Consider the following 56,958-nt stretch of genomic DNA (forward strand, 5'->3'; position numbering starts at 1 on the left):
ATCACGGAAGAGAATCTGCAAAGCCGGTCGCGCGGCCTGACACTGATGGCGCTGTCCAACAAGTTCGGCGCCATGGTGCTGTCCACCGGCAACAAGTCGGAAATGTCAGTCGGCTACGCCACGCTCTATGGCGATATGTGCGGCGGCTATTCCGTACTGAAGGACGTTTACAAGACGATGGTTTACCGCCTGTCGGACTGGCGGAACCAAAACCGTCCGCTTGGCGCCCTGGGCCCGTCCGGCATGGTCATCCCGGAACGGATCATCACCAAGGCCCCGACGGCGGAACTGAAACCCGACCAGAAGGACCAGGATACGCTGCCCGAATATGCCGTTCTGGATGATATCCTGGAATGTCTGGTGGAAAAGGATATGTCCATGGCGGATATCGTCGCGCGCGGGCACGACGCCGCGACGGTCAACCGCGTCTGGCGCATGCTGGATCGGGCTGAATATAAGCGTCGGCAGGCGCCTCCGGGTGTGAAGATCACCTCCCGCAGCTTTGGCAAGGACCGACGCTATCCCATTACCAGTGGCCTGTTGTCATTGGTGCCGAGCAAGTGAAAGAAAGGTTCAAAGGAACAGTCCTCCCATGCTTGACAAGGCCCCGGCTGCCTACCAAAGTGCGGGCCAGCGCGCCTTGTGGGTTATGGACTATCCTCTTTCCATAGCTGACGAGGTAACCTCTCTGGTATAGGTTCAGGAGTAGCGCATGGCGTTGTTCCTGTTCCATAATCGAGATAGGCAATAATGCCGGTGAAATTGACGCAACACGTTCAGGTGGGGGTTCCGCAGTGTCCTTGAACATTCAGGTGCTGGTTGTCGACGATTACGCGACGATGCGGCGTATCATCAGGAACCTGCTCACCCAGATCGGGTTCACAAAGATCGAAGAAGCGGCCGATGGTGCCGAAGCGCTGGCCAAGCTGCGCGCTGCCCAGTTCGGTCTGGTGATTTCCGACTGGAACATGGAGCCGATGACCGGTCTCCAGCTTCTGAAGGAAGTGCGCGCGGATGTCCGCCTCAAGGCAACGCCGTTCATCATGGTGACGGCTGAGTCCAAGACGGAAAACGTGATCGCCGCCAAGGAAGCCGGCGTGAACAACTATATCGTCAAGCCGTTCAACGCCGACACGCTGAAGAAGAAGATCGAAAGCGTGCTGGGCGCGCTGGGCTGATAAAGGGGCGCCAGGGGTAGTCATTGATCTACCCCGGTTGCTTTAAGCCCACCCTGACGAAGCCGGTATGCCCATCCGTCGCGGCCCCTGCTATTGGCACGGGCCTGCGGGGATGGGTTTTGCTTTGTGTGGCCTCCAGAGACAGGTGATACCGTGTCGGGCCATCTATTCGGCTGAAGTCACCGACAAAAAAGCCGGCGTCCCATAACGGGAACGCCGGCTTTTTGTTTCTGTGCCCACAGGGGTGGGGTCAGCCCTGTTGGGCCATTTGTTCATCCCGTTTGCGCAACCTCTCCTGCCGGGCATTGTAGAAGCCAGCGGCAATAATGCCGGTTGCCACAATTGCCACCACAATCGTGGCCAGGGCATTGATTTTCGGGCTGAGCCCCAAACGGACGCTGGAGAAGACGACCTGCGGCAGCGTTGTGGAGCCAGGGCCGGAAACGAAACTGGTAATCACCAGATCATCCAGTGACAGGGTGAAAGCCAGCAGCCAGCCGGACACAATGGCGGGCGCGATCAGCGGCAGGGTGATGACAAAGAACACCTTGGCCGGGCGTGCGCCCAAATCCATTGCCGCTTCCTCCAGGCTGGCATCCATGGATACCAGACGGGACTGCACCACCACCGTCACGAAAGACATGGTGAAGGTGATATGGGCCAGCACGATGGTCAGCATACCGCGACCCTCTGGCCAGCCGGTCAACTGTTCCAGACTGACGAACAGCAGCAGCAAGGCCAGGCCCAGGATCACCTCCGGCATCACCAGGGGTGCCGATACCATGCCGGAAAACAGTGCCCGCCCTTTAAAGGCGCCAAACCGGGCCAGCATCATGCCGGCCAGCGTGCCCAACACCACGGCACAGGAGGCAGAAATGAAAGCAACACGGACGGACAGCCACGCTGCCGAAAGAAGCTGGTCGTCCTGCATCAACTCCCCATACCAGCGGAAGGAGAACTCGCTCCAGACCGAAATGGACCGGTTGTCGTTGAAAGACAAAACGATCAGCAGGAGAATCGGCAGATAAAGGAACAGCAGGCCGATCAACAAGCCGAAACGCAGGAACCAGGATTTCGGCATTACGGGTGCCCCCCCTGTTTGCCCTGAACATTCTGGAACAGCATGATCGGCACCACCAGGAACAGCAGCAGAGCCACCGCCACAGCAGACGCCAATGGCCAGTCACGGTTATTGAAAAATTCGGTCCAGAGCGTCCGACCGATCATCAGCGTATCCGGGCCCCCCAGCAATTCCGGGATCACGAACTCGCCTGTCGCCGGGATGAAAACCAGTAGCGAGCCCGCGATCATGCCTGGGATGGACAAAGGCAAGGTGATGGTCAGGAACGCTTTCCAGGGCGGACAGCCCAGATCGGCCGCCGCCTCCAGCAAGGTATTATCCATCCGCTCCAGCGTGGAATAGAGCGGCAGGATCATGAAGGGCAGATAGGAATAGGTGATGCCGATATAGGTCGCCATCGGCGTGTACAGGATCTGCAAAGGCTGATCGATGATCCCCAGCCACATCAGGAAATTGTTCAACACCCCATTATTGGACAGGATGCCGATCCAGGCATAAACGCGGATGAGAAAGCTGGTCCAGAAGGGCAGGATCACCAGCATCAACAGCGGCGCGCGCCATTTCGGGTCTGCCTTCGCGATGGCATAGGCCACCGGATAACCCAGAACCAAGCAACAGATCGTGGAGACGAAAGCGATCTTCAGGCTGTTCAGATAGGCGATGATATAAAGGTCATCCGTCACCATATAATGGAAATTATAGAAGGTGACGGTGATCTGATATTTCAGCTCCTCCACCGTTTCCAGCAACGGCGTGAAGGGCGGGATCGCCATCTGGGATTCCGCCAGCGCGATCTTCAGCACGATCAGAAATGGGATCAGGAAGAAAAGCAGCAGCCAGCCATAGGGGATGGCCATGACCAGCGCCCGGCCGGACAGGCCGACACGCTGGAGCAACCCCAAAAAGCCGGTATGCCGCATTTCGCTTTGGATCAGTTCCGCCATGATCCCCCCGTTAGCTGGTCAGCACGGAACCGGCGAAGGGACGCCAGCTCAAATACACCCGGTCCTCCCAGGTGATGGGCATTTCGGTCCGGCGCGTGACCATGGGGGCCGTCACCCGGACACGCTTGCCGGTGGTCAGTTCGATCTCATAGATCGAGACATCCCCCAGATAGGCAATTTCCTTCACCGTACCGACGGCCTGGTTACGGCCATTGTCGCCAGCCGGCGGCTCCTTGGTGATGGCAATCTTTTCCGGCCGCACGGCCACCCAGCATTCCGTACCCGGTGCGGCATGGCCGGGATGGCTGACATAAAGGTCGCAATCCGCTTCATCGGACCGAATCAGGGAATGGTCAGGCTCCGACTCCACGATACGGCCATGCAGCATATTGACCGATCCGATGAATTCGGCGGTGAAGCGGCTGTTGGGATATTCATAGATTTCGGTCGGCGTGCCAATCTGGGCGATGTAGCCCCGGTTCATCACGGCAATGCGTGATGACATGGTCATGGCCTCTTCCTGGTCATGAGTCACGATCACGAAGGTGATGCCGACCTTCTCCTGGATATTCACCAGTTCGAACTGGGTCTGCTCCCGCAGCTTTTTGTCCAAGGCCCCCAGCGGCTCGTCCAGCAGCAGCAGTTTGGGGCGCTTCACCAGGGCGCGGGCAAGCGCCACGCGCTGGCGCTGACCGCCGGAAAGCTGGTGCGGCTTGCGATGCCCGAACTGGGAGAGCTGGACCAGGTTCAACACCTCGGCTACCCGCTCCTTGATCTCCGCCTTCGGCACCTTGTCCTGGTGCAGACCGAAAGCGATGTTCTTCTCCACGCTCATGTGCGGAAACAGGGCGTAGGACTGGAACATCATGTTCACCGGCCGCTCATAGGGCGGCACGTTGGACATATCGACACCGTCGATGAAAATCTTGCCCTCGGTCGGGCGCTCGAACCCGGCCAGCATGCGCAGCAAGGTGGTCTTGCCGGAGCCGGAACCCCCGAGAAGGGAGAAGAATTCCCCCCGATAGATCGACAAGGAGACATCGTCCACGGCGGTAAAATCGCCGAACTTCTTTGTCACCTTCTCGATACGGACATAGGGCTTCTCATTCGGGTCCCGCCAAGGTTCCAGCTTGGTCTGGGTCCGCGAGGGCTGCGCAGTAGCCATGTCGTCGTTCGTCCCTGTCCGGTTGAGCGAAAAAGGATTGGTGGCAAGAAATACGTGTCAGCCGATCCTACACGCGGCGCCTTGCCAAACGATAGCGCCCGTTGAAGTTCGGCTTGAAAATTATGACCTTGAGCGGTCAGCCTCAGGAAGCAGAAAGGGCGCCGGCAGTTCCCCCGCCGACGCCCTATCCTTCATGGATCAGGACTAATCAGCGGCCAGTCTTGATCTTGGTCCAGGCGCGGGTACGTTCACGTTCCGCCTTCTGGGTGACCTGCTTCACGGTGAAGAACTTGTCCATCACATCCTTCGGCGGGAAGATGGACGGGTTGCCGGAAATTTCCTTGTCCATCAGCGGCCAGGAGGCCGGCACGGCATTGGCATAGGCGACAAAGTCGCTGATGCCGGCCATCACCTTCGGCTCCAGCACATAATTGATGAAGGCATGGGCGGTTTCGACATTGGCACCCGCCGGAACGGCGGCAATGTCAAACCAGACCTGCGCCCCTTCCTTGGGGATGCTGTACTCAATCGTGTACTTGGCCTTGGCTTCCGTCGCGCGGGCGGCAGCCTGGAACACGTCACCCGAATAGCCCACGGCCACGCAGGCATCACCCGATGCCAGCGGATCGATGACCGACGGCACGAAAGTCTTCACATAGGGGCGGATGGCCAGCATGGCCGCTTCGGCCTTCTGCACATCAGCCGAAGCCTCGCTATTGGGATCCAGCCCCTGTGATTTCAGCACGGTCGGCAGGATATCGGTCTGGCTGTCCAGGAAGACAATGCCGCAGGCCGCCAGCTTCTTGGCGTTCTCCGGGTTGAAGACCAATTCCCAGCTATCGGTCGGGGCGTTGGGGAGCAGTTCCTTCACCTTCTCGACATTATAGCCGATACCAATGGTGCCCCATTGGTAGATCACACCATATTCGTTGCCCGGATCGGTCGATTCGACCAGCTTCATCAGCGCCGGGTCCAGGTTCTTCAGGTTCGGGATCTTGGACTTGTCCAGCTTCTGGACAGCCTTGGCCTGGATCAGTTTGCGAAAGGTCGGCTCGGCCGTCGGAACGATGACGTCGTAACCAGACTTACCGACCAGCAGCTTCGATTCCAGGGTTTCCAGGTCGGTGAAGACGTCATACTGCGTCTTGATGCCGGTCGCCTTCGTGAAATCGTCCAGCGTGGTCTCACCGATATAGTCGGCCCAATTGTAGATATTGACCTTCTTTTCCTGTGCCACGGCGGCGTGGCTCAGGGCAACGGCGGCGACCATGCCGATGGCGCCCAGCACCTGCTTCATCTTCATCAACGACCCCCAATTGATTATCGCGTCTGCCTCTAGACGCGCCTCCGGGATACCGGGTGCAGGCCCGATATCTTCGCATTGCACATTTCCCCCGCCACCTTGTCAATCAGGATGGATTTATGAGGCGGAATAAAGGGATGGCATGCCCTCTTTCCCCATCGCAACGGCCTACCAGCCTATGGCATAAGTGCCCCCAGACCTTATCTTCATCGCAGAAAACCGGACGCGCGGCCCATCATGGAATCGCAAGACGCTATCCCCTTCGGGTCCCACGCTCCCGGCGGTCTTGTTCAGACACTGACCCGGTTCTGCCAGACGCGCCCGGTGACGCCACTTGGCCGCCGTATCGCGCTCTGGGTTCGCCGGGTGGCGATGCGTCTTCACGGACCGATCTTTGATGTCCAGGTGCGCGGCCTCACGCTGCGCCTCCACCCGGACGATAATGTCGGGGAACGCAAGTTCCTGTTCATGCCGCAATTTTTCGATCCGGAGGAAATGGCCCTTCTGGCCGGGCGCCTGCCCCGCGATGGCACCTTCATCGATATCGGCGCCAATGTTGGGCTTTATACGTTGAATGCGGCCAGCCTTCTGGGCCCTGGCGGTCGCATCCTGGCCGTGGAGCCGGGGCCGGAAGCCATCCGCCGGCTGCGCATGAACCTGTCCTTGAATCCAAGTTTGGCGACCATCACCCATGTGGATTGCGCGATCGGCGCGACGGAAGGGGTCATGGGACTCAACCTGGATGCCAGCAATCTTGGCGGGTCCAGCCTTGTGCATGAACATGGCGGCAACAGCACCCCGGTCCGCGTGCGACCGCTGCTGGATGTGCTGGCCGAAAAGGGGATAGACCGGATTGATGTGCTGAAGATTGATGTGGAAGGGGCGGAAGATCAGGCCCTGGCCCCCTTCTTTGCCCGCGCCCCTGAAAGCCTGCACCCGCGCCTGATCATTATGGAACGGTCAGAGAAAAGCTGGCGGGTGGACCTGCTGGCGCTGTTGCAAAGCCTGGGCTATCGCAGCTTTGGCTCCAGCAAGATGAACTGGCTGCTGGAGAAGCCGGCCCCCTGACGCGCGGCGGGAGCCAGCCTGCCATGTCCGGGCGGGGATGGCGCATTGGTCCGCAATGGCGCACCCATGGCCGGTCAGACAGGTTTGAAGCCAATGCCCGCCCCTCCCTCCTTACCGTCCGGCACGGTTGGCCGTGCCATTTTCTCCATGATCTGCGCCGTGGCCCTGTTCGCCACGATGAATGCGATGGTCAAATATCTGGGCGGGCGCTATCCGCTGGGGCAGATGATCTTCTGCCGCGCCCTGTTCGCGCTTATCGTACTGGCCCCGCTGATAAAGCGGGCCGGGGGAGTGGTCAGCCTGGGCACCCGGCGGCCCTGGGGCCATGCCGCCCGCAGTCTTATCGGGGTGGTGGCCATGTTCTGCGGCTTCACCGCCATCACCAGCCTGCCTTTGGCCAACGCCGCCGCTTTTGCTTTCACCGCCCCTTTATGGACCACCACGCTGGGCGTGCTGGTGCTGGGGGAGAAGGTCCGCTGGCGGCGAACCCTGGCATTGATCGTGGGCTTTTGCGGCGTGCTGATCATGCTCCGCCCCGATGTGAAGCTGCTGGAAGATATCCTGAATGGCGGTACGGTTGCCGTGGGCAGCGCCCTGGCCCTGACCAGCGCGGCTTTGGGCGCCTGCGCGATGATTTCCGTGCGTCGATTGTCCGCAACCGAACCCAGCACCACCATCGTCTTCTATTTCATGGCAACCGGCTGCCTGCTGTCGGGACTGCTGACCTGGCCCGATTTTGTGATGCCGGACGTGAAGGATGGGCTTCTGTTGATCCTGATCGGCATCATCGGCGGGGTGGCGCAGTTACTGCTGACAACCGCCTATCGTGGCGCCCCAGTGGCGGTGATTGCGCCCTTCGATTATACCGCGATGCTGTGGGCAACCGGTTATGGCTTCCTGTTATGGGGAGAGGTGCCGGACCTTACCCTGGTGCTGGGGGCGATCATCGTTGTCGCCAGCGGTGCTTACATAACGATACGTGAAACCAGGCTGGGGATCGCCAGCACGGTCAGCGTCAAACAGTCGACGAAGATGGGTTGAGATGAATTACCGTCACGCTTTCCATGCCGGCAATCCGGCCGATGTGATGAAGCATGCCGTTCTGGCCTATCTTCTGGAACGGTTGCAGGCCAAACCCGCACCCTTTTTTGTGTTGGATACCCATGCCGGCATCGGTCGCTACGATCTGGAAGCCCAGCAGGCCCAGCGTACGGGAGAAGCCATCCGGGGGGTGCGGCGTCTGTTGCGGGAAAACGCCCCGTCCCTGCCCGCCGCCGCGGCTGCCTATCTGGCGGCCTTGCGCAATCTCAACCCGGCGGGGCAGCCGTTGGAGATGCTGCGGCATTATCCGGGCTCTCCGCTTCTGGCCCGGCTGGCGATGCGGCCCGGCGACCGGCTTGTCCTGGCGGAACTCCATCCCGAGGATGTGCAAACATTGCGGGCAAATTTTCGTGGGGATTCCCAGGTCGCCATCCATCATATGGACGGGTGGCTGGCCCTGAAAGCGCATTTGCCGCCGCCGGAACGGCGGGGCCTTGTCGTGATCGATCCACCTTTTGAAGCCCCGGATGAGTTTGAGCGTCTGGTCGCTGCCTTGGCGCTGGCATATCGGCGATGGTCTACCGGCCTTTATCTGCTGTGGTATCCGATAAAGGACCGGGCAACGTCCTGGCGGTTCCACCAGATGCTGACACAGACGGGTATTCCGCGGATTTTGGCTGCGGAATTGACTTGGGCCGATGATGACCGCAGCGACCGGTTGAACGGATCGGGCCTTATCCTGGTCAACCCGCCCTGGCAAACCGACGAGGCCCTGGCCACGTTGTTGCCGGCCTTGCATGCCGGTCTTGGCGCAGAAGCGGGAGACGGCCGAATATTCTGGATTCGCGACGAAGCCGGCAAGCCCGGCGCTTAGGCACCGGGCTTCGACCATTCTTTAGCAAAAGGTCTGAAGGGATCAGGCACGGCCGGGGTTGAACGACGGTGGATCGCTGGCGGGGAAGGAATCCTCGCTGGCAATGCCAACATCATCATTCTCTTCATCATGCGCTGAAGAGAGCGCCTCCCCATCGTTGGAGCCCCGGTGGCTCCATGCCTCATAGGCCGGGCAATAGCCGGTTAGACCGCGGGCAACAAGCAGACCCCCGGCAATGCCGGCAACCACGCTGCCCCGCCGGACCGCAGCGGCCAACAGCAGGCCGCCAACAGTCGTGGTGATCACCCGCTCCGCCGAGCCGACATTGGCGGCCGGCAGATGATCAAGTATGTCGTGATGGTTCACGGCCGCTACTCCTATCTGGTGTCTTTACCAACTTTACGCTTTGAAACGACCGAAACAGGGTCCGTGTTCCGAGGGTGGGATGCACCTCCACCTTAACCTTTTAGCTAAGGTTGCCACCTTGCAGTGGGTTGTGCCTTGGGTCAGAGTGCCGGAAGGATTGCTCACCGAATGGATGACCCCTTTCGGTGGGCCTATTGCTGGAGCGGGGGGATTATGGTGCAAGCGCGGCAACGGCCTTTCATGGCGGAAATTCAACGGGCACGGAAGGGGGGCGCCCCCTCACCCAGCCTGTCCGCCGTCAGTGATACTGCCGCACTACCCGCCCCTTCGCCGTCGCCGGTGGTGGTACAGGCCGACAATAGCGAGATGATCGCCGCCATCCAGGCTCTGGGCACGAAGCTGGACCGGTTCCTCACTGTCGATCATACGCAGATTGAGCAAATCCAGCTTGAAATCTCCGATATCGCCGGACGGATCAAGGCGACCAAGGTGGAAATGGCCGCGCTGCGGCATCCGTTGGCCAATGAGGACAAGTTTCAGGAAGCCAGCGAACAACTTTCCGCAGTCGTGCGCGCCACGGAAGGGGCGACGAACGCCATTATCGGCGCGGCGGAAGAGATTGAAGATATTGTCAGCGAAGTGCGGTCGCAACTGCCCGAGGGCTATCAGAATAGCCGCCTGAAGGACTTGAATGATCTGACTTTGCGGATTTTCGAAGCCTGCAATTTCCAGGATCTGACAGGGCAGCGTATCACCAAGGTCGTCCAGGCGCTGTCCTTCATTGAACAGCGCATTGACAGCATGATGTCCGTCTGGAACCAGAAGGAATTCGAGGCGCTGCCCCTGCCGCCCTCCATCGCGAAAACAGACAGCGGCTTGGCGTTGCATGGCCCCGCAGAGGAAAGCAGCAACAGCCGCGTTTCTCAGGCCGATATCGACGCCCTGTTCGACTGAGCCAAAAGGGCCTGCGCCCCGGGTTCAGTCCGGGCGCAGGCCGGTACGGGCCGCCAGAATGGCAATCTGGGTGCGGTTGCGGGCGCCCAGCTTCTGCATCATCGCCCGGACATGCACCTTGACCGTGCCTTCCAACACCCCAAGCTGCCGGGCGATTTCCTTGTTTGAACAGCCGGACAGGAGCAGGCGGAAGATATCGCGTTGACGGTTGGTCAAACGTGCCACACCGGCCTGATCCAATCCCCCATCAGGCACCTGGTTGACAGCAGACTGTGCCACCAGCCGATAGGGAAGCTGCACATAGCCTTCCCGAGACAAGGCAAGGCCAACGGCATCCGCCAGGACGGCGCTGGGATCGCTTTTTAACAGGCAGGCAGCAGCACCGGCAGACAGGAGAGTGCGAGCTTCCGCCGCTGTGAAATTACCCGACATCACTATGGCCGGTATATTTCCAAGCCGCGTCAGGAAATCGACCACCGCCACGGTGCGGTCGGCGCCCAAACCATCCACATCCATCAAAATCACATCAGGCGCTGCCCCGGTGTCCAAAGCGGACAAGGCCTCTTCCGGTGTTGCGGCCTGCCATGTGTAGGCACCGTCGTAAAGGGAAGACAGGGTCAATGCCAACCCATGGCGTACCAGAGCCTGCGGTTCCACAATCATAAAACCGCGCCGGCGCCCGCCGGCAGCAACGTCGCGCGTAGTGCCACGGCTGGAAACGCGCTGAAAGCTCTCCGGCTGTATCACCCGCAACGGGCTTTCACGACGCGCCGCCACGCTCATGGCAACCTCCAACATTTCATGACAACCAATACCGCCAATTTCGAATCATACTCATATGAAATAAGTGTTCCCGCAACCTCCTTCTGGTCACCCTCGAAAGAATCTGTTTATAATCCAGAGTTGATGGAAAGAAATAAGGAATTTATTTCGAAATTCGAAGTGTTTTTCTTGGTGCATACTTTTGTTTTTCTGCATTATGTCAAATTTTAGTTAAAATTTTATCCATTTCTTTGCCGCTCGTTGATCAAATAAGAACCTTCAATCAATTGATATAATTGGATTTTTAGTCTTTTAATCAAGATAGGACGGGCCAGGAGCGAATGAACATGTCAGGTGGCAGCGTTATGCTGGTGGATCGCGACCAATTATTCAGCGCTGCGCTTGCCGCATTGCTGGAGGATGAAGGGCTGGAGGTCGAGGCCCCGCTCCCCTCCGTCACTGCGGTTGGAGGCGTACTGGACGAAGGGTTGGAACCCTCATTAATCATCACCGATCCTGCGGGTCTTGATCGGGAGGGTGAGGGGTCACCCCTATCGCGTCTGCGCGAAATCGCACCAGATGCCCGGTTGCTGGTATTGAGTTCGGACATGTCCGCCAAGGCTGTCGCGGACAGCATGACCATTGGCGCCCATGGGCATGTATCCAAAGGGGCTTCCTTCAATGTGGTGCTGCGGGCAGTAAAACTCATCCAGCAAGGCCAGGCTGTTTATCCAGCCAATGTGGCCCAGAATTTAGGCCAGGGCGCAAGCCCCAGCCCAGAAAGCCTCCGGGAGGGAGAAACAGCCGACCTGTCTCCCCGGGAAACACAGATACTGGCCTGCATCCTGAGTGGCCATTCCAACAAGGCCATCGCAAGACGGTTGGCCATTACGGAATCAACCGTAAAAATGCATTTCAAGAACGCGATGCGGAAAATCAACGCGAGCAACCGGACCCAAGCAGCCATATGGGCCATGGAGCATGGAATAGCCCCGATGGCCTGAGAAGGCCGGAAACAATCCTATATACACACGAAAAAGGGGTGCCTGGACGGGCACCCCTTTTTCTTATCGCACCATAAGCGGGTCGCCCCGAAACCCGTAAGGATTTCGGGGCAGAGCAGCTTACGGGAACACGATGACCGCACGGCGGTTCGACGGCTCACGGACGCCATCGGCAGTCGGGACCAGCGGATCCGTCTCACCCTTGGCTTCCAGAGCGATCTGACCGACCGGCAGGCCCTGGCTGGCCAGATACTGACGAACGGCTTCGGCGCGCTGCATCGACAGCTTCTGGTTATAGTCGGCCGGACCGGAGGAGTCGGCGTGGCCGGCAACCGTGATCTGCACAACCTTACCGGCCTTGGCATCGCGGGCAACGTTCTGGAGAACCTGCTGAGCATCAGCAGACAGAACAGACTTATCCCAGTCGAAGAAGACCGTGAAGTTGCGGGAGATGGCCGGCGGCGGCGGGGGCGGCGGGGGCGGCGGGGGCGGCGGCGGGGGCGGCGGGGCGACAGCCGTGGTGGCTACCGGAGCCGCAACCGGGGCCGCACCGAAGACGGTACGGACGCCGACCAGCACGGAGTGGGAGTCATAACGCGAGCTGAAAGCCGGGCTGGCCGTGTCGTACTTCAGCTTGTTGGTGCCGAGGTAACGATAACCCAGCGTCAGGTCCATGTTGTCAAACAGAGCATAGGCCACACCGGCATTCAGCTGGTAGGCGAAGGCACCGTTGCTGTCATTCATGTAGTTGCCGGCAGAGAACAGCGGACCAGCCGTGTCCAGCTTCTGCCAGCCCCAGCCGAGACCACCACCAACATAGGGGCGCAGCGGAGAACCGATATCGAATTCCTGCTGGACAACTGCCATCAGGGTATAGGCCTTCAGGTTACCGATGCCGGTGCCCGTGCGCGTGGCGGGGCCGCCCGAGATACCATCGATCTCGTGAACGGTCATGCCACCTTCAACGCCCAGACGCAGGCCGGTGCCGAACTGGTAACCAAATTCCAGGACCGAGGTCAGCGCGTCCTTGGTGCTGACTTCGTTCGTGACAGTCGAGCTCTTGAAGTCGCTGTCCTGAAGCCAGTTCACGCCAATCTGGGCGCCGAAATACGGGCCTTCAATCAGATTCTGAGCAGACGCAGCAGAGGACAGCGTCAGCGCGATTGCCGTCCCCATCAGCATGTGGCGCAATTTCATGTTCATCTCCTTAAGGGCCCTTCGAACGACTGCCGTTGCGCCGTCGCGGCGCTGGCAGCCTTATTCTGCTTGGGCGAAAACCGAAGCCAGTATTAAGCCCACAGGCAATAGGCTTACAGAAAACGCGGGCGCAACTCAAGAAGGCAAGATCATAGCTAAAGATACTATACCATACGGCCAATCCTGCATTCAGGGTGGCCTTCTATTGCTCTATGCCGCACAGCGAAAGGCGTTTACGACGGCGCGGTGGGCATCCGTGGTGTCCGGATAGGTCCGGCCATGCAGTTGCTGCACAGCAGGGTGAACAGCGTGGAAGCGTACGCCTTCCTCCTCCGCCATGGCAAGCCCCACAGCTTCCTCATCAATTTCGATAATGTAGTCTGGCCGATTCTTCATCATCGCGGTTCCCAGTTTCTACGGGTGAATTCTGTTGGCCCGCCTCTACCACCCTCATGATGACAGTTTCCATCACGTGGCCGTGACAATGGCGCGATGGTAAGCGGCAAGACGGGTGAAACGGAGACGCTTGCCAGCCCCGATATGGTGCTTTACCGCTGAAAAAGATGAGAAACAGCCAGGGAACCGCCCCGTGACCAGTCTATCCACCCCTCCGGAAGGTGAGGCGATCATCACGTCCGTGGCGCCTGGGCTGACATCAGCCCGCCTCCCCCTGCCCTTCGCGCTGGATCATGTACATGTTTGGCTGCTGGAGGAGGCCGATGGCTGGACCGTGATCGACACAGGTGTATCCAGCAATCGCACCCGTCTTTTATGGGACGGGATCATTGAGCGCCATTTCAACCAGCGACCGCTGCGCCGCCTGATCGCAACCCATTATCATCCCGACCATGTCGGGCTGGCGGACTGGCTATGCCAACGTTTTGATGCCCCGTTGATGATGACGCAGACGGAATGGCTGCTGGCGCGATTGCTGTCGCAAGACCAGTCCTCTTCCCTTCAGGCAGCCTATCATTCCTTCTATCGCGCCATGGGACTGGATGACGCGGCAACCGATCAGTTGCTGGAGCGCGGCAATGCTTATGCCCGGGGCGTTCCCTCCGTCCCGGCGCAGTTCCGCCGCCTCAAACAAGGCGACCAGTTGGAAATGGGGGGATATGTATGGCAGGTCATCACCAGTGGTGGCCATTCCCCCGAACATGCCTGTTTTTATGCTGACAAGGGTCGGCTGCTGATTGCCGGCGACATGGTGCTTCCCCGGATCAGCCCCAATGTCAGCGTCTGGCCACTGGAACCGGACGCCGACCCGCTGTGGGATTTCCTGGATGGTTTATCCCGTCTCCGGCAATTGCCGGAAGATACGCTGGTTCTCCCCTCTCATGGCCAGCCATTCCAACACCTGCATCAGCGGATTGATGAATTGACGCATCATCATGCCGAAAGGCTGATGGAAACCGAGGTCGATTGCCGGACGAATCCCCGGACGGTGGCGGAGGTGACACGCACCCTTTTCCATCGCCCGTTGGACACCCACCAGCTCAGCTTCGCCACGGGGGAAGCGCTGGCCCACCTCAATCATCTGGTGAACCAGGGAAAATTGAAACGCAGCCTCCGCGACGACGGGGTCTGGTTGTTCAGCACTTAAGCAAATAAAAAGCCGGCCCCGATCATATCAACGGGGCCGGCTTCAAATAAGACCGTAAGGGTCAGCGGCTGGCTGCGCCCGTTGCGCCGCTGCGCCGCGCCGGTGAGGGCGTCGCCTCTGCAACCACGGCAGCCGGCAACGGCTTGTCGCAACGGGCTTCCTGCGCCATGCGGATACCGGGGGCGTCAGGGGACAGGCCCTTGCGCAATTCCGCAAGATCCAGCGACATGGCCTTCTGAACGAAGGGAACATGCTCAGAACAGAAAACCGGTGTCGTCAAGGCGATGGCGCGCTGTGACGTCTCATTCGCCAGACGGGTCCGGAAAGTATCGAAGGCCCGGTTGGAATTACCTTTGGCCGTCCGCTTATAATAACCGACCAGCGTCTTTTGCCAGTCCTGCATCTGTTTTTCGTGACGCAGCGTGAACATCTTATATTGCGCGAACAGGCTGGGCTGACCCTTAACATCCATATGTTGGCATGTAAGCCCCACGACCATCATTTCGGTGTGAAGGCGGATCGCCTGTTCCGCCTCAAATTCCGCAACGGAATAGCAGGGCGGCTTGGCGTAGGCCGGACCGGCAAGCAGGGAGAACAGGGCAGCCGTCAAGGCGAAGCGTTTACGCAGCATCGGTCGCAAATTCCATAAAAGCCGGGCTTTGAGCGGACATTGCCTGATCCATTGCTTTCCGGCAAGTGCGCCATGCGGGGTGCCCATACCGATTTTCAAAATCAGCGGCTACAAAGCCTGTCAGGGCATCAGGCATCAAAATCCGCTTTTAAAAAGACGCCGCACTCCAGGAGTGGGCTGCATGCCGTGGCACTATGGACCCGCATTTTTTTACATTTTGTGCTTAGTTCCTCTTTCAATTTACGTTCAATTCCCCCATATCTTGACAGGCAAATCCTGGCAAACCCAATGCAGCCTTGCGTCAACACCTGTTGGTGGAGGCCCCGGGTATCTTTGATAATGCATCGGAACCGCTTGAGTCTGTGAAGCCATTTAATGACGCAAGAGCCTCTCTGGCAACTGAGTGATATCTTGAACGCCGAAACCGAAGGTGATGCGGAGTCCCCGAAGCGTCGTGGACGTATCCCGCAATCCGCTTGGCCGCGAATTCTTGAGCGTTACAAGGCGGGCGCAACCCTGTCTGCCATCGCGCGTGAATTTGACTGCACGCCTAGTGCCATCTCCTACATCGTCCGCAAAGCGGAAGCAGCCGGGGTAAACCCGGATGCCGGTGGCGGAGAGGCAGAGGCAGCGGCCGAACCCGTAACCCCAACCCCGCCGCCCCCCGCGGCTGAGGCTGCACGCCCTGCGCGACGTGTTGCCCCGCGGGAAGCGAAGCCGGAGGTGGAAAGCTCGCTTCCGCCCGTTGCGGCAGCGGAGCCAGCCACGCCGGCCCCCGCGCCAGCAGCAGCGCCCCCTGCCCCGGAAACCGCGGCGGAAACGCATGCGCGCGACGTGCTTCAGCACGATAGCGGCCGCCATGAGCAGCGGAGCGAAGGGGCACGACGCTTCGAAGGGCGTGAAAACCGCCCGCCGCGCGAAGGCCGCTATACGGGTGAAGGCGGTTTTGAAGCACGCGGTGACGGCCAGCGGAACGAGAATAACCAGCGCGCCGATGGGCCGCGTGGGGATCGTGGCCAGGAAGGCCGTCGTCCCCCCGGTGGCGGGGCACCGCGCTTCCCACAGGGTGGCCAGCGTGACCGGTTCGGGGACCGCCAGAACCGTGATCGGGATCGGGACCGGGGGGAAGGCAACCGTCCGCCGCGTGATATGGAACGGCAGGAACGCGCCGCTTTCGATCCCGCTTCGACGAGCCAGCAGCCCAGCGAAGTGGTCTATCCTTATCGCCAGCAACGCAATCCCGCACGGATGGAGGCACTGGAAACTCCGTCCGTGCCTGCGGATGAGCGGATGGATGCGGCCGCCAAGGCTTGCGCTGAAGCTTATCGTGCCTGGAAGGCCCAGGCTGATGGCGGCGTACAGGCCCTGGGTGATGCGATCCACGAATTGCGTCGTGTGATTGCCCGGATGGAGATCGAAGTTTCTGCCAGCCGTAAGGAAGAGCAGAGGCCGATCCCGATCCATTCTTACCGGACCAGCCATTCACCCCCGCAACAACCACGCGGTTGATACAGGTGTGATTGGCAAAAAAGCCCCATCCCTATCAGGGTGGGGCTTTTTTCATGGAATACGCGATCAGGGATGATCAATTTCAGCCAGATCCGGCACAGAAACAGAAAAGCCTGCCGGAATACCGGCAGGCTTTAACTGACCATTAAGAGACGACCAACCGGCCTCTCTTCTGTAACCGAGTATCAGCCCTTTTTCGGCGTCAGCTTGCCGAGCATGGTCTGTACTTCGTCAAAATTTTCCTGCAGACGCTTGGTCAGCACTTCGACCGCCTCGGTGTTGGACTTGGCGATCATCTCGCCCAGTTCCTTCATATTGGCAGAGGCATGTTCGAAAGCGGACTTGATCAATTCCGCCTGCTTGGCAACCTTGTCTTCCGGCGTGCCGGGCGTAATCAATTGCGTCACGACGGAGGAGGTCTCCTCAATCGTCTGGCGCACGATCTCAGCATGACGGCGCGCCACAGCCTGGGCACCTTCAAGGGCCAACTGGTTCGCAGCGACCACGGCTTCGACATTGCGGCGCTGGGAAGCCAGAACGCTGTCGAAATCGCCCGTCGGGAGCTTCATATCGCCGAACATCTTCTGCATGTCCGTGAAGCGCGACATATCCCAGAACTTCGTCGGATCAAAGTCCAGGAACGGGTTCTTGATCGTGCTGGTCATTCATATCCCCTAGGGCTGTGCGACCATGCCGGGCGGCGTCGCAGGGACCATTGCAATGCACCACAACCACACCAGCGATTGCTGCACCGCAAAATTCATATGAGAACAGAGTGACATTTGCCGCTTTTTTCGTCAACTTTTTTGTTGCAGCGCACAAAACCGTTTCAAATTCAAGGGCTTGACCTTCCGTTACGTCATCTCGCGTGGAAAGAAGGTGAACAGCCCCACCACTCCCGCATTGCGAGCAGCCTTATCGACAAATGCCAAAGGGCCCCATATCCAGATGGAAATGGTCCCGATGAAGATCATTATAATCGGGGCCCAACACAGAGCGAAAAATCTGGCAGCCCCCTTTATGGGCATCGCGCCAGAACAGGGCAGCCGCCGTGGGGCGGGATTGGTCATCCATACGGTCCCAATCGCTGATCAGGCTGGATGTCGTGCCATCCGCCAGGGTTACAGCCGCAATATCGATGGCATTTGCGGTGGCGTGCTGGCTGCGCCGCCCCCCTTCTCCGCGTGTTGTGCGCACAGCACGGCAGGCATAGGTGCCATAATGGCGGACATTCGCGATATCGGCATTGAAATGGCGCCGGGCGGCCGGGATGAGGACATGGCGTTCATACAGTACCAACCCCGCCAGCAGCGGGCAGGAGGCCGTAACCGTGGCGTTGTACCGTAAATCAGACCGGCGAAGGGTCGCTGCCCCCGTAAGGCCGCACCCTTCCGCAGGCCCGGACCGGTCGGGCACCGGGCTGGCAGCCACACCCGCCCCTTCCAGCCAGGCAAAGCAGGCCTCGGGCTGATCCTGCAAGCGACGCAACTGCCAGCTCGTCAGAAAGCCGGGCGGCTCTGCCGGGTCGGGCAAGGCAAACGGATTCCACCGCGCCGGTATCTCGATCAGATCAGGCCGAAGCCAGATCCCCCCCGCCACCAGAGTGACGGCCAGAAGAAGGAATATTTTCCAGCGCATGTGCAATCCGCGTGATGAAGCAAGGCCAGGTAACCGACTGGATGACAGCAGCCCACCCTGGCATTAACGGGTTTGCATAAGGAATTGGCTCGTCTCGCTGCGTCTTTTCTGCGACGCACGGAAATCCTGCACCATATGGATATTGATCCTGTCCCCCAGCGGGCAGCGATCCTAATTTTGCACAAGTATGTCTATGACGCGGCTCCAGGGGCGGTTAAATGTTTGTCAAGCATTTGAATCGACCACATGACAGAACCATGACGGCTTGACTTATAAAATATCCATATTTTTCAATCAGTTAATTTTTGACGCCTATTTTTTAGGCAAATCCGTAAAAGCCGCAGACTTCTTGGTGTCCCATGCGCAACCCCCATCCTTTTCCTCAGACTTATCCACAGATTCCGTGGAATAGTTCAACCAGCGCTCATGCCTGCCATCACCCACCAATCGGCCGAGGCAAAATGCCGATAGCCGCCCGAAATTGAGTCTTTCGTACAGGGAGACAGTTTTGATCATGGGGAATGCGACCTCTCATCCGAAGGGTGATTGACCAGGAAGAGCGGATCAGCCACATCACTGGCCATGCAGGACCAACCCGAAAAAATTCCCTTTTCCGCCTCTGCCCAAACACCCCCGGCTGATTCCGGGGATGAGCCGGCCGCCATGGATGATAGCGTGACCTCCTCCGAGCCTACGGGGGATGTGGCGACGGCTGGGGATCTGCACACCGAATCTGCCGAACCCCAGAAGAGGCGCACCCGCCGTACCGTCGCCGATCTCAACCGCGGGGTGGAGGTGATCAAGGCCTATCTGCGCACCCTGCCCGACCGGCCTGGCGTCTATCGGATGCTGAATGATGATGGGGATGCGTTATATGTCGGCAAGGCGCGCAGCCTGAAGCGCCGTGTCACCAACTATACGATGCCGGTCAAGCTGCCGATCCGCTTGCAGCGCATGATCGCGGAAACGACCCAGATGGAGTTCGTCACCACCCATACCGAGGTGGAGGCGCTGCTTCTGGAGTCGAATCTGATCAAGAAGCTGATGCCGCGCTATAATGTGCTGCTGCGCGACGACAAGACCTTCCCCCATATCCTGATCAAAGGCGGGCACGATTTCCCGCAATTGACTAAGCATCGCGGCACCCGATCCGATCCCGGCCATTATTATGGTCCCTTCGCATCGGCGGGCGCCGTCAACCGCGTGCTGACGGCGCTGCAGCGGGCGTTCCAGCTTCGCTCCTGCGCCGATACGGTATTCAGCAGCCGCACCCGGCCCTGCCTGCAATATCAGATCAAGCGGTGTACGGCCCCCTGTGTGGAACGGGTCAGCGCCATGGAATATGCCGAGCAGGTAGCCGAGGCGCGTACCTTCCTGGAAGGGCGCAGCCGCGATATCCAGGCCGAACTGGCGCAGGCCATGCAGCAGGCTTCCGAGGCGCTGGAGTTTGAACGGGCGGCGAAGCTGCGCGACCGTATCCGCGCTTTGACCGCCATCCAGGCGCATCAGGATATCAATGTCGAAGGGATCGAGGATGCCGACGTGATCGCCGCCCACCAGGATGGCGGCAGCACCTGCATCCAGGTCTTCTTCTTCCGGGGCGGTCGCAATTATGGCAACCGGGCCTATTTCCCCAGCCATGATAAGGCCCAGGATGTGGAGGAGGTGCTGGCCGCCTTCATTGCCCAATTCTATGACAACAAGGCCGCCCCCAGCCTCGTCCTGGTCAGCCATGAGTTGGCCGAACATGAATTGCTTCAGGAAGCGCTCAGCGTGCGGGCCGGCCATAAGGTGGAACTGCATGCGCCCAAGCGGGGCGACAAGAAACGCCTGCTGGATCACGCCCTGACCAATGCCCGCGAGGCCCACGGCCGGCGGCTGGCGGAAAGCGGCAGCCAGGCCAAACTATTGGCCGGGGTGGCTGAAGTCTTCGGGCTTTCAGAACCGCCGAAGCGGATCGAGATTTACGATAACAGCCACATCCAGAGCGCGCATGCCATCGGCGCCATGGTCGTCGCCGGGCCGGATGGCTTCATCAAGAATGCCTATCGCAAGTTCAACATCAAAACCGCCGGTGCCGCCGGTGACGATTACGCCATGATGCGCGAGGTGCTGACCCGGCGCTTCGAACGGGCCTTAAAAGAAGACCCTGAACGGACGGGCGAGAACTGGCCCGATCTGGTGTTGATCGATGGTGGCGAGGCGCAACTGGCCGTCGTGGCGGAAGTGTTTGCCGAACTGGGCATTGATGATGTCTGTCTGGCCGCCATCGCCAAGGGGCCGGACCGTGATGCCGGGCGGGAACGGTTCTTCATGCCCGGTCGGCCCCCGTTCGGCCTCGATCACAAGAGCCCGGTGCTCTATTATCTGCAAAGACTGCGGGACGAGGCGCATCGTTTCGCCATCGGCACCCACCGGTCACGGCGGGAAAAGGCGATCAGCGCTTCCCCCCTGGACGAAGTGCAGGGCATCGGGCCTCGCCGCAAGAAAGCGCTGCTGCTGCATTTCGGTTCCGCCAGGGCCGTCTCTCGTGCCGGGCTCAACGACCTGGAGGCCGTGGAAGGCATCAGCCGTGCTGTCGCGAAAATCATCTATGATCACTTCCATCCGGAGGGATAGGATGCCGCCACTGTTTCCTTCCCCCTGCCCGCCTGTTCGAGAACCATCCCCCCGATGCTGACCAGCCTGCCCAACATCCTGACCTTGTCGCGCATCGCCATCATTCCCATTGTGGTGGCCTTGTTCTTCTTCCCCGGCCCCTGGCCGGCCTGGATTGCGGCGGGCCTGTTTGCGGTGGCCTGCATCACCGACTGGTTCGACGGCTATCTGGCCCGCGCCTGGCAGGAAGAAAGTGCGATCGGCAAATTCCTGGACCCGATTGCCGACAAGCTGCTGGTCGCTGCTGTGCTGATCATGCTGGTGGCCAATCGCCACATTGCCGATCTGGCCGTGTTGCCGGCGGTGGTGATCCTGCTGCGGGAAGTGATGGTGTCGGGACTGCGGGAGTTTCTGGCCGGGCTGCGTGTCAGTGTTCCGGTCAGCCAGCTTGCCAAATGGAAGACGGGCATCCAGATGCTGGCCATCGGCTGGCTGATCGTGGGTGAACATGGCCCCGCCACCTGGCCGGTAACCTTCATTGGCGAGGTGGGGCTGTGGCTTGCGGCGGCCCTGACACTGGCCACGGGCTGGGATTATCTGCGCGCCGGTTTGCGCCACATGCTGGCGCCCGGTGGGGGAAAGACCGAATGATCAAGCTTCTTTATTTCGCCTGGCTGCGCAGCAAGATTGGGCAGGCCGAAGAACAGATAGCCCTGCCGGAAGGCGTTGCGGATGTCGGCGGGCTGATCGTGCATCTCCAGGCCCGGGGCGGCGGCTATGCCGATGCGCTGGCCAATATCGATGTCGTGAAAGTCGCCGTGAACCAGGAATATGCGCCCTTTTCCCACCCGGTGAAGCCGGGGGACGAAGTGGCGCTGTTCCCACCCGTGACGGGGGGCTGATGGCAGTCCGGGTCCAGGAAGCGGATTTCGATCTCGGGGCTGAATTGCGGGCGCTGGTGGCGGGCAACCATGCCATTGGCGGCCTGTGCAGCTTTGTCGGGCTGGTGCGCGATCTGCACCCCAAGGCCGGCGAAGCGGCTGGAACGGTCAAGGCCCTGACCCTGCAGCATTATCCCGGCATGACGGAAAAGCAGCTTGCCGCCATCGAGGCAGAAGCCCGCACCCGCTGGCCCCTGGCGGACTGTCTGATTATCCATCGTCATGGAAAGATGGAGCCGGGGGAGCAGATCGTGCTGGTCGCCTGCGCCAGCGCCCATCGCGAGGCGGCCTTTGAGGCATGCCAGTTCCTGATGGATTGGCTGAAAACCAAGGCCCCTTTCTGGAAACTGGAAGACACGGAGAATGGTGACCGCTGGGTGGAAAGCCGCACGGCAGACGCCCAGGCCGCCGCACGCTGGACCGACCAGAAGGCCTAAGCCGGAGGGCTGACATTGCGGTAAGCGACAAGCAGCCTGCCGACGGGTAATATCGGGGTATGTGAGTTTGGGTTTTCGACCATGCCTGTTCGGAAAGAGCAACCCGTTATTCTTGTCATTGGCGGCAGCGCACCAGCCTATCCGACCATGGTGCCTGGGGCCCCGCGCTTCCATTTTCACCCTGCTACGGTTCTGCTGGAACATTGCCGCTCGCTGCGCCCGCATCTGGTGATTCTTGATCTGGCCGGGGTGGATGATCCCCTGCCCCTGCTGGATATGATCGCCCCCCTGCCGATCCAGCAAATGCCCAGCGCCATCGTAATCGGCGATGCCTTGACGGGGGCTATCCGGCAGCAAGCGCTGAACCGGGGGGCCGTCGCCGTCATTGAGCGTCCGGCGGACGGGATGGAACTGTCGCTTCTTCTATCAGCGCATGTCCGTCTGCGCAGCCAGGTACGGCATCTGGCCCGTCGCGGGCAGGAGCTTGACCAGCTTCTGTCCGACAGGAACCAGCGCCTGCAGGACGCCCTGGCTCTGCTGGAGAAAGCCGAACAGAAACTGGCCCGACGGGCAGAGCCTGACCCTGGCAACAGCCAGTTGGAAATCCTGGCCAATGCCACCCATGAGCTGCGCACCCCTTTGAACGCGATTATCGGTTTCAGTGACCTGCTGTGCAGTCAGGCCCATGGCGCGCTGGGTGATGCCCGGTATGGTGAATATGCCCAGGATATCCAGGACGCCGCGCACCATCTCCTGGCCCTGGTGGAAGGCACCCTGGATCTGGCACGGGCGGAAGCCGGGCATGAAGAACTGGATATCCGCGACATTGATATTGGCAGCACCGTCCTGAACAGCACCCGGCTGGTACGGCAACTGGCGGAAAATGCCGGCGTTCGTCTGGAAACGCTGCTGCCGGAAACGCCTTTGCATATTCGAACCGACCCGGACAAAATCCGCCAGATCTTGTTGAACCTTACATCCAACGCCATCAAATTCACGCCGCCCGGTGGTGTCGTCACCGTTGCGGTGGATAGCAGTGCCGATGGGGGTGCGGTGATCCTGGTGATCCGGGACACAGGGTTTGGCATGGCCGCCCAGGATATCCCGGTGGCAATGCGCCCCTTTGGCCAGGTGAAACAGGCCGAACGACCGCACCCGAAAGGTACTGGCCTGGGCCTGCCGCTGACCAACCGCTTTGTAAAGATGCTGGGTGGCGTCTTGGATATTGACAGCCAGCCCGGCAAGGGGACGACCGTGACCGTTCGTCTGCCCCCCGTTCCGCCCGATCACGATTAACTATTTCCGGTTGGTGGCTGCGTCAAAGCACGCCGTTTGTCCACTGTCTCTTATGCAGATCGCCAAAGGCGTCTGACATGCGTTTGCGGCATGTCTTTGGGACAACTGATTCCTTCAACGCATGGATCGTCCCTCTGTGCAACTTAGGGCAGAGCCAAGACGGCAAATTTATAAATACGACTTAAGTGACTGATTATTAAGAATTTATTGTATTTGTTCGATATGCGTTCTAGCGACCCTAAAAATAAGCGCACCAGTTTTGACTATTTTTTAGGCAATCTTGATAGAGACCAAGGTAACTGCGCCCGTACAGACTTAGCCAATCTTTAATCACAGACTTATCCACAGATTCTGGGGATCAAACCTACCGCTTGGGGGCTTGGTTGCAGGGCAAACTGCCCATATCCCTGCCTGCCGTTCAGTCGATGACGACAAGAGAGCAGGGCCGGGGGCCGCCACAATCTTTTGTGGCATCGCTATCAGATTATCCTGACAAGCTGACCCGTTTGAGGCGACCGACACGCCACTTGCGAATCATCCCCATCCTGGAAGACGCTGGCGCCGCCTTGTGCGCCAGCGCACTTCCCCCCGGCGGGTCCAGTGGGTAGGCTCCCCACCATTCGGAGCCACCCGACAGTAAGGATCACCCGTCATGACCATCGAATTACATGTCTGGCCCACGCCCAATGGCTATAAAATCTCCATCGCGCTGGAGGAGATGGGCCTTCCCTACAATGTCCATCCGGTGAATATCGGGGCAGGCGACCAGTTCAAGCCTGATTTCCTGAAGATCGCGCCCAACAACCGGATGCCGGCGATTGTCGATCCCGATGGGCCGGGCACCAAGCCGATCAGCCTGTTCGAGTCTGGTGCCATTCTGATTTATCTGGCGGAGAAGACAAAGCAGTTCCGCCCGGCTGACGAGGCGGAATGGTTCAGCCATATTCAGTGGTTGATGTGGCAGATGGGCGGCCTGGGACCCATGTTCGGGCAGGCCGGTCACTTCATGCTCTATGCGCCGGAAAAGGTGCCCTACGGTATTGACCGCTATCGTAATGAGGCCAAGCGCCTGTTGAAGGTCGCAGATACACGCTTGGCAGAGACGGAATATCTGGGCAGCGACGCCTATGGCATCGCCGACATGGCCAGCTTCCCGTGGATTCGCAATGCGCCGAAATATGAGATCGATCTGGCGGATTATCCGCATGTGAAGCGCTGGCATGATGCCATTGACGCGCGCCCGGCCGTCAAACGCGGTCTTGCCCTGTTGTCGGATAAGGTTCGCCCCGCAGGCCAGCCGATGAGTGAGGCGGAAAAGCAAGTATTGTTCGGACGTAAAGGCTGATTGCAGCCCCGTTCAACCAGGAGAGGCGTCCCTCCCGGTAAGGAGGGGCGCCTCTTTTTTATGCCAATACATCAAAGGCAGCCCGGGTCTGTGATGGAAGACACGGGCTGCCGCGGCGTCGGGTGCAGGTCCGCTCGGAGAGAGCGGCAATTGTGATAACAATGCGATATAATCAGGATGTCGCTCTTTCGCGCATCCCTCCCAAACAGGTTCCGTCATGGATATCTTGAAGAAAGCCACCATCAGAGGCCGGATCATCCTCGGCTTCGGGGCGATCATGACCCTTCTCATCCTGTTGACGGTGATGGGGATCAACGATGTCAACAGCATCAACCGCCGTTTGGAGGACATCAAGTTCGACAGCAGCGTGAAACAGCGCCATGCCATCGACTTCCGCGGCAGCGTTCATGATCGTGCCATTGCCCTGCGCGACGTGGTGCTGGTGCGGGACGATCAGGTCCTGCCCCTGATCCTGAAGGATATCGAAACGCTCACCGCCCGCTATGCCGAGGCTTCCGTCAAACTTGATGGCATGTTCAAGGACCAAGGCGGCGTCACGGCGGAGGAACGCCAGGCCCTTGCCCGTATCCAGGCGGTAGAGGCGAAAACGCTGCCCATGGTCCGTCAGGTCATCAATCTGCGGCAGGCGGCTGATTTTGACGCAGCGCAGGCATTGCTCCTGGAATCTGCCCGGCCGGCCTTCACCGACTGGCTGGCGGCCATCAACGCCTTCATCGACATTCAGGAGCACGCCTCTTTCGTCGCGGCTGAAGAGGCGCGGGAAATTGCCAAGCGCTTCCAGACCCAGATGCTGTTGCTGTGCCTGCTCTGCGTGGCAATCGGCGTCGGTTTTGGCTTCTGGACCGTCCGCTCCATCGGCCCGCTGCGGCGGTTGACGGCGGCCATGCTGGAACTGGCGCGCGGGAACCTTCAAATTGAGATCCCGCATAGCGACAAGCAGGATGAGGTGGGCGCCATCACCGGTGCCGTGGAAGTGTTCAAGGCCAATGCCGTGGAAACCGCCGCCCTGCGCCAGCAGCAGGCCGACAGCGAGGCCCGGATGGCGCAGGAACGCAAGGCCTCGCTGGCTTCCCTGGCACAGTCTTTCGACAGCCAGGTGAAGGGCGTGGTCGATAATGTCCTGCACTCCGCCGATGCGGTGCGCAACGCGTCGGAAACCCTGTCCGTCACGGCGGTTGAAACCGAACGCAAGGCTGCTTCGGTCGCCAGCAGTTCCGCCCAGGCATCCGCGAGTGTGGAGAATGTGGCCGGCGCAGCGCAGCAGCTTGCCGCGTCGATCAGCGAGATTGGCCAGCGGATTGATGATAGCACCAACCATGCCCGTCAGGCCGCTGATCAGGCGGAACGCACCAACGGTATCGTGGACGGCCTGTCCGCCAAGGCGGAACGGATCGGTGATGTGCTGAAGCTGATTTCCGACATTGCCGAACAGACCAACCTGCTGGCCCTGAATGCCACGATCGAGGCCGCCCGCGCGGGCGAAGCCGGCAAAGGTTTTGCCGTCGTGGCAAGCGAGGTGAAGAACCTGGCCAGCCAGACCGCCAAGGCGACCGGCGACATTTCCGAGCGGATCGGCGAAATCCAGTTTGCGACGCGGGAAGCGGTGGATGCCATCCGCCAGATCGTGTTGACGATCGAGGAGGTGAACCGCATCTCCACCGCCATTGCCGCCGCGGTGGAAGAACAGAACGCCGCAACGGCGGAGATCGCCCGGTCGGTGCAGGAGGCGTCGCAAGGCACGAATGTGGTTTCAAGCGCCATCGGCGATGTGCGTGCGGCCGCCACCCAGACCGGCACGGCGTCTGCCGACCTGCTGGACAGCGCCGGCACCCTGTCCCAGCAGGCCGACACGCTGCGCAATCAGGTGCAGCAGTTCCTGAACGGGCTGCGGGCGGGGTAAACCCCACCCGCAAGGCCCGGACGGTCACGCCGCGTAACCACCCCCGGTGACGCGGCGGGCCTGGCCGATGGAAACCAGCAGATCCAGCATATCCTGCACCGCCTTGCCGCGCGCGCCTTTGAACTGGCGGGCCACGGCATCCGCCGGCAAGGCGGTATTGGCCGCCGACAGGGTGCGCAACAGGGCCTGGACCTGATCGGCCGGCAGCTTGGGCCAGGAGGGGCGCTTGGCGGCCACGGCGGTTTCGCCCAGATCGGCGACAAGCTGGGTCTGTACAGCCGCACCGGCGGGGTTCTGGAATTCCGGGCGCAGCCAGCGGATCAGGCCCTGCGCCTCCTCCGCCGCGCGCTGTTTGTTCAGCGCCACCAGCCGCAGCAGGATGTCCCGGTCTGCTAAGTCCACCGGCCAGCCATAGGCATCGGCCACCGCCGCATCCAGATCGCGGTGCAGGTCCAGCAGCACGCCGACATGGCCGGCATCATAGATGTCCTTTTCCGCCGGGGTGAAGGCGGCCCCGGCCCGGCGTTTTTCCAGCACATTATACAGGTCGGTCAGGGTGAACCGCCCGTCATTGTCGGCCAGCACCCGCTTGCGCAACCCATCCAGCTCCTCCGCCAGGGCGCCGATCCGGGCCTCCTGGGCGGGCGTGAGGATGGGGAAGGGGAATGGATCGAAGCAGCGCGATTTCTGATAACGCGGGTCGTTGCCGAAACCTAACCAACCACCCGCGGCTAAAGCCCAACAAACATGAACACGACTGCTGAGAATACCCAGATGGCTGGCCCGGTCGGAAGCGATAGCGACCAGCATGTTATCCGGCAGGATGCTGATATCCAGAAACTGGAAAATGCGGTGCTTGGCCGTTTCAACGGTGGCGATATAGCGGGGGAGATTGACGAGGGCTTTGCGTAAATCTCCCCGCGGCTTGCCGAAAAGCCACCATTGCGCCGCATATTGGCGACCATCCGGCGTGTCAGCTTTGGTTTGCCGCTCGTCATGAACACGATCATACAACCATTGATAAACCGCCGGATAGCGCTGGCGCACTTCACCTGCGGTCAAGCCGAACAGATCAATCACCATCAGGCCTCGGCCACGCCCCGTCAGGTCGCGGCCATTGCGGTAATGGCGAATATGGTTCTCCAGACCGTGCACTTTACCCAGCCCCAAGCCCGCTGCTTGGGCCGGGGTGACAAGGAAGCCGGAACCATGCAGCTTCACCCCAGGACTGGAAATCCCTTCATTCGCCTGCAACGGCACAGCTCCCACCACATCCGCCCCAATCGTCAGATCGGGCAGGATCACCCCTTGTTCGATGGCAAAATCCACGGCGATGGCCCCATCGTTGGGGTTGGCCTCCCCTTCCCGCGCCACCTGTTTCAACAGCCCCTCCCCCGGCCCGGCCACGCCCACGGTCATGGCCACGCGCACGGCGGCGGACCCATGGGCGTCGGCCCAGGGATGGTCGGGGATGGCAAAGCACAGATGCAGCGGCTTTTTCGCCTCCAGATGCCGCTTGATCACCCGGCGGCTGAAGGTCTGGGTGATGGAATTGGTGGTGATGAAGCCGAAGCGCCGCACCTTGCCATCGCGCACCAGATCGGCGGCGCGGTCCCACCAATACATCACGAAATCCGCCCCGCCGGGCATGTGCGGATAGGCGGCCCACAGCGCCTCTGCATAGCCATCACCCAGTTCCTGGCGCAAATCCTTGCCGCCGATGAAGGGCGGGTTGCCGACGATGAAATCGGCCTTGGGCCAGGGGGCGGGCTTGGGATCGGTGAAACGGTAAAGCTCCCGCACCGCTGTTTCATCCGGCACTTGCCGCCCGGTCAGCGGGTCGGTGCGCATCGACACGCCATTCCAGCGGGCCACCGGCTTGCCATCCGCCCCCAGCACCAGTTCCTGTTTCTTCCAGGCCAGGACGGCATCCATCTCCCGCACGGTTTCAATGGGTTTCAGGATGGGGTCGGACAGGCTTTCCGGCCCGCGCAGGCGCAGATGCCCTTGCAAATGGCCCAACCACAGCACCAGTTCAGCAATGGGCACGGCCCCGCCATTCTTCTCCAGCCCGATAAATTGCTGCGGCCCCACGGTCAGGCCCTGCATATCCAGCACGGCCTGGGCACCGGCCCCCAGTTCCTCCAGCGCCAGCAGCACCTCCCCTTCCAGTTCCTTCATCAGTTCCAGGCTGACATAGAGGAAATTGCCGGTGCCACAGGCGGGGTCCAGCACCTTCACCTGGCAAAGATCGCGGTGGAAGGCGCGGATCAGTTCCACCGCGCCCTTGATATCGCCCGCCGCGCGCCGGCCTTCCGCCAGGGCCAGGGTGGCGCGGAATTCGGCCTGCAGCGGCTCAATCACCGTGGGGATGACCAGCCGTTCCACATAGGCGCGCGGGGTGAAATGGGCACCCAACTGCCCGCGTTCGCGCTCACCCAAGGCATTTTCCAGCAGGGTGCCGAAAATCGCCGGCTCCACATGGCGCCAGTCGCGCTGGCAGGCCGTCACCAGTTCCGCCAACTCGTCTGCCGTCAGCGGCAGGGCCTGGGCATTCTTGAACAGGCCGCCGTTGAAATAACGCACGGGCGCACCGATCATCGGATCGAAATCACTGCCCTTGTCCATGGAACGCCAGAACGGCGTCAGGTACCGTGGCAGGAATTGCGGGGCACTTTCCGCCTGTTTCAACAGTTTCAGGAAGGCATCCGTCGGCAGCAGCCCCACATCCTCGGCGAAGGCGGTAAACAGGCAGCGCATCAGGAACAGCGCCACTTCCTTACGCTCATGCCGCTTTTCCAGCGACCGGGCCATGCGGGCCAGCCGATAGGCGATATCCTTCGTCACCTCCGCCCGCTTGGCCGCCGGGTCCAGCGACAAAGGATCGGTCCAGATGGCGCGCAGCCGTTCCCGGATCGCCGGGTCGGCCAGATCGGGGATGGCGATGCGGTGGGAACGGCTGTCGGGGAAGGGTTTGTAGCGTTTGCCCAGGCCGGTGAAATCGGCATAAATTTCAATCACATGGCCGACATCGACGATCACCAGGAAGGGCGGCCATTCCGGCAGATATTTGGCGTAATTTTCCGCCTGCTGCCGGGCCTGCTTCATCATCCGATCCCAGGATGCCGAGGATGCAGGCTGTTTTGTCGGCAAGGCACCGCCAAACAGGTCACCCGCGGCAGATGCAACGGCATCCCCCCGCATACGCTTGTTGGATTGCTTGGCCTCCAACACGAAATGTTTGCGCTTATAGCAATCAATAAAATTGTACCGTCCGTCCTCGCCCTCCAAATCCATGGCGCGGACACGCTTTTCAAAAACATATTCGTTGCGTTCATCCTCGGCATGGCTGGCCTCGGGCACGCTTACGCCAATCAGTTCACAAAGTTCATTAATGAATTTCTGATAATTGGCGCGTTCCGAACCGCCACGACCATTCCAATATTCAATGAATGCTGCGGTATCCATCACTGATCCAAAAGTATTATACCCTGCGCAAAGGTTAATCGTGACGGGGTGCCTTCGGCAAGAAATCTCACGTTCCCAGCAACCAATCCCGCAGCGGTTGCCAGACCTTTTCCTGTGCGCTGCCGCTGACCACCATGCCGATATGGCCCAAAGGCGGGTGCCATTGGGTGGCGTTTGGCAGGCGGGTTGCCAGGGCATTGGCCGAGGCCGGGGGCACGATCCGGTCGCGGGCGGGGACGATGACCAGCGATGGCTTGGTCCAGCCGGCCGGGTCCACCGGCTGGCCGTCAATGCACCATTCCCCCTTGCCGGGTGTGTTCTCCCCATACCAGCCGGCAAGGCATTCCCGGGCGATGGCGGCCGGCAGGGTCACCCCGTCATTCAGCCAGTCTTCCAGCGCCACAAAATCATCCGCCGCGTCCGTCGCCGGATCCATCTGGGCGAAATGGCTGAACTTTTTCAGGGCCAGCAGCGGGTCCAGCGTTGCAAACAGCATCTGCACCCCATCCACCGGCAATTCACCCAGCAGATGCAAGCTTGGCTCGAACGGGTGCAGCAGCAGCGATGTCCGCTTGGCCGCCGCCGCATCATCGGCATGGAAATCCCAGGGCGTGGCCATGGCAACAAAGGCGGACACCTGATCCGGCTGGCGCAAGGCCGCCGCCAGGGCCAGAAGGCCGCCCATGCAATAGCCCACCATGGAAACTGGGCCCCCCACATGGGCGCACAAGGCATCCAGCGCCCGCGCCAGCCTTCCGGCCACGATGTCGGTCAGGGTGAAGCCGCGTTCCGCCGGGCCCGGCTGCCCCCATTCCAGCAGAAAAGGCCGAAGCCCCTGGCCTGCCAGCCAGCGCAGCAGGCTTTTGCGGAAGGACAGGTCCAGGATATAGCCGCGATTGACGAGGGAGGGCACGAACAGGACAGGGCGGCCCTGCCCGCCGAAATCCAGCAGCCGCGCCGTCCCCTCCCGCCACAGGGTTGGTGCATCCTCGATATCGCGCTGATAGGGATGGTTGCGATAGCGTTCCAGCCCGGTGAAAAACCGGTCGATGCGCCGCCGCATCTCCCGGTCCACGGCCCCTGACAGGGCGCCGGCGGGATCAGGCTTTTGCTGGTCGGGGCCCGCGTCCGCCCCCTGGCTTAGGGCTGCCAGATCGGCGCGGAGCCCGTCCACCAGCGGGCGCAGGCTGGGGTGCCAATGCGGCCAGTTCCCGCTCAAGAGCGGCAATCCGGCGGGCGAGGACATCAGGATCCCCAGCCCCATCCCCAGATGAAGGCCCAGCGGGCGCGGGCCCAGACGCAGCGGCGCTGTCAGGTTCGGATCGGCCATGGTTATCTGCCTTTTCGGGGCCGTTCTTGTCCGGGGTGGGGGTGCCGGCTTTTTGCGCTGCACCCGGCCAGATGCCGGCCATCAGGTCACGCCACGCCCCCGGGGGAACCCCGCCCGACGCACCGGCCAGGAACGGGTTCAGCATCATGGCCGACTGGCTCATCGCCACCATCGTGCGGGCAATATTGTCGGCCATGGTCGGATCACCGGCCAGCGCCGCCCATTGCGCCTGCCAAATATCAAGATAGCGACGTGCCAGCGCATCCAGCGATGGCGGCTCTTCCGATTCTGTCGTCATCCGGCCCTGCCCGAAAGCGCTTTCATCCCAAGGGCAACCACCCTTGCTGGTTCAGGATATAGCGGTACCGCCGCTTTCCAAATGATTGTTTCGGTCGTAAATGTTGCGGCGTTGCGCAACGCTTGCGCTGCGACCGCGTAATGACGTACTCCTAATATAACAAACTGGAATGATCGAGCGGGGATAGGACGCCACATGGCTGAGAAAGAAGATTCCAAGCCCGCGCCGGTGACGATCAAGAAGTACGCCAACCGTCGGCTGTACAATACCGCCACCAGCAGCTACGTGACGCTCGACCATCTCTGCCAGATGGTCAAGGATGGCACCGATTTCGTGGTATATGACGCCAAGACGGGCGATGATATCACCCGCTCCGTCCTGACGCAGATCATCGTGGAGGAAGAGTCGAAGGGCCAGAATCTGCTGCCCATCCCCTTCCTGCGCCAGTTGATCAGTTTCTATGGCGACAATATGCAGTGGCTGGTGCCGCGCTATCTTGAACATTCCATGAAGTCCTTCACGGGAAATCAGGACAAGATGCGCGAATATTTCCAGACCACGTTCGGCGGCATGTTCCCGTTCGGCGGGTTCGAGGAGATGAGCAAGCAGAATATCGCCATGTTTGAGCGGGCGATGCGCATGTTCAGCCCCTTCAACGCGGAAGGGGGGGAGAATGTGGCACCCGCCGCGACCGACGCCCCCAAAGCTCGGCCAGAAGATAAATTCTCCGAGTTGCAGAAGCGGCTGGATGAATTGCAGAGCCAGATGGAAAACCTCACCAAGAAGCGCGACTGACAGAGCCGCAAATCTGGTCGGATTGACAGGCCGCTGCCCCAATCGGGCAGCGGCCTTTTTGCTGTCTCCATCATCCGGCCAGGGCTTCCGCTTGTGGCATTGATGGGACCATGGGTTTGCCCCCATTTCGTCACGGGATCATAAGCGGAAACCGTGCGTTGATAGGGCATGGCTACGTCTCTGCATCATAGGCGCTGGACCTCCGCGCCGCACCCGACCCGCATAAGGCCGGAAGATCGGCTGCATGAGGGCCCCGTCCTGGATGCCGAATGGTGGGAGGATGAACCCGCCACCGGCCTCCTTCCCCTCAACCGCGCCCAGCGCAAACACCCCCCGGACCGGGCAGGCCATCAGTTGGCCTGCGATGCCTATCGCCAGGCAAGCCGCTTCCACGCCTGACCGGACCCTGCATAGGAAAAGGGCGCCCTCCGCGCGGAAGGCGCCCTTTTCTTCTGCCCGTTGCGGGCCGGGTGGCTATGGTGCCGCCCGACCCTGCACAGCGTTTTATTCCGCCGCCATGACGGAACGGGCCGGCCCGCCGTTGCGACCCAATACCAGACGGCGGATCAGCACGTAGAAAACCGGGGTGAACAACAGACCAAAGAAGGTCACCCCCAGCATGCCGAAGAACACGGTCGTCCCCAGGCTCTGCCGCATCTCCGCCCCGGCACCCGTCGCGATCATCAGGGGCAGCACGCCCAGGATGAAGGCGAAGGATGTCATCAGGATCGGGCGCAACCGCAGGCGGCAAGCCTCGATCACGGCGTCGAACCGGTCCTTGCCTTCTGCTTCCAACTGACGCGCAAATTCCACGATCAGGATCGCGTTCTTCGACGCCAGCCCGACCAGCACGACGAAACCGATCTGGGACAGGATGTTGTTATCCATCCCCCGCATCATCAGCCCGCCCACAGCGGACAGAAGACACATCGGCACGATCAGCAGGATGGCAAAGGGCAGTGACCAGCTTTCATACTGCGCCGCCAGCACCAGGAAGACGAAGAAGACGCAGAGCGGGAAGATATAGAGCGCTGAATTGCCGGCGATTTTTTCCTGATACGAAAGATCGGTCCAGGCGGCGGTGAAACCGGGGGGCAGATGATCCGCCGCCACCTTATCCATGGCCTGGATGGCGGCACCGGAACTGAACCCCGGCAACGTATTGCCCTGCAACTCCGCCGCCGGGAACAGGTTATAGCGCAGCACCCGGTCCGGCCCCGTCACGAAACGGGCATCGACGAAGGAGCCTAGCTGCACCATGTCGCCATTGCCGTTGCGGGTCTGGAGTTTGCCGATCTGTTCCGGGTCCAGACGATATTGCCAGTCAGCCTGCGCCGCCACCTGGAAGGTACGGCCAAACAAGTTGGTATCATTCACATAAGCCGACCCCAGATAGACCGACAGGGTCTGGAAGACCGACGTCATCGGCACATTCAGCATCTGCGCCTTCACCCGGTCCACATCCAGGAAAAGCTGGGGCGCCTTGGCACTGAAGGGCGTGAAGACGCTGGTCAGGCCCTGGACCTGATTGCCTGCCATGGCCACAGCCCAGGTCGCCTCCTCCAGGGCCGCCGGCCCGGCGCTGGCCATATCCAGGATGCGCATGGTGAAGCCACCAGACGTTCCCAGCCCGCGCACCGGCGGCGGCGGCACCACAACCAGACGTGCCTCCGGGATCGCCATCAGGCGCTTTTGCAGATCCTGCACAATGACATCCGCCGTCAGGCCCAGGGGCAAACGCTCCTCATACGGCTGAAGGGGGGTGAAGATGGCGCCGGCATTGGCCGCCACCGTGCGGGTGGCGCCGGAGAAGCCAGAGAACTGCACCGTATGGCCGACGCCCGGCGTCTCCCGCGCGATGCGGGACGCCTCCTGCACCACCTTGTCCGTATTGGCCAGCGAGGCGCCTTCCGGCAACTGCGCCACCACGATCAGATAGCCCTGATCCTGCTGCGGGATGAAGCCGGGGGCGATACGGGTGAACAGGAACCCGGTGCCGATAATCAGCAGGACATAGACCACGATCATCATCATCGGGGCCCGGGTCACCCCGCTCACCATGCGACCATACCTGTCAGCCATCCGGTCGAAGGCGCGGTTGAACCCGTCAAAGAAGCGGTTGGTCAGCGATGACACCATGGCCAGCCGCCCGGTGGCCTGTGCATGGCCGTCTGTATGGGATTTCAGCAGCATAGCGCAGAGCGCCGGGCTGAGGGTCAGCGAGTTGAAGGCCGAAATGATGGTCGCCACCGCGATGGTGACCGCGAACTGGCGATAGAACTGCCCCTGGATACCATCAATGAAGGCGGTGGGAATGAACACGGCTGACAGCACAAGCGCAATGGACACCAGCGCGCCGCCAACCTCGTCCATGGTGATGCGCGCCGCTTCAATCGGGGAATGGCCAAGCCCCAGATTGCGCTCCACATTCTCCACCACCACGATGGCGTCATCGACCACGATGCCAACCGCCAGCACCAGCCCGAAAAGGGTCAGGTTATTGATGGTGAAGCCCAGCGCCGCCATGATGGCAAAGGTGCCGATCAGCGATACGGGGATGGCGACGACCGGGATGATGGTGGCCCGCCAGCGCTGCAGGAACAGTAGCACGACCAGCACCACCAGCAGCACCGCCTCGCCGATCGTCTTCACCAGTTCATGCACAGACTCAGCGATGAAGGTCGTCGTGTCGTAGACGATGCGATATTCCAGGCCGGGCGGGAAATCCTGGCTCAGTTCCTCAATCGCCTGTTTGATATTGGCTGCTGTTTCCAGCGCGTTGGAGCCGGGTAACTGAGAGATGGCGAGCGCCACCGCCGGTTTGCCGTCGAGATAGGAATTGCGCACATAATCGCGCGCACCCAGTTCCACCCGCGCCACATCCCGCAGCCGGACGATACGGCCGTCAGTACCGCTTTTAACGATGATGTTCTCAAATTCCTGCGGTTCGGTCAGGCGCCCCTGCAGGGTGATATTATATTGATAGTCGCGGGGCATTTCCGTGGGCGGGGCACCCAACTGGCCGCCCGCGACCTGCACATTCTGCGCCTGAACGGCGGCCAGCACTTCCGGTGCCGTCATACCCAGGGACGCGATCTTCTGCGGATCCAACCACAGGCGCATGGAGTAATCGCGTGCCCCGAAAATGGTGATGTCGCCGACACCGGCCACGCGGCTCAATGCATCGCGCACCCGCAACAGGCCGTAATTGGAGATATAAAGCTGGTCATAGGTATCGTCCGGCGAGATCAGGTGGATCACCAGCATCAGGTCGGGCGAATTTTTGCGGGTGACGATACCGTTACGCCGCACTTCTTCGGGCAGGCGCGGTTCCGCTACCGCCACCCGGTTCTGCACCAGCACCTGGGCCTGATCCAGATCCGTTCCCAGCTTGAAGGTGACGGTCAGGTTCATCTGCCCGTCGGAGGTGGATTGGGACGACATGTAGAGCATGCCCTCCACCCCGTTCACCTCCTGCTCAATGGGTGACGCGACGGTGGCAGCCACCGTTTCCGCATTCGCGCCCGGATAGGATGCGCGCACCGTCACGGTCGGCGGCACCACTTCGGGATATTGCGAGACCGGCAGGGCCAGATAGGAGATCGCACCGATCGCGATGATGATGATCGAGATCACCATCGCGAAAATCGGACGATCAATGAAAAAACGCCCGATCTTCATGGTTGCGCCCCCCGATCAGCGACGCCGATCGGCTTTTCCACCGGCGTGACGGTCGCGCCGGGGCGTACCCGCATCAGGCCTGCCGTGATGATCCGGTCCTTGGCCTGCAAGCCCTCGCGGACCACCCGCAAACCGTCAATGACCGGACCAAGGGTGACAGGCCGTGTACCAACCTTATTGTCGCCGTCCACCACCATGACGAAACGGCGATTCTGATCAGTGCCGATGGCGCTGTCGGGCACCAGCAATCCATCATAATCGGCGCGACCGACAAGATGCAGCCGACCGAACAGGCCGGGGGTGAAACCATTATCGCCATTTTCGAAAATGGCCCGCAGGCGGATGGTGCCGGTGCTGGGGTCGATACGGTTATCGACAAAGTCCAGCCGGCCCTTATGGACAAAGCCATTCTCGCCCGGCAAAGCCAGTTCCACCTCGTGCGCCAGGTCCCGGTTGCTGGGCCGGTCGCCGGCCTGGTTCAGCCGCTGATAGCGCAGATAGGAGGCCTGATCGGCATCGAAGTAGAAATGGATCGGGTCCAGGGAGACGATGGTCGTCAACAGCGTCGATTCCGCCGAGCCGCCACCGACCAGATTGCCGATGGAAACCCGGTGGTTGGAGACGCGGCCGCTGACCGGCGAGCGAATTTCCGTGAATTCAAGGTTCAGCGCGGCCGCGCGGGCATCTGCCTCGGCTGCCATCAGGGCGGCTTGCGCTGCCTGCAATTGCTGTGACCGCGTATCCAGCACCGATTGCGACACCGCCTGGGTGCGCCGCAGATCCGATGCGCGGTCAAGCTCCCGCTGGGCCAGCGTTACCTGTGACTTCGCCTGGGCTACCTGGGCCCGTGCCGCGTCCAGCGCGGCCTGATAAGGGCGGGGGTCGATAACGAAAAGCAGATCGCCCTTCAGGACGGTGTCGCCATCCTTGAAATGGATGGCGGTGAGATAGCCGCTGACCCGGGCACGGATTTCCACCTCGTCAAGGGCGGCGAAGCGGCCGGTATATTCGTCCCATTCCCGCACCTTCTTTTGCACGGGATGGCTGACGACAACCTGGGGCGCCGCCTGGGCAGCGCCATTTTCCTGGTTGCTCTGGCCACAACCCGCCAATGCCAGCAGCATGACCGCCAGCCCGACGCCAGCGGTCCGGCCGCGCGCGTCCTGCCTCTTCATAATGCTCTCCGCCTCTTCCTTGAATTCAAGGCGGTAGCATGGCAGCGGTAACGCGCCCTGTTTTACATTTTCTTGCTGTTAAGGCACCCGCCGCACGCAACGCAGGAATTTTGCATGGAAACGGTTTGCCGCATGCATAAATCGCATGGACATTCACGCGGGGCGATTGATATGCCCCATCTTGCGGCCAGGGCGTGCTTCACCCTTGCCATAGAGGTGGAGATGCGTGCCCGGTTCCGCAAGATAGTCAGCCCAATGATCCGCATCAGCGCCGATCAAATTGGTCATGACGCAGGCGCCACGGGCTGAGGTTGAGCCCAAGGGCAGGCCGCAAACCGCCCGAACAAGTTGTTCGAACTGGCAGGTTTCTGCGAAATCCATTGTCCAATGGCCGGAATTATGCGGCCGGGGTGCCATCTCGTTCACCAGCACCCGCCCGTCCGGCGTAACGAACATCTCCACCGCCAGCAGGCCAACCACCTCCAGCTTTTCAGCCATCAGCAGGGCAATCCGCGTTGCCTCCGCCGCCACGGGCGCCGTCACACGGGCCGGCACGGTCGTGGTGTCCAGTATGCCGTCGCGGTGCCGGTTCTCGGCCACCGGATAGGCGGCCGTGGCGCCGTTGGCGCTGCGGGCGACGATGACGGAAATTTCGCAGGTGAAATCGACAAACCCTTCCAGAACGGCCATATCGGCGCCCAGCGATTCCCATGCCGCGACAAGATCACTGTCGGGAGCAAGCCGGACCTGCCCGCGACCATCATAGCCCATGCGCGTGGATTTCAGGATGGCCCGCCCGCCGATTGCGGCCATCGCCTCTTTCAACGCGGCGACGCCATCCACGGCATGGAAAGGGGCCGTGCCGATGCCAAGGCTGTTGGCAAAGCGCTTTTCCGCCAGACGGTCCTGCGCCACGGCCAGCACCGGGGCACCGGGATGGACACCGACATGGCGGGACAGGAATTCCACCGTCTCCGTTGGCACATTCTCCCATTCCAGCGTGATGACATCGACATCATCGGCAAACCGGGCCAGGGCCAGCCGGTCATGCCAGCCTGCCTGGGTGTGGTAGGCCACAACCTGCCCACAGGAACTGTCCATGCTCTCCGGCGCGAAGACATGCACCTTGTAACCGAGACGGGCGGCGGCAAGGGCCGTCATGCGGCCAAGCTGACCGGCACCAAGCATGCCGATGGTGGAGCCGGGCGGGATCATGGTCACGGGAGACATCCTTGATGGTCGGGCAGCAATCAGACAGGTTTGGCCGAGTGGATAAGTCAGCCGACGGGATCGACCGGCACTTCCGCCACACTTTCGGTCTGGCGGCGACGCCAATCGGTCAGGGCGCGGTCCAGCGCGGGATCGGAAAGGGCCAGGATAGAGGCTGCCAGCAAACCGGCATTGATGGCCCCGGCTTTGCCGATGGCCAGCGTGCCCACCGGCACCCCACCGGGCATCTGGACGATGGACAGCAGGCTGTCCTGCCCCTTCAAGGCATGGCTTTCCACGGGCACGCCCAGGACAGGCAAGGTCGTCATGGAAGCGGCCATGCCGGGCAGATGGGCAGCCCCGCCAGCACCGGCGATGATCACCTTCAACCCGCGCTCCTTCGCGCTGCTGGCATAATCATAAAGCCGCTGTGGGGTACGATGGGCGGAAACGATCCGCGTCTCGAACGCCACGCCCAGTTCCTTCAGGATGGCCGCGGCATGGCCCATCGTGGCCCAGTCGGATTGACTGCCCATAATGATGCCAACGGGCACGGGCGCGTCCGCTTGGGGGATGGTGTCGGGCATGGGAACCTGCTCCTCATTGTCAGACAAAGGACGCGAGAAGCGGCGCATTATAGGCAGCGGCGGATCATTCACAACCACCGGGGGCGCAAGGGAGCCCGGCGGATTTTCATGCCGGGGCGCTTGCACCCGTCATCAGGCGATGATGTCGGGGACAAGCTGGCTTTCCAGCCGGGCAATCATATCCTTCAACAGAAGCTTGCGCTTCTTCAGCCGCTGGATTTGAAGCTGATCGATGGGAAGCTGCGCGGCGAGGCGCTGGATGACATCATCCAGGTCGCGATGCTCGGTCCGTAGCGTCGCGAGCTTCTCCTTCAGCGCATGTTGATCGTTCATCGGATTCCGCGTCGCACACACCATTCAGTGCGGCATCAACGCCGCCCGGCGACTGCATATCACAAAAGCCGGTCAAGGTGGTGCAGGCAATTTTCAGCGCCTGGGATCAGGAGCCGACATGCGGTCCCGCCGCAAGACGGGACAAGGGAAGCAGGTCCGTCCAGCCATAGGCCACTTCCGCCAGACGGGTATTGGCGAAGCTGATCGGCTGTTCAGCCAGCAGCGCGCCGCCCAGACGCTCATAAAAAAATCGGCTGGGATTATCGCGCAGCACCCAGACCAGAGCGGCTTGCGTCCCCTGCCCCAGCAGATCCTGAGCCATGGTGGCCAATAGCCGCCGTCCCGCCCCCTTGCCCTGCACCTGGTCCAGCAGATAGATGGCGTAGAATTCACCGCCATAGCCGGTAAGGCCGGTACGCTGCGGCCCGCAGGAAGCGAAGCCGACGATCTGGGAGGACCCGCCGGCCGGGTTCGGTTCCCCATCCAGCATAACATAGGTGCGCCGCTTCGCCCCCCCAGCGCCGGTCAGCAGGGCCTGCCAGCGCCGCTCATGCACTTTCGCCGAAAGGCCCACCAGATAACGGTCAGGGAGCAGGCCGGCATAGGTGGAGCGCCAGCTTTCCACATGGACAGCAGCAATCCCGGCGGCGTCGGCCACTGTGGCGGGACGGATCAGCGGTAAAGCGGTCATTCTCATCCCCTCCGGCAAGGTCGACCCGGTTCCGCCATGCTGCCGCATAAAACCGGCGCTGACCAGTCCCCGCCCTTACCATAGCGCCACTCCGGGACCGTGATTGACAAGCGCGGCCATGTCGGGCTGGATTGCGTCAACAAATGCGAGACGGATGGACGATATGGGCATGGATGAAAGACGCGCCGTTACGGTGCGCATCACCGGCAAAGTGCAAGGCGTGTGGTATCGCGGCTGGACAGTGGAACAGGCGCGCCGGCGGGGCCTTGACGGTTGGGTGCGCAACCTGTCCGATGGCAGTGTGGAAGCTGTTTTTGCCGGCCCTGCCCCGGATGTCGATGCGATGCTGGATGCCTGCTGGCAGGGGCCGCCATCGGCCATGGTTATCAATGTCAAGGTCCTGGAAACGGAGGATACCGGCGTGACCGGTTTCGACCAGCGCCCCTCCGCATAAACAGCCGCGATTCTTCATCCAGGGTCATTGTCCACCATAAATCGGTCCTCCTGCCATCGAATGGAAAAGCGCTTTCCATCGGGGCGGGTGACAAGGATACCGATGGCCCGGCTGCCATTTTCACGGTCAGTATATGTGAAGCGGGCTGCCGCAGCCTGATCAGCGCCCAGGCCGGCAACGGGGAAATGGCGCACGGCGCCATGCAGTCCGCCCAGGCTCACCCAGATCATGGCGTCGCCCTGCCCGTCCTGGCGCAGCACGCGCACTGTATCAATCACGCCATCCCCGTTGAAATCACCGAGGAGCTGCATGGAATTGGCAACGCGACGCCATTCACCGGGAAGCGGCAGGTCCCCCTGTGCCCAGACAGGTGCGGGCACGATGACGGCCAGCATCGCCAGCATCCAGCGGCGGGCACCCCTTGATATCAACGCAGGCTTCCCGCCAGGCATCCATTCTCCACCGATTGGGCGGCCAGTTCCTGGAAACGGCTGATATAGCGGCCGTCACCGGCAATGGCAGGGTCGCGGATAGTATCGGCGTTCAACTGCCGGATTTCCGCATCAATCCGGTCGCAGGGGCTGGTGCAACCCCCGGCGAGAAGCAGGGAGGCGCCGATCACAAACGGCATCACGCCGCGAACGTGGAAAATATGCATTGATCTGGTCATGCCTTTGGCAAACGGAAAAAGGGTCAGCGTGACGCTGACCCATGGTCCCGGCTAAAGCACGGCGGCATGATGACGGGATTACGGCGGGACAGACCGCCGGTAAACCCATTTTGCTTTCGTTTATGAATAACGCCGGATCAAACCGATCAACCTGCCCTGCACATTGACCCGGTCCGACCCGAAAACCCGGGTTTCGTAGGAGGGATTGGCCGGCTCCAAAGCGATAGAGTTTCCCTTGCGACGCAGACGCTTCAGGGTCACTTCCTGCCCGTCGACAAGGGCCACGACGATGGTCCCATTTTCCGCCGTCTCACAGCGCTGGATCACCACGGTGTCACCATCCAGGATGCCCGCTTCGATCATGCTGTCACCGGCCACCTCAAGCGCATAATGATCGCCGGCGGCCAACATGCTGACCGGTACATCAATACTGGCGCTGTGGTCGCGCAAAGCCTCAATCGGCAAACCGGCAGCGATACGGCCATAAAGCGGCAGCGAAACCGCCTCCACATCATTACTGGCCGCACGGCCCGGCAGGGCGCCCCGAAAATCACCCCGAATGACATTGGGCTTGAAACGGGCGGCGTCGGGCGGCGGCATATCGGACGGGGGGGCCGGCGTTGCGGCCTTGGTCGCACGGGGCGCCGGCTTTTCCGGCAGGCGCAGCACTTCCAGCGCCCGGGCGCGGTGCGGAAGACGCCGGATGAAGCCACGCTCCTCCAGGCCCGTGATCAGCCGATGGATGCCGGATTTAGACTTCAAGCCCAGCGCATCCTTCATCTCGTCGAAAGAGGGTGAAACACCACCATCATTCAGCTTCTCATTGATGAAGATCAGCAATTCCTGTTGCTTGCGCGTCAGCATCTTCTTCCTCGCCCTTTCATCCCGCCCGGCACCGCCCTGGTTCCAGCACCCGCAACTATATAGAACAATCCCGGAACGTCAATTAAATGTTCCGCCTTGGTTCACCAATGATCATCGTGTTCGGGCAAGAGGCTGGCGCAGAAGGATGTGATATCCCTCCGCATAGTCGACCACCCACCAAGCGATACTTTAAAGTTCGCCATGGACGCCCCGAAACCACAATCTCTCACTTTAAGTAAACAACAATATCCGCATCCCCGAAAATACAAATAAATACCCCACCAATAAATCCAACGACTTCAGCACCACCGCCCCGAAACCGAAGGACATCCCCATGTTCAACCTCTTCACCCGCAGTGTCGAGAAAACGGATCTGGCGTTGATAAATGCCATCAACGCCAGTCAATGCGTTATTGCCTTCGATACCAACCGGCGGGTCATCGAAGTGAATGACCTGTTCCTTCAGGCAACGGGTTATCGGCGGGAAGAGGTTCTGGGCCAGCCGCATATGCTGTTCATGGACAAAGAGGAGGCTGGCGGCAGCGCCTACGCCACTTTCTGGGGCCGCCTGCTGGCGGGGGAGCCGACGGGAGGGGAATTCCGCCGTCTCGGGCGCGACGGGCGCGAAATCTGGATTCAGGCCACTTATACGCCCGTCAAGGATGCGAGCGGTCGGGTCACCCGGATTGTAAAGCTGGCCAGCGACATCACAGTCCAGAAGCAGCGCGCCATTGATGTCGCGGGACAATTACAGGCGTTGAACCGGTCCCAGGCGGTCATCACATTCAATCTCGACGGCACCATCCTGGACGCCAACGATAATTTTCTGAGCGCGGTGGGCTATAGGCGGGAAGACATTGTCGGGCGCCATCACCGGATGTTCGTGGCCGAGTCCGAGCGTGAGGGGACTGACTACCGCACGTTCTGGAGCCGGCTGTCCAAAGGGGAGTTCTTCGACGGCATTTTCAAGCGTATCGCCAAGGATGGACGGGAGATCTATATCCGCGCCACCTATAATCCGATTCTGGATACCCATGGGCGGCCCGTGAAGGTGGTGAAGTTTGCTGCCGATATTACGGAATTACGGCTCGACATGGCTGACAAGTCCGGCCAGATCGAAGCCATCAACCGCAGCCAAGCGGTCATCGAGTTCGCCCTGGATGGCACCGTCCTGCGCGCCAATGCCAATTTCCTTGCCCTGATGAACTACCATGAGGAGGAGATCAAAGGGCGCCACCATCGCCTGTTCATGCCCGCAGAAGAGGTCGATAGCCAGGCCTATCGGGATTTCTGGAAAGCGCTGGCCAGGGGTGAATATCGCACCGGCACGTTCCGCCGGGTGGCAAAGGACGGGCATGATGTCTGGATCAATGCAAGCTACAACGCCATTTTCGATCCAGACGGCAAGCCCTTCAAGGTGGTGAAATACGCCTCCGACGTCACCCAGAATGTGCTGGCCCGCAAACGCAGCGAGCATGTCGGCGCCATGCTGGAAAACGTGGCCGCCGGCGCGGAAGAAATGAGCAGCTCTGTGCGGGAGATCGCCACCAGCATGGTCCGCTCCCGCGACACGGCGGAGGCGGCCGACCACACGGCAGAATCGGCAACGGGCGCCACCCGGCGGCTGGCCAGCGTTACCGAATCCGTCGGCGGCATTGTCAATGTCATCGCCGATATCGCCGGTCAGATCAATCTGCTGGCCCTGAACGCCACCATCGAAAGTGCGCGGGCCGGGGAAGCCGGCAAGGGCTTCGCCGTTGTGGCAACGGAGGTGAAGAACCTTGCCAATCAGGCCCGCGCCGCAACTGAGCGTATCAATGCGGAAATTGGCGATCTGCGCGGGGCCTCCAGTGAGGTGGTGGAAGCGCTGACCAGCATCCGGGCCGCTATCGACAATGTGCGCCAATATGTGACCTCCACCGCCGCCGCTGTTGAGGAACAGAGCGCGGTAGCCGCCGAAATGTCCGGCAGCATGCAGCGCGCCGCCAAGGAAGCCGCGTCAATCGTCGGGTAACCGGGAGGGCGGAAATAACCGCCTTACAGCGCATCCAGCGGCATGATCCGGACCTTTTCCCCCGCCACCACCGGCGGGGCGTGCGGGTCGCGCAGGATCAGGCAGTCGGCCCAGGCCAGCCGGCTTAGCATGCCGCTATCCTGTTTCGGGAAGGGAGTGGCCACCTCCCTTCCCTGCGCATCGCGGGAAAGCTTGGCGCGGATGAAATCCGCCCGGCTGTCATTCCTCCCCAAATTCCCGCCCAATATTACTTCCCGCGTCTCATCCGCCGTCGGCAGCCCCTGCATGCCCAACAGCAGCGGGCGCAGGAACAGCCAGGCACAGACCAGGGCGGAGACCGGGTTGCCCGGCAGGCCCAGCATGGGCACACCCTTGATGCGACCAAACATCAGGGGCTTGCCGGGCCGCATGGCGATTTTCCAGAAATCCAGCTCCAGCCCGGCATGGCCCAGCACGGAGCGCACCAGATCATGCTCCCCCACCGACGCGCCGCCGATCGTCACCAGCAGGTCGGTACCGCTGGCAGCAGCAGCCAGTTCCGCCAGACTGTCGCGGTTATCCCCGGCAATGCCCAGATCCACCGCCTCCCCGCCCAACTGGCGCACCAGGGCGCAGAGTGCCAGGGAATTGGAGCTGACAATCTGCCCCGGCGCCAGCGTGTCGCCGGGCATCACCACCTCATCCCCCGTGGCGAGGATGGAAACGCGGGGGCGACGGCGAACCTTCAGCCAGGGCACATTCATGGAAGCCGCCAGCGCCAGATCGCGCACGGTCAGCCGCCGCCCCGCCGGCACGCCGACATCGCCAATGCTGAAATCCTGCCCCGCCGGCCGTATCCAGCGCCCCGGCCCGCTGCCATCTTTCAAGGTGACGGTGGCGCCGTGATCGTCTGCATCCTCCTGCACCACCACCGTATCGGCCCCATCGGGCAAGGCCCCGCCGGTGAAAATCCGCACCGCCTGCCCCGGCCCCACCCCGCCGGCAAAGGGCCGGCCCGCCGGCGCCTCGCCGATGCGGGCCAGCGTGACGGGGAAACTGGCGATGTCCGCCGTGCGCACGGCCCAGCCATCCATGGCCGAAACAGCCGTCGGCGGATGTGTAACCCGCGCCACCACATCCGCCGCCAGCACCCGGCCCAGCCCCTGGGTCAAGGGCACCTGTTCCGCCGGCAGCGGTTGGATATTGGCCAGGATACGGGCGCGGGCTTCGGAAAGGGGGATCAAGCGGGGGCTCCGTGAGTCAGGTCGGACCAAGAGATATCTGGGACCTTATCCATCGCGCAATAGGTCGCACCATCCCCGTTCAAACGAGATGGCAGCGGGCATACGTTACCATGCCGACGATCCATTCCTGGTGCCCATTGATCATCGGATTGGGGATTGCCGCCGCCAATTCGCGCGCCGGCTGTCCGTTTTGCGTTTCCTGGGTCAGGATACGCACACGCCCATCGGACAGATCCTCTATCAACCAGGCATGGTGGACATCCAACCGCCGATGCGCGTCTCCTTCCACCCAACCGTGCCAAGCCAGTCGCGCCGGTTGCCCCTCCACCGGTTCCACATATTCGACAACTTCGGCTTCCACGGAAAAACCAAAGGTTACGAACCTAAACCGGGTTCCAAGGGCCAATGCCGGTCCCTGCCCATCGTAAAACCATATGTCGCTAACATTGCTATAATAACGCGGCCAGATTGTAGTTTTTGCAAGCGCAGGCCAGACTTGGTGGGCTGAAAGATCGGCAACGATAATCTCGTTGGATGCAAAATTATCGCTGAAGCCGGGCACATAGCCATCAGGCCAATGGATCATGTTCATGTTCTTCTCCCAGGCGGCGCGGGTGGATTGTCAAGCGCCGCTTGACCAGACATGACCGTTCCGCTGATATAGCTCAAATCGTGAATGGATATTTTCTTAATAAGAATGACTGATATTAGCCGCCTTGACCTGAACCTTCTGAAGACGCTTGATGCGCTGCTGACGGAACGGAGTGTCACCAGGACGGCCGCGCGGCTGGGCCTGACCCAACCGGCGGTAAGCGGTATGTTGACCCGCTTGCGCCAGCAATTTAGCGATCCGCTTTTCGTTCGAAGCCAACATGGCATGGTTCCGACGGCGCGGGCCACGGAACTGGCGACTACCCTTCGCCGCATTCTGGCCGATATAGAGACACTCCTGGTACCAGAACAGTTCGATCCAGTTCAGGCCAACCTGACGGTAACCTTGGCGGCTACCGATTATGCCTTGCAGGCGGTCATTGTCCCCTTCGTGGCACGGGTTCGTGTCTTTGCACCCGGCATCCGTATCGCGATACAACCAGTCGATGACAGCCGTATCCAAGAGCAATGCGAGCGCGGCACGATCGATATGGCGCTCAGCACACCCGAGCAGGCACCGCCTAGCCTGCGGTCGCGGCATCTCTTCGACGAGGATTATGTATGTGTCATGCGCCAACACCATCCCGATGCCGGGGCGACGCCTCTTTCCCTGGATCGGTTCTGCGCGCTTGATCACGCCTTGGTTTCTTACGGGGGCAACCGTTTCCAGGGCGTGACCGATTTGGCACTCGCGAGATTGGGGCGACAGCGGCGAACAGTGCTGAGCTTGGCCAGTTTTCTAGCCTTGGGTGACATTCTACGGGCCACGGATCTGATCGCCGTCATTCCGCGCCGGATGGCGACACAGATGCAGAACATTGTCATCAGTGAGCCGCCAGTGGTGATCCCAGGATTCCAGAAGATCCTCGTCTGGCACGAACGCACTCAGCATGACCCGGCCCAGCGCTGGCTGCGATCACTGCTTGCCGATAGCTGCGCAATAGTCCCTGGCCATCAAAGCCCTCACCCAAGCGGCCCGATATAGGTCCCGCTCTTGCCGCCTTCCTTATAGGCAAGCTGAACGGCGCCGATCACCATGCCCTTATCGACCGCCTTGCACATGTCATAGATGGTGAGCGCGGCGACGGAGACCGCCGTCAGCGCTTCCATCTCCACGCCCGTGCGGCCTTTCAGCTTCACGGTGGCGCTGATCTCCACCTTTGCTCCCGCCTCATCCAGGGTGAAATCCACCGAGACCTTGGACAGGGCCAGCGGGTGGCAGAGCGGGATCAGGTCGGCGGTTTTCTTGGCAGCCATGATGCCGGCCAGCCGCGCCACGCCCAGCACATCGCCCTTTTCCATGCCGCCCGCGCGGATCAGGGCCAGGGTTGCAGGATTCATGGCGATATGGCCGCGCGCGGTGGCGATGCGCACCGTCTCCTCCTTGGCGGACACATCCACCATGGCGGCGTTGCCGGCCTCATCAAAATGGGTCAGGCGGCCCGCCATGGCTCAGGCCGCCGGGGCGAAGGGGGTGGAGAGCAAAGCGCGGGTGGCGGCCACCACGTCCGGCTTGGCCATCAGCGATTCCCCGATCAGGAAGCGGCGCGCCCCGGCAGCGGCCAGCCGCGACAGGTCGGCCGGGCTGTGGATACCGCTTTCCGCCACGAGATGCCGGCCCGCCGGCACCATGGCCGCCAGCCGTTCCGTGGTGGCAAGATCGATGGAAAGGGTCTTCAGGTTGCGGTTATTCACCCCCAGCAGACCGCCGGGCAGCTTCAAGGCCCGCTCCATCTCCGGCTCGTCATGCACCTCCACCAGCACATCCATGCCGTAGCCGATGGCGGCGTCATAAAGGTCACGCGCCAGCGCATCATCCAGGCAGGCCATGATCAACAGGATGCAGTCAGCCCCCAGCGCCCGGCTTTCCGTGATCTGATAGGGATCGATCATGAAATCCTTGCGCAGGGCCGGCAGGTCCACAGCCGCGCGGGCGGCCTGCAAAAAGGCGTCGTCGCCCTGGAAATAGGGGATATCGGTCAGTACCGACAGGCAGGTGGCGCCAGCTTCCTTATAGGCCCGCGCCAGGGTCGGCGGGTCAAAATCGGCACGGATCAGGCCCTTGGACGGGCTCGCCTTCTTGATCTCCGCGATCAAGGCCCAGCGCCCGTCGGCCACAGTGCGGGAAAGCGCATTGACGAAACCACGCGGGGCCGGCTGGGCCTTCGCCGCTTCTTCCACCAGCGCCAGGGGGCGGGCGGCTTTGGCGCGGGCCACATGCTCGGCCTTATCGGCACAGATACGGGCCAGAACGTCGGGGGTGCTGTTCATTATTCGGTCACCGGAATGTGGGTGATGCTGGCCAGGCGTTCCAGGGCCAGGGTGGCCTGACCGCTGTCAATGGCATCAGCCGCCTTAGCCACACCTGCCTTCAGGTCAGGTGCGGCGTCGGCCACCACCAGGGCAGCGGCAGCGTTCAGCAGCACGATGTCACGATAAGGGCCCTTGGCCCCAGAGAGCACAGCGCGCAAGGCCTGGGCATTTTCCTCCGGCGTGCCGCCGCGGAGGTCATCCGCCGTGGCGCGGGGCAGGCCCGCATCCTCCGGCGTAATCTCAAACGTGCGCACCACACCATGGCGTAACTCCGCCACATGGGTGGGGCCGGTGGTGGTGATCTCATCCAGCCCGTCGCTGCCATTCACCACCCAGGCCGTCTGCGAGCCCAGATTGTGCAGCACATGGGCCAGCGGCTCGATCCACTGGCGGGAGAAGACACCCAGCAATTGCCGCTTCGCCCCGGCAGGGTTGGAGAGCGGCCCCATCAGGTTGAAGATGGTGCGCGTGCCCAGCTCCACCCGCGTCGGCCCGACATTGCGCATGGCGGTGTGGTGGCGGGTGGCCAGCAGAAAGCCGATGCCGGCATCAAACAAAGCCCGCCGTACCAGGGTGAAATCGGCATCCAGGTTCACCCCCAGCGCCGACAGCACATCCGCCGCCCCCGATTTCGAGGAAATCGCCCGGTTGCCATGCTTGGCCACCGGCACACCGCAGCCGGCAATCACAAAGGCCACGGCGGTGGAGATATTATAGGTATGGGCCCCATCGCCGCCGGTGCCACACGTATCAATAATGCCTTCCGGCGCTTCGATCCCGATGGCCTTGGCGCGCATGGCGCGCACGGCCCCGGTGATCTCCGCCACACTCTCCCCGCGCACCCGCAGCGCCATCAGGAAGCCGCCCATCTGCGATGGTGTGGCATTGCCGGACATGATGATGGCGAAGGCATGTTCCGCCTCCGCCTCGCTGAGACTGGCTCCGGTGGCGACCTTCGCCAGCAGCGCCTTGAAATCCCCCATATCGCCGGTCATCGGCCCCCGCCTTCAGGCAACGGTACGCAGGCGGGGCCCGCGCGTGATGTTGGCCAGTTCCAGGAAGTTATCCAGAATCTTGTGACCATTCTCGGACGCGATGCTTTCCGGGTGGAATTGCACGCCATGGATGGGCAGCGTCTTGTGTGACAGCGCCATGATCATCCCATCATCCAGCCATGCCGTGCTTTCCAGACAATCGGGCAGCGTCTCCTTCTCCACGATCAGGGAGTGGTAGCGCGTGGCCTGGAACGGGCTGGGCAGCCCTTTCATCAGGGTACGGCCTTCATGAAACACGGTGCCCATCTTGCCATGCATCGGCTGGGGTGCGCGCACCACCTTGCCGCCAAAGGCCTGACCGATGGCCTGGTGCCCCAGGCAGACACCCATCAGCGGAATCTTATGTTCGGCGGCGGCATGGATCAGCGGCAGGCAGATGCCGGCCTTGTCCGGGTCGCAGGGGCCGGGCGACAGCATGATGGCCTGCGGCTTCAGGTCCAACGCCTGTTCCAGCTTCAGCGCGTCGTTGCGCCACACCTGCACGTCAGCGCCCAATTCGCCCAGGTAATGCACCAGATTCCAGGTGAAGCTGTCGTAATTGTCGATGAAGAGCAGCATGGCGGTGTTCTTGACCCTTGGAATATGCCACGGAAGCGGCCCGTGAATGGCCGCCGGGCGGCAGCCTATAGGCGTTGCCGGGGGAATTCCAGCCCATGCGACGGGCCAAGCCCCCTGCCAGAACGTTAACCGCCCTGCGGTGACGGCATTGCAGCCGGTTGAGGTTTGTTCCATATCTGGCGCTGATTTATGAATTTGCGCCCGCCTTGCAGGGATCGACAGCCCCATGTCCGACCAGCGCCGATCCCCCGGCCCCCGTATCAAACAACCCCAGAAGCGTCGGGGCACGAGCGGCCCCCTGCCCAGACCCAGGGTCCGGGCCCGCAAAGGCCATATCCGCGATCGTGGCCGTTCCTGGCTGACCCGGCTGGGCAAAGGCGGGCAAGCGCTGCTGGTGCTGCTGGCACTGGTGGCCGTCGCCGGTGGGCTTTATGCGTTGAACAGCAATGATGGGCCTTACCGCCCCGTCGCCGCCGGCCCCGCCCTGACACCGGCGGAGGAAATGGCCGATTCCCAAGCCGAGGACGAGGTGGAAGAGGCTGTGGACGAGGACGCGGCGGAGGAAAAAGGCGCCGGCCCGACAAAGCCGGACCGCGCCCCCACACCGCCGCCTGCCGCCCAGCCAACAGCACCGCCCGCCCCTGCCCCGCCGGAACCCCAGCCCCCGGCAGCAAGCACGGAGCCGGCACGGCCCGCACCGGAAAAAGCCCAGGTCGCGGCAGTGCCCCGCCCGCCCAAGCCGCTGCCCCCCGTCCCGCCGCCGCCGGCAGGGGTGCCCGCTTGGCGCCATTATGCCGTCCAGGCCCCCGCCGCCGATGGGCGGCCCCGCATCGTCATCGTGATTGACGATATGGGGCTGGACCGCCGGCGCAGCGACAAGGTGGTGGGCCTTCCCGGCCCGCTGACGCTGGCCTGGCTGCCCTATGCCCGCGATCTCGGCACCCAGACGGCCCAGGCCCATGGCGGGGGCCATGAACTGATTGTCCATATGCCCATGGAACCGTCGGGCAAGGAGAATCCGGGGCCGAATGCGCTGTTCACCCAGTTAGGGGAAACGGAACTGCGTCAGCGTCTGGCCCATAACCTGTCGGCTTTCAGCGGCTTTGTCGGCATCAACAACCATATGGGCAGCCGCTTCACAGCCGATAGCACGGGCATGGCAGTGGTCTTGTCTGAACTGTCTGGCCGGGGCCTGCTGTTCCTGGACAGCCGCACCACGGCCGACAGCAAGGCAGCCTCGCTGGCCAGCCATTATCAGGTGCCGATGCAGGCGCGCGACGTGTTTCTGGACCATGTGCAGACACCGGAAGCCGTTGCCAAGGCCCTGGCCCAGGTGGAAAGCATCGCCCGACGCAAGGGCAGCGCCATCGCCATTGGCCACCCCCATGATGTGACCATCGCCGCCCTGACCAGATGGCTGCCAACCCTGGAGGCAAAAGGCTTCCAGCTTGTGCCCCTTACAGCGGTCGTCAATCCGCCGGCTGGCCGTATGGACGGGCTTTGATGGTTAATACCAGGGCCGCGCGCCCGGTTCGGGGCGTACCTTCGCCAGCCTGATTCCGGCCGGATCAAGATAAAGCGCATGGGCCCCATGGGCCGCCCGCTCCGCAGGACCCACGATGATCGGCCCGGGACAGTCCGGTGCGCCACGCAAGGCCAGCACAGCCCCCGCGCCCGTCGGGCAGGCGGCACCCGGCCCCAGCAAAAGGGCCACCTGCTGGCCGTCTTTCTCGTAAAGGCAGGTTTCACCGTCGCAGCGCAGCCCATCCGCCGGACTGCCGGCAGGCTGCCAGCGTTTGGGCGGGTTGGCCAACCCATCGCGCTGCGCCCAGGCATCGCTGTCGAAACGGCTGGCCCGCCGGGTGGAAACCAGCAGCCCGCCATCCTGGGTGCGGATGGCCGCCACCACCCCGTCGCTGCTGACCCGGATATCCGGCATCGGCGCCAGCGGGAGGGAGAGAAGGGCCGCACCAATCCCCAAGCCACCCAGCCACCGCCACCGGCCCTGCCACAGGCCGATCCACAAAGCACCCACGGTAAAAGCCGCCATGCCCCAGAGCGGGATTGCCGGCACCCGCACCGCCGCCCCCGGCAGGCCCGTTACCCAATGGGCAGTCCACAGGATCAACTCCACGCCCCAGCCCATGGCGATGATGGCTGGCCCCTCCAGCCCCAGCGGCATCAACAGATAAACCAGCAAGCCCCAGGGCATGACCCAGAAGGAGGTGACGGGCACGGCGATCATGTTGGCCAGCACCCCGTAATTGGCCATCTGCTGGAAATGGTACAGGCCATAGGGCGTGGTCGCGAGGCTGGCGACGAGCGAGGTGAAGGCAAGCCCGATCGCCCCGCGCAGGATGCGCCCCACCCGCCCCTCCCCCCGCGGATAGCGGGCCAGGATCGGGGTGATCGCCTCATAAACCAGAATCAAGGCTGCCACGGCAGCAAAGGACATCTGGAAGCTGGGGCCAAGGATGGCTTCCGGCTGGGTCAGCATCACCGCCAGCGCCGCCACCGCAATGACGCGGATGGAGAAGGGATTGCGATCCGCCAGGATGGCCAGCAGCATGACACCGGTCATCAGAACCGACCGCTGGGTCGGCACCGGCGACCCGACCATCAGCATATAGAAGAAGGCCGCCGCCAGCGCGATGATGGCCGCGAATTTCTTGATCGGATAGCGCAGGGCGAAAGGCGGCCACAGGGCCAGCAACGCCCGCACCGCCAGCAGGACCAGCCCCGCCACCAGCCCGACATGCAGGCCCGAGATGGAAAGCAGATGCTGCAAACCGGATTGCCGCATCGCCTCCAGATCCGCTTCGGGAATGGCGCTGGGCTGGCCATTGAGCAGGGCAGCGGTCATACCCGATACAGCCCCGTCCAACCGCGCGTCCACCTTGCCCGCCATGGCCTGACGCAGGCCTTCCAGCCGCACGGTAAAAGGCGGATCGGGCGCCATCCCCCGCACCTGCACCCGCCCCCTGGCATAGCCGACCGCACCGATCTTCTGGAAATAGAGGTGGCGGCGAAAATCAAAGGCGCCCGGCTCCACCGCATCACCCGGAGGGCCGATCACCGCCCATACCCTGACGCGCTGCCCCGGCTTGGGCAGATTATCATCGGCACGCAGGCGGATGCGGGCGCGGGCCGGCGTCTGCGATGTGGCAAGGCCTGGAATGGTGAGATCCTGCATCAGGATACGGCCGCCTTTTTCCAGCGGTTCCTGCGCGATAACGGTGCCGATCACGTCAACTGGCCCGATCTCCGCCGCCAGCACCGGGGCACGCACCTGATCTGTGCGTATCTGTGCCGCCAGCAGGCCCAGCACGGGCATGACCAGCAGAATGACCATCGCCTGAACAGCCAGCGGTCGGAATCGCCGCAGCCTCAGTTCGACGAAAAACAGCATGGCAAGCAGGACAGGGGCGATCCAGGCCGGTGGCTCCGCCGGCAAGGCGAAGTAAAAGCCGATCCCGGCCCCCAGCGTGACAGGCGACCAAAGCAGCCAGCGTCCCTGTTCCGCCAGGATCGACGCCCCCAGCCAATCCCAGATAGGACGCCCCAGCGGCAGGGCAAGCGACATTGCCGCCCTCCGCCCCGCAAATCCTGATTGCGTGCTTTGTCCCATGCGTGATGCCCGTCACGGTGCATAAGCCCCCTGGCTGTGCTAAACCAGCCGCAGCGGACCCTTTTCCTTGCAGAAGATTGTATTAATCATGACGATTGTCACCCGTTTCGCGCCATCACCCACTGGTTTTCTGCATATTGGTGGTGGCCGGACCGCCTTGTTCAACTGGCTACTGGCGCGCCGGCATGGCGGCAAGTTCCTGCTGCGCATCGAGGATACCGACCGCGCCCGTTCCACCCAGGCTGCCGTGGATGCGATCCTGGACGGGTTGAAGTGGCTGGGCCTGGATTGGGACGGCGACGCGATCAGCCAGTTTGAACGCAAGGACCGCCACGCCGCCGTGGTGGAGGAAATGCTGGCCAATGGCAGCGCCTATCGCTGCTACTGCACGCCGGAAGAACTGGATGCGATGCGCGAGGCGCAGAAGGCCGCCGGCCAGCAGCCGCGCTATGATGGCCGCTGGCGCGACCGTGACCCGTCAGAAGCCCCCGCCGGGATTGCCCCTGCCATCCGCCTGAAGGCCCCGCGTGAAGGCGAAACCGTGGTCAAGGACCATGTGCAGGGTGAAGTGCGGGTGCAGAACAGCCAGTTGGATGATCTGATTCTGCTGCGGTCCGACGGCACGCCTACATATCTGCTGGCCGTGGTGGTGGACGATTATGACATGGGCGTGACCCATGTGGTGCGTGGTGATGACCACCTGACCAACACGTTCCGCCAGCTCCAGATTTACAATGCCATGGGTTGGAAGGCGCCGGAATTCGCCCATATCCCGCTGATCCACGGTCCGGACGGGGCCAAGCTGTCCAAGCGCCATGGGGCGCTGGGGATTGAAGCTTACCGCGACATGGGCTTCCTGCCGGAAACGATGCGCAATTATCTGCTGCGTCTGGGCTGGGGGCATGGCGATGCGGAGATCATCCCGACCGAACAGGCGATTGAGTGGTTTGATCTGGAAGGGATTGGCCGGTCGCCCTCGCGGCTGGACTTCGCCAAGATGGAAAATCTGAACGGCCATTATATCCGCGAGGCCTCCGACGCACGGCTGGTGGACTTGACCGTTCCCTTCATTGAACAGCGCCTGGGCCGCGCCCTGACGCCGGCTGATAAGGATCGTCTGCTGCAATCCGTGCCCGGCTTCAAGCCCAGGGTGAAAACTCTGGTGGAACTGGCGGACGGGTCGCTTTATCTCTTTGCAAATCGTCCGCTGCCGCTTGATGAAAAGGCGGCGGGCCTGCTGACGGCCGATGCACGGTCGCAGCTTGGCGCGCTGGCAGAAGCGTTCGCCGCAAGTACCGAATGGACCGCCGCTGCCCTGGAACAGATCGTTCGGGAGCAGGCGGAGCGTACGGGACTGAAGCTGGGGAAACTGGCCCAGCCCCTGCGCGCGGCCCTGACCGGCAGCACCGTTTCGCCGCCGATTTTCGAGGTGGCGGAAATTCTCGGTCGTGTAGAGAGCCTTGCGCGACTGGAAGATGTGACAAAGGGGTGATTAAAGTCGTGCTGTTGCGTTGCGCTCGCTGCGTTGCGGCATTACACTCCGCCCGAAAATAAAGAACCCGGGGCAGCGCCCCACCCAAGAAACCCTTGAGGACGTGCCGACATGAGCCAGACTCCCCAGACGGCGGGCGATGGAACCGCCGATACGGTGACCCTGATCGATAACCGGAACGGCAAGCAAGTGACCTTGCCCATCCTGCACGGCGCGACGGGACCGGACGTCATCGACATCCGCAAGCTCTATGCGGCCACCGGGTGCTTCACCTACGATCCCGGCTTCACGTCCACCGGCTCCTGCGAATCGGCGATCACCTACATTGATGGCGATGAAGGCGTGCTGCTGCATCGCGGCTACCCGATCGAGCAGTTGGCCGAGAAGAGCGACTTCCTGGAAGTCTGCTACCTGCTGCTGAATGGCGAACTGCCGAATGCCGAGCAGAAGGCCAAGTTCGAACAGACCATCACGCGCCACACCATGGTGCATGAGCAGTTGGCGAACTTCTTCCGTGGCTTCCGCCGCGATGCCCACCCGATGGCCATCATGTGCGGCGTCGTCGGCGCCCTGTCGGCCTTCTATCATGACAGCACGGACATCAACGACCCGACCCAGCGCATCATCGCGTCGCACCGGCTGATCGCCAAGGTGCCGACCATTGCTGCCATGGCCTACAAATATTCGGTCGGTCAGCCTTTCGTCTATCCGCGCAATGACCTCGGTTTTGCTGAGAACTTCCTGTACATGACCTTCGCGGTCCCGTGCGAGGAATATAAGGTGAACCCGGTCATCGCCGAGGCGATGGACAAGATCTTCATCCTGCACGCCGATCACGAGCAGAACGCTTCGACCTCCACCGTCCGTCTGGCTGGTTCGTCGGGCGCCAACCCGTTCGCCTGTATCGCCGCCGGCATCGCCTCCCTGTGGGGTCCCGCCCATGGTGGTGCGAACGAAGCCGTGCTGAAGATGCTGGAAGAGATCAAGACCGTTGATCGCATTCCGGAATTCATCAAGCGCGCCAAGGACAAGAACGACAATTTCCGTCTGATGGGCTTTGGTCACCGGGTCTATAAGAATTATGACCCGCGCGCCAAGGTGATGCAGCAGACCTGTAAGGAAGTGCTGGCCGAACTGGGCATCAAGGACGATCCGCTGCTGGACATCGCGGTGGAGCTGGAGCGTATCGCCCTTTCCGATGAATATTTCATCGAGAAGAAGCTGTACCCGAACGTGGACTTCTATTCCGGCATCATCCTGAAGGCGATTGGCTTCCCGACCAGCATGTTCACCGTGCTGTTCGCGCTGGCCCGTACCGTCGGCTGGATCAGCCAGTGGAAGGAGATGATCGAGGATCCCGGCCAGAAGATCGGTCGCCCGCGCCAGCTCTATACCGGTCACACGGTGCGGGACTTCACCCCGCTGAACGAGCGTGGCTGAGCAGCAGCATAAGCGGCATCAAACGGGCGGCCCCAATGGGGCCGCCCGCGATTCTTATCTGTTTTCTGGTGCCAGACCGTTCAGATGGCGCCCGCCCGCCCCGGTCAACGACAATCCCGCGCCCATCGGCAAAAGGCTGGCGCGCATCGCCAAGCTGGGATTGATCCTGGGGA

The 56,958-nt window shown here is 61.7% G+C and carries 53 protein-coding genes (1 of these 53 running past the window's edge); 24 read left to right on the plus strand and 29 right to left on the minus strand.

The genetic code is table 11. The features are described from left to right. Positions 1–564 carry the final stretch of an NAD+ synthase gene (locus tag G473_RS0120840; protein WP_029014692.1) on the plus strand. The gene continues 1,107 nt to the left of window position 1, outside the view, so only the last 564 of its 1,671 coding nucleotides appear in the window; its start codon lies beyond the left edge, outside the window; the stop codon is at positions 562–564. Positions 565–794: 230 nt separating this feature from the next. Further along, positions 795–1,178 (plus strand): chemotaxis response regulator CheY, encoded by a 384-nt coding sequence (locus tag G473_RS0120850; protein WP_269910826.1) that lies wholly within the window; start codon positions 795–797, stop codon positions 1,176–1,178. Between the two features lie 250 nt (positions 1,179–1,428). On the opposite strand, the gene G473_RS0120855 is transcribed toward G473_RS0120850, so the two are convergent. From G473_RS0120855 to G473_RS0120870, 4 genes are all read right to left on the minus strand, one after another. Further along, positions 1,429–2,259 (minus strand): ABC transporter permease subunit, encoded by an 831-nt coding sequence (locus tag G473_RS0120855; RefSeq protein ID WP_029014694.1) that lies wholly within the window; start codon positions 2,257–2,259, stop codon positions 1,429–1,431. Further along, positions 2,259–3,203: an ABC transporter permease subunit gene (locus tag G473_RS0120860; protein ID WP_154667499.1), complete on the minus strand. Its 945-nt coding sequence runs from the start codon at positions 3,201–3,203 to the stop codon at positions 2,259–2,261. Before G473_RS0120860 ends, G473_RS0120855 begins: the two co-directional genes overlap by 1 nt. 10 nt (positions 3,204–3,213) lie before the next feature. Then, entirely contained in the window at positions 3,214–4,368 is a 1,155-nt protein-coding gene (locus G473_RS0120865; protein WP_029014696.1) for an ABC transporter ATP-binding protein, read from the minus strand. Between the two features lie 208 nt (positions 4,369–4,576). Further along, a complete protein-coding gene (locus G473_RS0120870) occupies positions 4,577–5,671 on the minus strand; it encodes a polyamine ABC transporter substrate-binding protein (RefSeq protein ID WP_154667500.1) in 1,095 nt (364 codons plus the stop codon). 237 nt (positions 5,672–5,908) lie between these two features. On the opposite strand from G473_RS0120870, the gene G473_RS0120875 reads away from it, so the two are divergent. From G473_RS0120875 to G473_RS0120885, 3 genes are all read left to right on the plus strand, one after another. Next, entirely contained in the window at positions 5,909–6,739 is an 831-nt protein-coding gene (locus G473_RS0120875; protein ID WP_035708499.1) for an FkbM family methyltransferase, read from the plus strand. 93 nt (positions 6,740–6,832) lie between these two features. Then, positions 6,833–7,780 carry a DMT family transporter gene (locus G473_RS28200; RefSeq protein ID WP_051330538.1) on the plus strand — a complete coding sequence of 316 codons (948 nt, stop codon included), beginning with the start codon at positions 6,833–6,835 and terminating at the stop codon, positions 7,778–7,780. Between the two features lies 1 nt (position 7,781). Next, the gene (locus G473_RS0120885) at positions 7,782–8,654 is read left to right on the plus strand and encodes a 23S rRNA (adenine(2030)-N(6))-methyltransferase RlmJ (RefSeq protein WP_029014699.1); all 873 of its coding nucleotides are present in this window, start codon (positions 7,782–7,784) and stop codon (positions 8,652–8,654) included. A 42-nt stretch (positions 8,655–8,696) separates the two neighbouring features. Here G473_RS0120885 and G473_RS28205 read toward each other — a convergent pair whose 3' ends face one another. After that, positions 8,697–9,020: a YgaP family membrane protein gene (locus G473_RS28205; RefSeq protein WP_051330539.1), complete on the minus strand. Its 324-nt coding sequence runs from the start codon at positions 9,018–9,020 to the stop codon at positions 8,697–8,699. 168 nt (positions 9,021–9,188) lie between these two features. Between G473_RS28205 and G473_RS0120895 the strand changes: the two genes are divergently transcribed. Beyond that, complete coding sequence (locus G473_RS0120895) at positions 9,189–9,974, plus strand: protein phosphatase CheZ (RefSeq protein ID WP_245580220.1); 786 nt, start codon at positions 9,189–9,191, stop codon at positions 9,972–9,974. A gap of 24 nt (positions 9,975–9,998) precedes the next feature. Here G473_RS0120895 and G473_RS0120900 read toward each other — a convergent pair whose 3' ends face one another. Beyond that, complete coding sequence (locus G473_RS0120900) at positions 9,999–10,757, minus strand: response regulator transcription factor (RefSeq protein ID WP_051330540.1); 759 nt, start codon at positions 10,755–10,757, stop codon at positions 9,999–10,001. Between the two features lie 320 nt (positions 10,758–11,077). Between G473_RS0120900 and G473_RS0120910 the strand changes: the two genes are divergently transcribed. Further along, positions 11,078–11,740, plus strand: a complete 663-nt coding sequence (locus tag G473_RS0120910; RefSeq protein ID WP_084438445.1) for a LuxR C-terminal-related transcriptional regulator — start codon at positions 11,078–11,080, stop codon at positions 11,738–11,740. 120 nt (positions 11,741–11,860) lie between these two features. Here the strand turns inward: G473_RS0120910 and G473_RS0120915 are convergent, their stop codons facing one another. Both G473_RS0120915 and G473_RS0120920 read right to left on the minus strand, forming a co-directional pair. Beyond that, positions 11,861–12,937 (minus strand): OmpA family protein, encoded by a 1,077-nt coding sequence (locus G473_RS0120915; RefSeq protein ID WP_029014703.1) that lies wholly within the window; start codon positions 12,935–12,937, stop codon positions 11,861–11,863. 210 nt (positions 12,938–13,147) lie between these two features. After that, complete coding sequence (locus G473_RS0120920) at positions 13,148–13,336, minus strand: hypothetical protein (RefSeq protein ID WP_029014704.1); 189 nt, start codon at positions 13,334–13,336, stop codon at positions 13,148–13,150. A 190-nt stretch (positions 13,337–13,526) separates the two neighbouring features. Between G473_RS0120920 and G473_RS0120925 the strand changes: the two genes are divergently transcribed. Further along, positions 13,527–14,540 (plus strand): MBL fold metallo-hydrolase, encoded by a 1,014-nt coding sequence (locus G473_RS0120925; protein WP_029014705.1) that lies wholly within the window; start codon positions 13,527–13,529, stop codon positions 14,538–14,540. Positions 14,541–14,601: 61 nt separating this feature from the next. Here G473_RS0120925 and G473_RS0120930 read toward each other — a convergent pair whose 3' ends face one another. After that, positions 14,602–15,171, minus strand: a complete 570-nt coding sequence (locus G473_RS0120930; protein WP_029014706.1) for a hypothetical protein — start codon at positions 15,169–15,171, stop codon at positions 14,602–14,604. A gap of 411 nt (positions 15,172–15,582) precedes the next feature. On the opposite strand from G473_RS0120930, the gene G473_RS30910 reads away from it, so the two are divergent. Beyond that, positions 15,583–16,680: a hypothetical protein gene (locus G473_RS30910; RefSeq protein ID WP_210163375.1), complete on the plus strand. Its 1,098-nt coding sequence runs from the start codon at positions 15,583–15,585 to the stop codon at positions 16,678–16,680. A 185-nt stretch (positions 16,681–16,865) separates the two neighbouring features. On the opposite strand, the gene G473_RS0120945 is transcribed toward G473_RS30910, so the two are convergent. Together G473_RS0120945 and G473_RS0120950 are read right to left on the minus strand one after the other, a co-directional pair. Then, positions 16,866–17,345, minus strand: coding sequence for a phasin family protein (locus G473_RS0120945; RefSeq protein ID WP_029014708.1), 480 nt, complete (start codon positions 17,343–17,345; stop codon positions 16,866–16,868). A 250-nt stretch (positions 17,346–17,595) separates the two neighbouring features. Next, a complete protein-coding gene (locus tag G473_RS0120950) occupies positions 17,596–18,318 on the minus strand; it encodes an extensin-like domain-containing protein (protein WP_029014709.1) in 723 nt (240 codons plus the stop codon). A gap of 663 nt (positions 18,319–18,981) precedes the next feature. Between G473_RS0120950 and uvrC the strand changes: the two genes are divergently transcribed. The 7 genes from uvrC (at position 18,982) to G473_RS0120985 (ending at position 26,856) form a co-directional block, all read left to right on the plus strand. Then, a complete protein-coding gene (gene uvrC, locus G473_RS0120955) occupies positions 18,982–20,937 on the plus strand; it encodes an excinuclease ABC subunit UvrC (protein ID WP_084438515.1) in 1,956 nt (651 codons plus the stop codon). A 54-nt stretch (positions 20,938–20,991) separates the two neighbouring features. Further along, positions 20,992–21,567 carry a CDP-diacylglycerol--glycerol-3-phosphate 3-phosphatidyltransferase gene (pgsA, locus tag G473_RS0120960; protein WP_029014711.1) on the plus strand — a complete coding sequence of 192 codons (576 nt, stop codon included), beginning with the start codon at positions 20,992–20,994 and terminating at the stop codon, positions 21,565–21,567. Next, positions 21,567–21,818: a molybdopterin converting factor subunit 1 gene (gene moaD / locus G473_RS0120965; protein WP_029014712.1), complete on the plus strand. Its 252-nt coding sequence runs from the start codon at positions 21,567–21,569 to the stop codon at positions 21,816–21,818. The genes pgsA and moaD overlap by 1 nt, the downstream gene beginning before the upstream one ends. Next, positions 21,818–22,294: a molybdenum cofactor biosynthesis protein MoaE gene (locus G473_RS0120970; protein ID WP_029014713.1), complete on the plus strand. Its 477-nt coding sequence runs from the start codon at positions 21,818–21,820 to the stop codon at positions 22,292–22,294. The genes moaD and G473_RS0120970 overlap by 1 nt, the downstream gene beginning before the upstream one ends. A gap of 81 nt (positions 22,295–22,375) precedes the next feature. Continuing rightward, a complete protein-coding gene (locus G473_RS28210) occupies positions 22,376–23,590 on the plus strand; it encodes a sensor histidine kinase (RefSeq protein ID WP_084438447.1) in 1,215 nt (404 codons plus the stop codon). 652 nt (positions 23,591–24,242) lie between these two features. After that, the gene (locus G473_RS0120980; RefSeq protein WP_029014714.1) at positions 24,243–24,935 is read left to right on the plus strand and encodes a glutathione binding-like protein; all 693 of its coding nucleotides are present in this window, start codon (positions 24,243–24,245) and stop codon (positions 24,933–24,935) included. 217 nt (positions 24,936–25,152) lie between these two features. Next, a complete protein-coding gene (locus G473_RS0120985; RefSeq protein WP_029014715.1) occupies positions 25,153–26,856 on the plus strand; it encodes a methyl-accepting chemotaxis protein in 1,704 nt (567 codons plus the stop codon). Between the two features lie 24 nt (positions 26,857–26,880). On the opposite strand, the gene G473_RS0120990 is transcribed toward G473_RS0120985, so the two are convergent. Both G473_RS0120990 and G473_RS0120995 read right to left on the minus strand, forming a co-directional pair. Next, positions 26,881–30,324 (minus strand): class I SAM-dependent DNA methyltransferase, encoded by a 3,444-nt coding sequence (locus tag G473_RS0120990; protein WP_035708501.1) that lies wholly within the window; start codon positions 30,322–30,324, stop codon positions 26,881–26,883. 67 nt (positions 30,325–30,391) lie between these two features. After that, entirely contained in the window at positions 30,392–31,654 is a 1,263-nt protein-coding gene (locus tag G473_RS0120995) for an alpha/beta fold hydrolase (protein ID WP_029014717.1), read from the minus strand. 493 nt (positions 31,655–32,147) lie between these two features. Here G473_RS0120995 and phaR point away from each other — a divergent pair, with 493 nt between their 5' ends. Continuing rightward, positions 32,148–32,747: a polyhydroxyalkanoate synthesis repressor PhaR gene (gene phaR, locus G473_RS0121000; protein ID WP_029014718.1), complete on the plus strand. Its 600-nt coding sequence runs from the start codon at positions 32,148–32,150 to the stop codon at positions 32,745–32,747. Between the two features lie 168 nt (positions 32,748–32,915). Next, complete coding sequence (locus G473_RS0121005) at positions 32,916–33,146, plus strand: hypothetical protein (protein ID WP_029014719.1); 231 nt, start codon at positions 32,916–32,918, stop codon at positions 33,144–33,146. Between the two features lie 105 nt (positions 33,147–33,251). Here G473_RS0121005 and G473_RS0121010 read toward each other — a convergent pair whose 3' ends face one another. The 6 genes from G473_RS0121010 to G473_RS0121035 form a co-directional block, all read right to left on the minus strand. After that, positions 33,252–36,428, minus strand: a complete 3,177-nt coding sequence (locus G473_RS0121010) for an efflux RND transporter permease subunit (RefSeq protein WP_029014720.1) — start codon at positions 36,426–36,428, stop codon at positions 33,252–33,254. Beyond that, a complete protein-coding gene (locus tag G473_RS0121015) occupies positions 36,425–37,603 on the minus strand; it encodes an efflux RND transporter periplasmic adaptor subunit (protein WP_154667502.1) in 1,179 nt (392 codons plus the stop codon). Before G473_RS0121015 ends, G473_RS0121010 begins: the two co-directional genes overlap by 4 nt. Before the next feature lie 153 nt (positions 37,604–37,756). Next, positions 37,757–38,833 (minus strand): 5-(carboxyamino)imidazole ribonucleotide synthase, encoded by a 1,077-nt coding sequence (locus tag G473_RS0121020; protein ID WP_029014722.1) that lies wholly within the window; start codon positions 38,831–38,833, stop codon positions 37,757–37,759. Between the two features lie 47 nt (positions 38,834–38,880). Then, positions 38,881–39,399, minus strand: a complete 519-nt coding sequence (purE, locus tag G473_RS0121025) for a 5-(carboxyamino)imidazole ribonucleotide mutase (RefSeq protein ID WP_035708855.1) — start codon at positions 39,397–39,399, stop codon at positions 38,881–38,883. 132 nt (positions 39,400–39,531) lie between these two features. Continuing rightward, positions 39,532–39,732 (minus strand): YdcH family protein, encoded by a 201-nt coding sequence (locus tag G473_RS0121030; RefSeq protein WP_029014724.1) that lies wholly within the window; start codon positions 39,730–39,732, stop codon positions 39,532–39,534. A gap of 106 nt (positions 39,733–39,838) precedes the next feature. Further along, positions 39,839–40,423 carry a GNAT family N-acetyltransferase gene (locus G473_RS0121035; protein WP_035708504.1) on the minus strand — a complete coding sequence of 195 codons (585 nt, stop codon included), beginning with the start codon at positions 40,421–40,423 and terminating at the stop codon, positions 39,839–39,841. Between the two features lie 169 nt (positions 40,424–40,592). On the opposite strand from G473_RS0121035, the gene G473_RS0121040 reads away from it, so the two are divergent. Next, the gene (locus G473_RS0121040) at positions 40,593–40,877 is read left to right on the plus strand and encodes an acylphosphatase (protein ID WP_425411587.1); all 285 of its coding nucleotides are present in this window, start codon (positions 40,593–40,595) and stop codon (positions 40,875–40,877) included. 14 nt (positions 40,878–40,891) lie between these two features. Here the strand turns inward: G473_RS0121040 and G473_RS0121045 are convergent, their stop codons facing one another. The 3 genes from G473_RS0121045 to lexA form a co-directional block, all read right to left on the minus strand. Continuing rightward, positions 40,892–41,308 (minus strand): hypothetical protein, encoded by a 417-nt coding sequence (locus tag G473_RS0121045; protein WP_154667503.1) that lies wholly within the window; start codon positions 41,306–41,308, stop codon positions 40,892–40,894. Then, entirely contained in the window at positions 41,305–41,535 is a 231-nt protein-coding gene (locus G473_RS0121050; RefSeq protein WP_029014728.1) for a hypothetical protein, read from the minus strand. Before G473_RS0121050 ends, G473_RS0121045 begins: the two co-directional genes overlap by 4 nt. A 132-nt stretch (positions 41,536–41,667) precedes the next feature. Beyond that, positions 41,668–42,411 (minus strand): transcriptional repressor LexA, encoded by a 744-nt coding sequence (gene lexA / locus G473_RS0121055; RefSeq protein ID WP_029014729.1) that lies wholly within the window; start codon positions 42,409–42,411, stop codon positions 41,668–41,670. A 334-nt stretch (positions 42,412–42,745) separates the two neighbouring features. Between lexA and G473_RS0121065 the strand changes: the two genes are divergently transcribed. Continuing rightward, entirely contained in the window at positions 42,746–44,425 is a 1,680-nt protein-coding gene (locus G473_RS0121065; protein WP_029014730.1) for a methyl-accepting chemotaxis protein, read from the plus strand. A 23-nt stretch (positions 44,426–44,448) separates the two neighbouring features. Here the strand turns inward: G473_RS0121065 and G473_RS0121070 are convergent, their stop codons facing one another. Both G473_RS0121070 and G473_RS0121075 read right to left on the minus strand, forming a co-directional pair. After that, positions 44,449–45,648, minus strand: coding sequence for a molybdopterin molybdotransferase MoeA (locus G473_RS0121070; RefSeq protein WP_029014731.1), 1,200 nt, complete (start codon positions 45,646–45,648; stop codon positions 44,449–44,451). Between the two features lie 79 nt (positions 45,649–45,727). Then, on the minus strand, positions 45,728–46,240 hold the full coding sequence (locus G473_RS0121075; RefSeq protein ID WP_029014732.1) for an SRPBCC family protein: 513 nt from the start codon (positions 46,238–46,240) through the stop codon (positions 45,728–45,730). 84 nt (positions 46,241–46,324) lie between these two features. Between G473_RS0121075 and G473_RS0121080 the strand changes: the two genes are divergently transcribed. Then, entirely contained in the window at positions 46,325–47,284 is a 960-nt protein-coding gene (locus G473_RS0121080) for a LysR family transcriptional regulator (RefSeq protein WP_245580222.1), read from the plus strand. Here G473_RS0121080 and moaC read toward each other — a convergent pair. The 4 genes from moaC to G473_RS0121100 are packed head-to-tail and all read right to left on the minus strand — an operon-like array spanning position 47,263 to position 50,225. Next, on the minus strand, positions 47,263–47,748 hold the full coding sequence (moaC, locus tag G473_RS0121085; protein WP_029014734.1) for a cyclic pyranopterin monophosphate synthase MoaC: 486 nt from the start codon (positions 47,746–47,748) through the stop codon (positions 47,263–47,265). The genes G473_RS0121080 and moaC overlap by 22 nt on opposite strands. Positions 47,749–47,751: 3 nt before the next feature. Beyond that, a complete protein-coding gene (trpC, locus tag G473_RS0121090) occupies positions 47,752–48,570 on the minus strand; it encodes an indole-3-glycerol phosphate synthase TrpC (RefSeq protein WP_029014735.1) in 819 nt (272 codons plus the stop codon). Next, positions 48,570–49,607: an anthranilate phosphoribosyltransferase gene (trpD, locus tag G473_RS0121095; RefSeq protein ID WP_029014736.1), complete on the minus strand. Its 1,038-nt coding sequence runs from the start codon at positions 49,605–49,607 to the stop codon at positions 48,570–48,572. The genes trpC and trpD overlap by 1 nt, the downstream gene beginning before the upstream one ends. 12 nt (positions 49,608–49,619) lie before the next feature. Next, the gene (locus tag G473_RS0121100) at positions 49,620–50,225 is read right to left on the minus strand and encodes an anthranilate synthase component II (RefSeq protein WP_029014737.1); all 606 of its coding nucleotides are present in this window, start codon (positions 50,223–50,225) and stop codon (positions 49,620–49,622) included. Positions 50,226–50,451: 226 nt separating this feature from the next. On the opposite strand from G473_RS0121100, the gene G473_RS31120 reads away from it, so the two are divergent. Next, positions 50,452–51,729, plus strand: a complete 1,278-nt coding sequence (locus G473_RS31120; protein ID WP_051330544.1) for a divergent polysaccharide deacetylase family protein — start codon at positions 50,452–50,454, stop codon at positions 51,727–51,729. Between the two features lie 3 nt (positions 51,730–51,732). Here G473_RS31120 and G473_RS28220 read toward each other — a convergent pair whose 3' ends face one another. After that, a complete protein-coding gene (locus G473_RS28220) occupies positions 51,733–53,808 on the minus strand; it encodes a ComEC/Rec2 family competence protein (RefSeq protein ID WP_051330545.1) in 2,076 nt (691 codons plus the stop codon). A 133-nt stretch (positions 53,809–53,941) separates the two neighbouring features. Here G473_RS28220 and gltX point away from each other — a divergent pair, with 133 nt between their 5' ends. Both gltX and gltA read left to right on the plus strand, forming a co-directional pair. Continuing rightward, positions 53,942–55,345, plus strand: a complete 1,404-nt coding sequence (gene gltX, locus G473_RS0121115; protein WP_029014738.1) for a glutamate--tRNA ligase — start codon at positions 53,942–53,944, stop codon at positions 55,343–55,345. A 111-nt stretch (positions 55,346–55,456) separates the two neighbouring features. Continuing rightward, complete coding sequence (gltA, locus tag G473_RS0121120; protein ID WP_029014739.1) at positions 55,457–56,785, plus strand: citrate synthase; 1,329 nt, start codon at positions 55,457–55,459, stop codon at positions 56,783–56,785. Positions 56,786–56,958 lie beyond the last annotated feature (173 nt).

Origin of the sequence: Niveispirillum irakense DSM 11586 (genome assembly GCF_000429645.1) — a bacterium.
GTDB lineage: Bacteria > Pseudomonadota > Alphaproteobacteria > Azospirillales > Azospirillaceae > Niveispirillum > Niveispirillum irakense.

Bases quoted from the DNA above. Each gene is read 5' to 3' on its own strand.
- G473_RS0120865 (WP_029014696.1), bottom strand. From the start codon at position 4,368: ATGGCTACTGCGCAGCCCTCGCGGACCCAGACCAAGCTGGAACCTTGG.
- G473_RS0121080 (WP_245580222.1), top strand. From the start codon at position 46,325: ATGGATATTTTCTTAATAAGAATGACTGATATTAGCCGCCTTGACCTG.
- G473_RS0120995 (WP_029014717.1), bottom strand. From the start codon at position 31,654: ATGGCCGATCCGAACCTGACAGCGCCGCTGCGTCTGGGCCCGCGCCCG.
- G473_RS0120950 (WP_029014709.1), bottom strand. From the start codon at position 18,318: ATGCGCTGGAAAATATTCCTTCTTCTGGCCGTCACTCTGGTGGCGGGG.
- G473_RS0120970 (WP_029014713.1), top strand. From the start codon at position 21,818: ATGGCAGTCCGGGTCCAGGAAGCGGATTTCGATCTCGGGGCTGAATTG.
- G473_RS0120920 (WP_029014704.1), bottom strand. From the start codon at position 13,336: ATGATGAAGAATCGGCCAGACTACATTATCGAAATTGATGAGGAAGCT.
- G473_RS0121035 (WP_035708504.1), bottom strand. From the start codon at position 40,423: ATGACCGCTTTACCGCTGATCCGTCCCGCCACAGTGGCCGACGCCGCC.
- trpD (WP_029014736.1), bottom strand. From the start codon at position 49,607: ATGACCGGCGATATGGGGGATTTCAAGGCGCTGCTGGCGAAGGTCGCC.
- G473_RS0121075 (WP_029014732.1), bottom strand. From the start codon at position 46,240: ATGAACATGATCCATTGGCCTGATGGCTATGTGCCCGGCTTCAGCGAT.
- uvrC (WP_084438515.1), top strand. From the start codon at position 18,982: ATGGATGATAGCGTGACCTCCTCCGAGCCTACGGGGGATGTGGCGACG.
- G473_RS0120985 (WP_029014715.1), top strand. From the start codon at position 25,153: ATGGATATCTTGAAGAAAGCCACCATCAGAGGCCGGATCATCCTCGGC.
- G473_RS0120910 (WP_084438445.1), top strand. From the start codon at position 11,078: ATGAACATGTCAGGTGGCAGCGTTATGCTGGTGGATCGCGACCAATTA.
- G473_RS0120915 (WP_029014703.1), bottom strand. From the start codon at position 12,937: ATGAAATTGCGCCACATGCTGATGGGGACGGCAATCGCGCTGACGCTG.
- phaR (WP_029014718.1), top strand. From the start codon at position 32,148: ATGGCTGAGAAAGAAGATTCCAAGCCCGCGCCGGTGACGATCAAGAAG.
- G473_RS0120860 (WP_154667499.1), bottom strand. From the start codon at position 3,203: ATGGCGGAACTGATCCAAAGCGAAATGCGGCATACCGGCTTTTTGGGG.
- G473_RS0120900 (WP_051330540.1), bottom strand. From the start codon at position 10,757: ATGAGCGTGGCGGCGCGTCGTGAAAGCCCGTTGCGGGTGATACAGCCG.
- G473_RS0121010 (WP_029014720.1), bottom strand. From the start codon at position 36,428: ATGAAGATCGGGCGTTTTTTCATTGATCGTCCGATTTTCGCGATGGTG.
- G473_RS0120855 (WP_029014694.1), bottom strand. From the start codon at position 2,259: ATGCCGAAATCCTGGTTCCTGCGTTTCGGCTTGTTGATCGGCCTGCTG.
- G473_RS28210 (WP_084438447.1), top strand. From the start codon at position 22,376: ATGCCTGTTCGGAAAGAGCAACCCGTTATTCTTGTCATTGGCGGCAGC.
- G473_RS0121005 (WP_029014719.1), top strand. From the start codon at position 32,916: ATGGCTACGTCTCTGCATCATAGGCGCTGGACCTCCGCGCCGCACCCG.
- G473_RS0121050 (WP_029014728.1), bottom strand. From the start codon at position 41,535: ATGCATATTTTCCACGTTCGCGGCGTGATGCCGTTTGTGATCGGCGCC.
- G473_RS0120895 (WP_245580220.1), top strand. From the start codon at position 9,189: ATGGATGACCCCTTTCGGTGGGCCTATTGCTGGAGCGGGGGGATTATG.
- G473_RS0121015 (WP_154667502.1), bottom strand. From the start codon at position 37,603: ATGAAGAGGCAGGACGCGCGCGGCCGGACCGCTGGCGTCGGGCTGGCG.
- moaC (WP_029014734.1), bottom strand. From the start codon at position 47,748: ATGGCGGGCCGCCTGACCCATTTTGATGAGGCCGGCAACGCCGCCATG.
- G473_RS0120930 (WP_029014706.1), bottom strand. From the start codon at position 15,171: ATGCTGCGTAAACGCTTCGCCTTGACGGCTGCCCTGTTCTCCCTGCTT.
- gltX (WP_029014738.1), top strand. From the start codon at position 53,942: ATGACGATTGTCACCCGTTTCGCGCCATCACCCACTGGTTTTCTGCAT.
- G473_RS0121020 (WP_029014722.1), bottom strand. From the start codon at position 38,833: ATGTCTCCCGTGACCATGATCCCGCCCGGCTCCACCATCGGCATGCTT.
- G473_RS0121030 (WP_029014724.1), bottom strand. From the start codon at position 39,732: ATGAACGATCAACATGCGCTGAAGGAGAAGCTCGCGACGCTACGGACC.
- G473_RS0120990 (WP_035708501.1), bottom strand. From the start codon at position 30,324: ATGGATACCGCAGCATTCATTGAATATTGGAATGGTCGTGGCGGTTCG.
- G473_RS0120885 (WP_029014699.1), top strand. From the start codon at position 7,782: ATGAATTACCGTCACGCTTTCCATGCCGGCAATCCGGCCGATGTGATG.
- G473_RS0120945 (WP_029014708.1), bottom strand. From the start codon at position 17,345: ATGACCAGCACGATCAAGAACCCGTTCCTGGACTTTGATCCGACGAAG.
- G473_RS0120875 (WP_035708499.1), top strand. From the start codon at position 5,909: ATGGAATCGCAAGACGCTATCCCCTTCGGGTCCCACGCTCCCGGCGGT.
- G473_RS28200 (WP_051330538.1), top strand. From the start codon at position 6,833: ATGCCCGCCCCTCCCTCCTTACCGTCCGGCACGGTTGGCCGTGCCATT.
- G473_RS0120980 (WP_029014714.1), top strand. From the start codon at position 24,243: ATGACCATCGAATTACATGTCTGGCCCACGCCCAATGGCTATAAAATC.
- G473_RS0120870 (WP_154667500.1), bottom strand. From the start codon at position 5,671: ATGAAGATGAAGCAGGTGCTGGGCGCCATCGGCATGGTCGCCGCCGTT.
- G473_RS0121100 (WP_029014737.1), bottom strand. From the start codon at position 50,225: ATGCTGCTCTTCATCGACAATTACGACAGCTTCACCTGGAATCTGGTG.
- G473_RS31120 (WP_051330544.1), top strand. From the start codon at position 50,452: ATGTCCGACCAGCGCCGATCCCCCGGCCCCCGTATCAAACAACCCCAG.
- lexA (WP_029014729.1), bottom strand. From the start codon at position 42,411: ATGCTGACGCGCAAGCAACAGGAATTGCTGATCTTCATCAATGAGAAG.
- gltA (WP_029014739.1), top strand. From the start codon at position 55,457: ATGAGCCAGACTCCCCAGACGGCGGGCGATGGAACCGCCGATACGGTG.
- G473_RS0121040 (WP_425411587.1), top strand. From the start codon at position 40,593: ATGGATGAAAGACGCGCCGTTACGGTGCGCATCACCGGCAAAGTGCAA.
- G473_RS28220 (WP_051330545.1), bottom strand. From the start codon at position 53,808: ATGTCGCTTGCCCTGCCGCTGGGGCGTCCTATCTGGGATTGGCTGGGG.
- trpC (WP_029014735.1), bottom strand. From the start codon at position 48,570: ATGAACAGCACCCCCGACGTTCTGGCCCGTATCTGTGCCGATAAGGCC.
- purE (WP_035708855.1), bottom strand. From the start codon at position 39,399: ATGCCCGACACCATCCCCCAAGCGGACGCGCCCGTGCCCGTTGGCATC.
- G473_RS0121065 (WP_029014730.1), top strand. From the start codon at position 42,746: ATGTTCAACCTCTTCACCCGCAGTGTCGAGAAAACGGATCTGGCGTTG.
- pgsA (WP_029014711.1), top strand. From the start codon at position 20,992: ATGCTGACCAGCCTGCCCAACATCCTGACCTTGTCGCGCATCGCCATC.